General features: G+C 56.0%; 46 protein-coding genes, 6 tRNA genes and 1 riboswitch. Of the genes, 37 read left to right on the top strand and 15 right to left on the bottom strand.

Translation table 11 applies throughout. The annotated features are described in order from the left end of the window. Positions 1-129: 129 nt before the first annotated feature. Positions 130-1,416 carry a septation protein SepH gene (sepH, locus tag ACN085_RS03390; protein WP_419104297.1) on the bottom strand — a complete coding sequence of 429 codons (1,287 nt, stop codon included), beginning with the start codon at positions 1,414-1,416 and terminating at the stop codon, positions 130-132. Between the two features lie 420 nt (positions 1,417-1,836). Here sepH and ACN085_RS03385 point away from each other — a divergent pair, with 420 nt between their 5' ends. Beyond that, on the top strand, positions 1,837-2,136 hold the full coding sequence (locus ACN085_RS03385; protein ID WP_419100511.1) for a DUF4193 domain-containing protein: 300 nt from the start codon (positions 1,837-1,839) through the stop codon (positions 2,134-2,136). A 122-nt stretch (positions 2,137-2,258) separates the two neighbouring features. On the opposite strand, the gene ACN085_RS03380 is transcribed toward ACN085_RS03385, so the two are convergent. Then, entirely contained in the window at positions 2,259-2,735 is a 477-nt protein-coding gene (locus tag ACN085_RS03380; protein ID WP_419104298.1) for a DUF3093 domain-containing protein, read from the bottom strand. A 202-nt stretch (positions 2,736-2,937) separates the two neighbouring features. On the opposite strand from ACN085_RS03380, the gene dut reads away from it, so the two are divergent. The 3 genes from dut to ACN085_RS03365 are packed head-to-tail and all read left to right on the top strand — an operon-like array spanning position 2,938 to position 4,734. Further along, positions 2,938-3,381, top strand: coding sequence for a dUTP diphosphatase (gene dut / locus ACN085_RS03375; protein ID WP_419110601.1), 444 nt, complete (start codon positions 2,938-2,940; stop codon positions 3,379-3,381). A 31-nt stretch (positions 3,382-3,412) separates the two neighbouring features. Next, positions 3,413-4,210, top strand: coding sequence for a DUF3710 domain-containing protein (locus ACN085_RS03370; protein WP_419100508.1), 798 nt, complete (start codon positions 3,413-3,415; stop codon positions 4,208-4,210). Between the two features lie 5 nt (positions 4,211-4,215). Next, on the top strand, positions 4,216-4,734 hold the full coding sequence (locus ACN085_RS03365; protein ID WP_419100507.1) for an asparaginase: 519 nt from the start codon (positions 4,216-4,218) through the stop codon (positions 4,732-4,734). Between the two features lie 70 nt (positions 4,735-4,804). On the opposite strand, the gene ACN085_RS03360 is transcribed toward ACN085_RS03365, so the two are convergent. Together ACN085_RS03360 and ACN085_RS03355 are read right to left on the bottom strand one after the other, a co-directional pair. Beyond that, positions 4,805-5,458 (bottom strand): potassium channel family protein, encoded by a 654-nt coding sequence (locus tag ACN085_RS03360; RefSeq protein ID WP_419100506.1) that lies wholly within the window; start codon positions 5,456-5,458, stop codon positions 4,805-4,807. Further along, positions 5,449-6,141, bottom strand: coding sequence for a potassium channel family protein (locus tag ACN085_RS03355; protein ID WP_419100505.1), 693 nt, complete (start codon positions 6,139-6,141; stop codon positions 5,449-5,451). Before ACN085_RS03355 ends, ACN085_RS03360 begins: the two co-directional genes overlap by 10 nt. A gap of 213 nt (positions 6,142-6,354) precedes the next feature. Between ACN085_RS03355 and ACN085_RS03350 the strand changes: the two genes are divergently transcribed. Both ACN085_RS03350 and ACN085_RS03345 read left to right on the top strand, forming a co-directional pair. Next, positions 6,355-8,286, top strand: coding sequence for an APC family permease (locus ACN085_RS03350; protein ID WP_419110600.1), 1,932 nt, complete (start codon positions 6,355-6,357; stop codon positions 8,284-8,286). 74 nt (positions 8,287-8,360) lie between these two features. Then, positions 8,361-9,833: a class I SAM-dependent RNA methyltransferase gene (locus ACN085_RS03345; RefSeq protein ID WP_419110599.1), complete on the top strand. Its 1,473-nt coding sequence runs from the start codon at positions 8,361-8,363 to the stop codon at positions 9,831-9,833. 162 nt (positions 9,834-9,995) lie between these two features. On the opposite strand, the gene ACN085_RS03340 is transcribed toward ACN085_RS03345, so the two are convergent. Further along, positions 9,996-10,190, bottom strand: a complete 195-nt coding sequence (locus ACN085_RS03340) for a DUF7455 domain-containing protein (protein ID WP_419100502.1) — start codon at positions 10,188-10,190, stop codon at positions 9,996-9,998. 177 nt (positions 10,191-10,367) lie between these two features. Here ACN085_RS03340 and ACN085_RS03335 point away from each other — a divergent pair, with 177 nt between their 5' ends. The 5 genes from ACN085_RS03335 to cydC all read left to right on the top strand — a co-directional run bounded on the left by ACN085_RS03335 (position 10,368) and on the right by cydC (position 20,411). Beyond that, positions 10,368-12,461 carry a DNA gyrase/topoisomerase IV subunit B gene (locus ACN085_RS03335; protein WP_419110598.1) on the top strand — a complete coding sequence of 698 codons (2,094 nt, stop codon included), beginning with the start codon at positions 10,368-10,370 and terminating at the stop codon, positions 12,459-12,461. Between the two features lie 36 nt (positions 12,462-12,497). Continuing rightward, positions 12,498-13,514 carry a malate dehydrogenase gene (locus ACN085_RS03330; protein ID WP_419104304.1) on the top strand — a complete coding sequence of 339 codons (1,017 nt, stop codon included), beginning with the start codon at positions 12,498-12,500 and terminating at the stop codon, positions 13,512-13,514. A gap of 297 nt (positions 13,515-13,811) precedes the next feature. Continuing rightward, the gene (locus ACN085_RS03325; RefSeq protein WP_419110597.1) at positions 13,812-15,383 is read left to right on the top strand and encodes a cytochrome ubiquinol oxidase subunit I; all 1,572 of its coding nucleotides are present in this window, start codon (positions 13,812-13,814) and stop codon (positions 15,381-15,383) included. Positions 15,384-15,401: 18 nt separating this feature from the next. Further along, positions 15,402-16,487: a cytochrome d ubiquinol oxidase subunit II gene (gene cydB, locus ACN085_RS03320; RefSeq protein WP_419110596.1), complete on the top strand. Its 1,086-nt coding sequence runs from the start codon at positions 15,402-15,404 to the stop codon at positions 16,485-16,487. Positions 16,488-16,715: 228 nt separating this feature from the next. After that, positions 16,716-20,411: a thiol reductant ABC exporter subunit CydC gene (cydC, locus tag ACN085_RS03315; RefSeq protein WP_419110595.1), complete on the top strand. Its 3,696-nt coding sequence runs from the start codon at positions 16,716-16,718 to the stop codon at positions 20,409-20,411. Between the two features lie 171 nt (positions 20,412-20,582). On the opposite strand, the gene ACN085_RS03310 is transcribed toward cydC, so the two are convergent. Next, positions 20,583-23,189 (bottom strand): DNA gyrase/topoisomerase IV subunit A, encoded by a 2,607-nt coding sequence (locus ACN085_RS03310; RefSeq protein ID WP_419110594.1) that lies wholly within the window; start codon positions 23,187-23,189, stop codon positions 20,583-20,585. Positions 23,190-23,456: 267 nt separating this feature from the next. On the opposite strand from ACN085_RS03310, the gene ACN085_RS03305 reads away from it, so the two are divergent. The 4 genes from ACN085_RS03305 (at position 23,457) to ACN085_RS03290 (ending at position 30,680) form a co-directional block, all read left to right on the top strand. After that, positions 23,457-25,256, top strand: a complete 1,800-nt coding sequence (locus tag ACN085_RS03305) for an McrB family protein (protein ID WP_419110593.1) — start codon at positions 23,457-23,459, stop codon at positions 25,254-25,256. Between the two features lie 61 nt (positions 25,257-25,317). Further along, the gene (locus ACN085_RS03300) at positions 25,318-26,598 is read left to right on the top strand and encodes a 5-methylcytosine restriction system specificity protein McrC (RefSeq protein WP_419110592.1); all 1,281 of its coding nucleotides are present in this window, start codon (positions 25,318-25,320) and stop codon (positions 26,596-26,598) included. 751 nt (positions 26,599-27,349) lie between these two features. After that, positions 27,350-30,034 carry an aconitate hydratase AcnA gene (acnA, locus tag ACN085_RS03295; RefSeq protein ID WP_419100494.1) on the top strand — a complete coding sequence of 895 codons (2,685 nt, stop codon included), beginning with the start codon at positions 27,350-27,352 and terminating at the stop codon, positions 30,032-30,034. Positions 30,035-30,149: 115 nt separating this feature from the next. Then, the gene (locus tag ACN085_RS03290; RefSeq protein WP_419110591.1) at positions 30,150-30,680 is read left to right on the top strand and encodes a hypothetical protein; all 531 of its coding nucleotides are present in this window, start codon (positions 30,150-30,152) and stop codon (positions 30,678-30,680) included. Positions 30,681-30,783: 103 nt separating this feature from the next. Here the strand turns inward: ACN085_RS03290 and ACN085_RS03285 are convergent, their stop codons facing one another. Next, a complete protein-coding gene (locus ACN085_RS03285; RefSeq protein WP_419110590.1) occupies positions 30,784-32,313 on the bottom strand; it encodes an alanine/glycine:cation symporter family protein in 1,530 nt (509 codons plus the stop codon). 329 nt (positions 32,314-32,642) lie between these two features. Between ACN085_RS03285 and dxs the strand changes: the two genes are divergently transcribed. Further along, positions 32,643-34,619: a 1-deoxy-D-xylulose-5-phosphate synthase gene (dxs, locus tag ACN085_RS03280; RefSeq protein ID WP_419110589.1), complete on the top strand. Its 1,977-nt coding sequence runs from the start codon at positions 32,643-32,645 to the stop codon at positions 34,617-34,619. A gap of 92 nt (positions 34,620-34,711) precedes the next feature. Here the strand turns inward: dxs and ACN085_RS03275 are convergent, their stop codons facing one another. From ACN085_RS03275 to msrB, 3 genes are all read right to left on the bottom strand, one after another. Further along, positions 34,712-35,212: a Rieske (2Fe-2S) protein gene (locus ACN085_RS03275; RefSeq protein ID WP_419110587.1), complete on the bottom strand. Its 501-nt coding sequence runs from the start codon at positions 35,210-35,212 to the stop codon at positions 34,712-34,714. Positions 35,213-35,223: 11 nt separating this feature from the next. Beyond that, a complete protein-coding gene (locus tag ACN085_RS03270; RefSeq protein ID WP_419110586.1) occupies positions 35,224-36,510 on the bottom strand; it encodes an HRDC domain-containing protein in 1,287 nt (428 codons plus the stop codon). 138 nt (positions 36,511-36,648) lie between these two features. Then, positions 36,649-37,071 carry a peptide-methionine (R)-S-oxide reductase MsrB gene (gene msrB / locus ACN085_RS03265; RefSeq protein WP_419110585.1) on the bottom strand — a complete coding sequence of 141 codons (423 nt, stop codon included), beginning with the start codon at positions 37,069-37,071 and terminating at the stop codon, positions 36,649-36,651. Between the two features lie 171 nt (positions 37,072-37,242). On the opposite strand from msrB, the gene ACN085_RS03260 reads away from it, so the two are divergent. Beyond that, positions 37,243-38,547, top strand: a complete 1,305-nt coding sequence (locus ACN085_RS03260) for an alpha/beta hydrolase family protein (RefSeq protein ID WP_419110584.1) — start codon at positions 37,243-37,245, stop codon at positions 38,545-38,547. A 59-nt stretch (positions 38,548-38,606) separates the two neighbouring features. On the opposite strand, the gene ybaK is transcribed toward ACN085_RS03260, so the two are convergent. Beyond that, complete coding sequence (gene ybaK, locus ACN085_RS03255) at positions 38,607-39,104, bottom strand: Cys-tRNA(Pro) deacylase (RefSeq protein ID WP_419110583.1); 498 nt, start codon at positions 39,102-39,104, stop codon at positions 38,607-38,609. A 227-nt stretch (positions 39,105-39,331) separates the two neighbouring features. Here ybaK and zapE point away from each other — a divergent pair, with 227 nt between their 5' ends. Beyond that, positions 39,332-40,396: a cell division protein ZapE gene (gene zapE, locus ACN085_RS03250; protein WP_419110582.1), complete on the top strand. Its 1,065-nt coding sequence runs from the start codon at positions 39,332-39,334 to the stop codon at positions 40,394-40,396. An 89-nt stretch (positions 40,397-40,485) separates the two neighbouring features. On the opposite strand, the gene ACN085_RS03245 is transcribed toward zapE, so the two are convergent. Then, positions 40,486-41,055, bottom strand: a complete 570-nt coding sequence (locus tag ACN085_RS03245; RefSeq protein WP_419110581.1) for a GNAT family N-acetyltransferase — start codon at positions 41,053-41,055, stop codon at positions 40,486-40,488. Positions 41,056-41,292: 237 nt separating this feature from the next. On the opposite strand from ACN085_RS03245, the gene ACN085_RS03240 reads away from it, so the two are divergent. The 11 genes from ACN085_RS03240 (at position 41,293) to ACN085_RS03190 (ending at position 47,058) form a co-directional block, all read left to right on the top strand. After that, a tRNA-Gly gene (locus tag ACN085_RS03240) sits at positions 41,293-41,365 on the top strand. Between the two features lie 25 nt (positions 41,366-41,390). After that, a tRNA-Val gene (locus ACN085_RS03235) sits at positions 41,391-41,462 on the top strand. A 55-nt stretch (positions 41,463-41,517) separates the two neighbouring features. Further along, a tRNA-Gly gene (locus ACN085_RS03230) sits at positions 41,518-41,593 on the top strand. Between the two features lie 111 nt (positions 41,594-41,704). Next, positions 41,705-41,777: transfer RNA gene (locus ACN085_RS03225), tRNA-Gly, on the top strand. 48 nt (positions 41,778-41,825) lie between these two features. Further along, positions 41,826-41,899: transfer RNA gene (locus ACN085_RS03220), tRNA-Cys, on the top strand. Between the two features lies 1 nt (position 41,900). Beyond that, positions 41,901-41,972, top strand: a tRNA-Val gene (locus ACN085_RS03215). Between the two features lie 238 nt (positions 41,973-42,210). Continuing rightward, positions 42,211-43,092, top strand: a complete 882-nt coding sequence (locus tag ACN085_RS03210) for a cytochrome (RefSeq protein ID WP_419104318.1) — start codon at positions 42,211-42,213, stop codon at positions 43,090-43,092. 28 nt (positions 43,093-43,120) lie between these two features. Continuing rightward, the gene (gene def, locus ACN085_RS03205; protein ID WP_419104319.1) at positions 43,121-43,735 is read left to right on the top strand and encodes a peptide deformylase; all 615 of its coding nucleotides are present in this window, start codon (positions 43,121-43,123) and stop codon (positions 43,733-43,735) included. A 23-nt stretch (positions 43,736-43,758) separates the two neighbouring features. Then, positions 43,759-44,685, top strand: a complete 927-nt coding sequence (fmt, locus tag ACN085_RS03200; RefSeq protein WP_419100481.1) for a methionyl-tRNA formyltransferase — start codon at positions 43,759-43,761, stop codon at positions 44,683-44,685. Further along, positions 44,682-46,415 (top strand): RsmB/NOP family class I SAM-dependent RNA methyltransferase, encoded by a 1,734-nt coding sequence (locus ACN085_RS03195; protein WP_419110580.1) that lies wholly within the window; start codon positions 44,682-44,684, stop codon positions 46,413-46,415. Before fmt ends, ACN085_RS03195 begins: the two co-directional genes overlap by 4 nt. A 34-nt stretch (positions 46,416-46,449) precedes the next feature. Beyond that, positions 46,450-47,058, top strand: a complete 609-nt coding sequence (locus ACN085_RS03190) for a DedA family protein (protein WP_419100479.1) — start codon at positions 46,450-46,452, stop codon at positions 47,056-47,058. 80 nt (positions 47,059-47,138) lie between these two features. On the opposite strand, the gene ACN085_RS03185 is transcribed toward ACN085_RS03190, so the two are convergent. Next, entirely contained in the window at positions 47,139-48,494 is a 1,356-nt protein-coding gene (locus ACN085_RS03185; RefSeq protein WP_419104321.1) for a Na+/H+ antiporter family protein, read from the bottom strand. A 164-nt stretch (positions 48,495-48,658) separates the two neighbouring features. On the opposite strand from ACN085_RS03185, the gene rpe reads away from it, so the two are divergent. Next, complete coding sequence (gene rpe / locus ACN085_RS03180) at positions 48,659-49,324, top strand: ribulose-phosphate 3-epimerase (RefSeq protein ID WP_419110700.1); 666 nt, start codon at positions 48,659-48,661, stop codon at positions 49,322-49,324. Positions 49,325-49,338: 14 nt separating this feature from the next. Then, a complete protein-coding gene (locus tag ACN085_RS03175) occupies positions 49,339-50,136 on the top strand; it encodes a hypothetical protein (protein WP_419110579.1) in 798 nt (265 codons plus the stop codon). A gap of 24 nt (positions 50,137-50,160) precedes the next feature. Here the strand turns inward: ACN085_RS03175 and ACN085_RS03170 are convergent, their stop codons facing one another. Continuing rightward, on the bottom strand, positions 50,161-50,898 hold the full coding sequence (locus ACN085_RS03170; RefSeq protein ID WP_419110578.1) for a DUF6318 family protein: 738 nt from the start codon (positions 50,896-50,898) through the stop codon (positions 50,161-50,163). 210 nt (positions 50,899-51,108) lie between these two features. Further along, a complete protein-coding gene (locus ACN085_RS03165) occupies positions 51,109-51,417 on the bottom strand; it encodes a hypothetical protein (protein ID WP_419100475.1) in 309 nt (102 codons plus the stop codon). Positions 51,418-51,584: 167 nt separating this feature from the next. After that, positions 51,585-51,716: riboswitch (FMN riboswitch) on the top strand. Positions 51,717-51,859: 143 nt separating this feature from the next. Between ACN085_RS03165 and pnuC the strand changes: the two genes are divergently transcribed. The 6 genes from pnuC (at position 51,860) to ACN085_RS03135 (ending at position 57,616) form a co-directional block, all read left to right on the top strand. Next, complete coding sequence (pnuC, locus tag ACN085_RS03160) at positions 51,860-52,573, top strand: nicotinamide riboside transporter PnuC (RefSeq protein WP_419104324.1); 714 nt, start codon at positions 51,860-51,862, stop codon at positions 52,571-52,573. 23 nt (positions 52,574-52,596) lie between these two features. Next, positions 52,597-53,625 (top strand): bifunctional diaminohydroxyphosphoribosylaminopyrimidine deaminase/5-amino-6-(5-phosphoribosylamino)uracil reductase RibD, encoded by a 1,029-nt coding sequence (gene ribD / locus ACN085_RS03155; RefSeq protein ID WP_419110577.1) that lies wholly within the window; start codon positions 52,597-52,599, stop codon positions 53,623-53,625. A gap of 46 nt (positions 53,626-53,671) precedes the next feature. Further along, complete coding sequence (ribB, locus tag ACN085_RS03150; RefSeq protein ID WP_419110576.1) at positions 53,672-54,988, top strand: 3,4-dihydroxy-2-butanone-4-phosphate synthase; 1,317 nt, start codon at positions 53,672-53,674, stop codon at positions 54,986-54,988. Then, complete coding sequence (locus ACN085_RS03145; RefSeq protein ID WP_419110575.1) at positions 54,978-55,595, top strand: GTP cyclohydrolase II; 618 nt, start codon at positions 54,978-54,980, stop codon at positions 55,593-55,595. The genes ribB and ACN085_RS03145 overlap by 11 nt, the downstream gene beginning before the upstream one ends. 105 nt (positions 55,596-55,700) lie before the next feature. Beyond that, on the top strand, positions 55,701-56,201 hold the full coding sequence (gene ribH, locus ACN085_RS03140; RefSeq protein WP_419110574.1) for a 6,7-dimethyl-8-ribityllumazine synthase: 501 nt from the start codon (positions 55,701-55,703) through the stop codon (positions 56,199-56,201). Between the two features lie 404 nt (positions 56,202-56,605). Further along, on the top strand, positions 56,606-57,616 hold the full coding sequence (locus ACN085_RS03135) for a thermonuclease family protein (protein ID WP_419110573.1): 1,011 nt from the start codon (positions 56,606-56,608) through the stop codon (positions 57,614-57,616). Positions 57,617-57,671 lie beyond the last annotated feature (55 nt).

Below are 57,671 nucleotides of genomic sequence, written 5' to 3'. Positions count from 1 at the left end.
TTTTGGGGCAGTGGCGCTTGTAACCCTTCACGAGCCATGCCGGGGTGGGAAACTATAAGTCAGCACAAAAAAGTCCTTGTGCCCTGGTATTTAGGGCACAAGGACCGTGCAAGATAAGGGTGACCTGGGCTAGCGGCGCTGGTTACCGAAGATAATGTCATCCCAGCTTGGAACGCTGGTCCTCTTACCGCGTGCAGGCTTAGCCTTAGGGCCAGAATCTGCATCGCTTTCATCGCTTGATTGCTCCGAACCCTCAGGGAGCGCCTGAGGGTCATCGCTTACTGCCTGAGAAGCATGGTCGGTATCTTCTGAATCAGCATTAGATTGGTGCTCGGAGGTAGCGCTCAGATCCGCCTCAGCCGATTGTTCTTCAGCAGCTGTATCCTGCTCCAAAGCTTCAAGATTCTCCTGCCCGTTTTCTTCTGGGGCACCGTTTTGAGGCTCAGCCACAGACTCATCTGCTATAGAAACTGCAGTGTGGTCTTTAGGTACCTTAGTTTCAGCGGCTTCCTGGGTATCGGGGGCAGGCAGGTCATGGAGCTCACCTACCGACTGAGAACCGCGTCGGGCTCGTTCCAACAAGTCTGCCAGCTTGCGCTCACTGGCTGGGTCAAAGGAACGGACACCACGGCGCGACGATAGCTCGTCAAGGAGCTCGTTCTGCTCCTTGTTCTGGGGCACACGAACAGGGGTGACCTTAGGAGGTGCTACCTGAACACCCAAACCGGGAGCCTTCTTCTCGTCTTCCTGAGCTGTAGTAGCGTCCGGTGCCTGAGGTGAAGAAGGGGTGAGTCCGGGAATGGGGGAGTCGTGCGAGTGGTCACGGCCCATGAGGAAGTAAGCGGCCTCGTTGGAGGCATAGATACTCTGGTTAGCAGGGTTAAAGTTCCAGCGTGCCGGGAACATAACGGCCCTCGGAAGCTCAGGCAAAATATCATCGCTGAGTGAAATATCGAGGGAGACAGTCCACTGACCTGATTCCTGCTGCCAGGTGGACCAATCCATGGGTGCTTCTTCAAAGCCAAAGCGTGCCGAGACTTCTTCAATGTGCTGGTTAAGGCTCTGAGCGTTCTTGCCCTGGCCCGGAGCCGGCGAAATCATGACAGAGCGGGCTGTATGAATGATATTGGCACGTTCAGCCACAATAGGCCACTCGTAACGACGAACCCTGTTAGGTTCCCATCCTGATTCTGCGGCGATTTCTTCGACCGTTGCACCCTGGCGGAAACGGGTCTGAATCTCTCGGGGTCCGAAGGTGCCCTTGCTGCCCCCTCGGAGGGGATTAATACGGCGGGCGCGGGCAATGCTCTGGCGTAGGTTTTGATCAATAGGCAACAGATAGGTTGTGCCATCTGCTGATTCGAGGACCAGATTTTCTCCATCGTCGTGGATGCCAGTTAGGCGCAGTTCGGGCACTACACGGTCTCCTTTATGGGCAACTGGCGTTACCAGAGGGGTAACGCGCTTCTTCAATCTTTACACTTACTTGAAAGATTACCGTCTCAAGCTGTGCTTGAGGCAGAAAGTGGCCTTTCATGGGGCGGAAGATTGAAAAAACAGCCATATCTCAGGATTATTCTCTTAATCTCAAGCACAACTTGAGATGCCCTGAATGATGCGCCTGGCGCTTCTAGCCAGTTTGTGACTCGCTGTGCCAGAACATGAACGTTCTACTTGCAATCTGAGAACTAATGGTGAACAATTCTACCCGTCACCTCATCAACTCTGAGGGCCTATGGGATTTGCCTAGACCGGCGCTAACGGAGTGACCCAACGAGGTGCAGGTACCTCACCGACCCTGGGGTATCTACCCTTCGCACAGTTTACGGAGAAAATATGGCAACCGATTACGATGCACCTCGCAAGCAGGATGAAGACAGCAAAGACCAGTCTTTTGAGGAATTGCGATCACGCCCCTCAGAAATGCAGTCAGGCGCTGTTGATGAGGATGAGAACGCAGCAGCCGAAAGTTTTGAGCTCCCCGGCGCTGACCTCTCTAACGAGGAACTGAACGTGGTAGTTCTGCCCGCGCAGGAGGACGAGTTCACCTGCGGCTCCTGCTTCCTGGTGCGTCACCGTTCGCAGATTGCCCGCGAAGAGGGCGATTTCAAGTTCTGCATCGAATGCGAGAGCTAACCCTTAGCCTAAGAACGAGTAACTAAAGAGCCGAATGCGCTGATTGCATCCGGCTCTTTCTGTATCTGTTGACCTAGAAAGGTTAGTGCCTTGCATAACCCCAGGCACGCGCAGCTGAGAGCTTATGAGGCGTCTTGGTCAGCGGCTAGGCCCTGGTTCAGGATTTCTGCAATTTTTTCGGGGTGACGGCTTGAAGCGATCCAGTAGGGGGTGGGGTCAGCAGGATCGGTAATTTCCACCCGGATAACGGAAGTAATCCAGCCCCTGAAGCACATGTAGGCGCGGCCATCAAGCGCAGGCCCAGTGGCAACTCGCGCGTCTTCACCTCTGAAAGCCTCAGCGCGTCCTACAAATTCGCGTTCAATACGGGCACGGCCAAAGCGAACAGCCGACTCTGTAATTTCTAGAGTTGGCGAGGTCCCATAGAGTAGGGCACCTACCGACAGGGCAACAATGATACCCGCTACAATACCGGCGGCGATATTGATGGGAGCGCCCACCAGGAAGGAAGCAAGGCCAGCTCCTAGGCATCCCAGCCAGAGACCTACCCCGGGAGCAAGACGTTCTTTATAAAGCACGGTAGCGGGGCTAGCAGACATGGTTTCCTTTGCTAAATATTCGGTGGGGAGTCACCTATCCTGATGAATAAGTGCCGTTCACAAGTCTACGAGATAGAAGAGGAACTTGGGCTGATGTGCCTTTTTCAACCTGAAACCGGTGAAACCAATTTCTTGGTCAGTTAAGTCCTTGATCTCTGGGGAGAATCACTTTTAGCTCTATGCCGGGTACAGTATAGGGGTGATGAATCAGATACATGTTGAAATCAAGATGCTCGATGAAGGGCTTGAGTCTCCAACCTATGCGCAGCCGGGAGATGCCGGAGCAGACCTGCGTTCGCGCATTGACCTGACCCTTGCCCCTGGGGAACGCGCCCTGGTCCCTACCGGTGTGGCTATCGCCCTGCCCGAGGGATATGTAGGGCTAGTGCACCCCCGCTCAGGGCTGGCTGCTAAGCACGGAATCACCATTGTGAATGCGCCCGGCACAGTCGATTCAGGGTACCGGGGTGAGCTGATGGTAAGCCTGCTCAACACCGACCGTGAGAAGAGCTTTGCGGTCAAGCGTGGTGACCGTATTGCCCAGCTGGTCATCCAGCGTTTTGAGACAGCCATCTTCAGCCTGGTTGATGAGCTTGATGAAACTGAACGCGGTTCTTCGGGCTTTGGCTCAACCGGCGTACAGTAGTTATCAGTAAAACTTTTACCCAGGAGAGTCAATGTTTGGTTTTGGCAAGAAAAAGCAGGAAGAGGTCGCGAGGGCAGATGCCGAGAAGGTAGAAGAGCCTGAGAACCCTTCACCCGAGCAGGAGGCTGCACTCGACGAGTCAGCTGACAAGGCTACCGGCCCGACGAGTGACGATACCCCTGTTGTTTTTAGCCGTGAGGACGGCCCCTGGGATATCTCCGAAAAGTCTACTGGCCATCAGTACATTGACTTAGGTGGCCTGTTCATCAAGAGCAACCCCGGTTTGAACCTGCGACTTGAAGCAGATACAAAATCTCAGCAGGTGATCGCTGTGACCCTGCAGATGGGCGAAGGCTCACTCCAGGTCCAGGCATTCGCTGCCCCCAAGAGTCGCGGTATTTGGGAGGATATCCGTCATGAGCTCTCCGAGAGTGTTCGGCAACAGGGCGGCCAGGTAGAATTTTCCGACGGTGCTTTTGGGCGTCAGCTCATCACACGTGTACCTGCCGAACTGCCCGACGGTCGCAAGGGCTTTAGAATTGCCCGCTTTGTAGGCATCGATGGCCCCCGCTGGTTTGTTCGCGGTGTTTTCTCAGGCAAGGCTGTACTTCCTGGGCAGGACGCTAGCGCGCTTGAAGAAGTGCTCCGGAATATTGTTGTTAACCGTGGCTCCAAACCCATGGCTCCCCGCGACCTGCTCCCCATGCGCGTTCCCCAGAATATTCAGGAAGCCGCAGCCCAACAGCAGGCGGCTGCCCATGAAGGGGACTCATCTAAGCCTTCATTGGAAGTTCCCCGCCGCGGCCCTGAAATCACCGAGATCGGTTAAGCACTGTGGGCGAGACTGAACACCAGGGCACGGTGACCCGTCTTGAAGACTACCCGGAGCGGTTCAGAGCACGCGTTGCTGGCCGGGTAGAACTCGTTCGCATATCCCATGCCGGGATGAGCCCCCGGTTTGAGGTGACGCTAGGCGTTGAACGTTCTAGGCCGCTTCCTCCGGCAAAAACACACCCTATGACGGGTATGCCCATTGCAGAAACCGGTGAAGACCTGGATGACACTGCCGATGTCAGCACCACAGAGGATACCCCAACCGGTGAGATTTCGGTGCTGGATGCCGAAACAGGCTTTACTAGTCGTTTTAGTGTGACTAAGGCTGTTTCACGTGTCCTTTTTCCTGATTTTCCGCCGCTGAAACCGGGGGTGAGGCTGACCCTGATTTGGCTGGGCCAGCACCAGGTCCCGGGTATCGAAGCGGGTGGCTATCTGCGGGTCTCCGGCATGCTTAGCACCAGAGAAGATACACCCACCATGTATAACCCTCGCTACGAGATTGTGCCCAACATGTAGGGCAAGTCCCCAAGCCAAAGGCCCCCGATCTGACAGAGAACGGGGGCCTTACTGGTAAGAGAAACTGCCTCTAGCTGAAGAGGGCGCGGATGTCGTCCTCACCGGCAGGGGTGGTCACAAAGAAGAGCTCGTCACCTGCTTCTAGGACATCATCGCCGCTGGGCGCTATGGGGGAACCATCGCGGAGAATAGCGGTCAGGGTGGCTTCGTAGGGCCACTGCACGTTGTTAACGGTGTGCCCGATAATGGGATGATTGGCAGGTACGGTGTATTCGACCAGGGTGGCACTGCCTGATTTGAGGGTCAGCAGGCGGATCACGTCACCAACCTCTACGGCCTCTTCTACCAGGGCGGTCATCAGACGCGGGGTGGATACCGCAACATCCACACCCCAGGAATCGTCAAAAAGCCACTCATTCTTGGGGTTATTGACGCGGGCTACGGTACGGGGAACCCCGAATTCACTGCGAACAAGTAGAGAAACTACCAGGTTAGTTTTATCGTCGCCAGAAGCCGCGACCACTACGTCGGCGTTCTCTGGCTTGGCCTGACGCAGAACCGATAGCTCACAGGCATCACCGATAACCCAGTGGGCGTGCTGAATATCGCTCCGGCTAATGGCCTCGGGCTTAATATCGATAACAGTAACCGAGTGCCCGTGCGAAAGAAGTTCTCGGGCGCTCGATGAACCTACGGAACCTGCACCAATAACTATTACTTCCACTGCAGATCACCTTCGCTGTCTTGGGCAGGGGGCTCGCTTAAGATCCTCACGATATCGTTGATGTCTTCGGTGCGCATCATAGCGTGCAGAGTGTCACCCTGCTGGTAGGAGCTTTCTGGGGTGGGAAGCATACCCTCCCCAAAGCGGGTAATGTAGGCCATTCGCACGCCAGCTGCTTGTTCAATCTCGGTAATGGCATGACCAGCCCAGGCCTCGTGGAGCTGGAGCTCACCCAGCATGAGGCGGCCTGAGGCTTCACGGAAGTCACCAGCCATAGCCTGCTCCGGCAAGATACGGCGGAGCACCTGATCAGTGGACCACCGAACAGCTGCCACCGTGGGAACACCTAGACGCTGATAAAACTCTGCACGGTTGGGGTCATAGATGCGGGCAACAACGTGCCGAACGCCGAAGGTCTCACGAGCCACACGCGAGGCAATGATATTGGAGTTATCTCCAGAGGACACAGCCGCAAAAGCGTAGGCATGTTCAATTCCAGCTCGCTTGAGGGTTTCTCGATCAAAGCCGACACCGGTAACTTTCTTGCCCGCAAAATCTTTGCGCAGGCGGCGGAAAGAGCGGTCGTCTTGGTCGATAACAGCCACCGAGTGACCGGCGTCTTCCAAAGTATGGGCTAGCATGACTCCAACACGCCCCGCGCCCATAATTACAAAATGGGGCACACCGCACCTCATCACATCGTATAGGGAACACAAACTGGCTCCGCCACATGCCGAAGCCTCACCCTAGTCTACGCCCCTCAGAGCACCGAACCCATGGGCTAAGGGCTGTTCGCGGGCAATCGAGCTATTGTGTGCACAGAAAATGTGGTGTGTACGGCTGTTCTTTGAGGCGCCAAACGACTACGGTTACTACCTGTGAAGAATATTCGGAGTGTGTTCAGCCACCTAGTGCTTGGTGCGCCCGTCACCAGTAGACACGCAAAAAAAGGCAATCTGCCTAAGCGCCGTGCCCTGCCGCTCTTTGGTGCAGATGGGCTGTCGTCTGTTGCTTACGCACCCGATGAAATCTTGCTCACTCTGCTCATTGCCGGTCACGGTGCCCTCGTCTACTCACCCTTTGTGGGACTGGGAATTGCTCTGATCCTCCTGATCGTGGTGGGAACCTACCGGTACAACATCAATAGGGTAGGGGAGAAAGGCGACTTTGCCCTGGTTCACCAGAATTTGGGAACTGGTGCGGCAATGCTTCTGGGCGCGGCCCTCATGGTGGACTTTATCCTCACGGTCGCGGTATCTCTCTCATCGGCAGCCCAATACCTCGAGTCCATCACCCCCGCAATTCTGGGGCACCAAAGGCTCATTGCCTGCTCACTCATTGCGCTAGTAACCCTTCTGTGCTTGCGCGGGCTTAAATTTATGCTGGGAATCTCGCACCTCCCCTCCTATTTCTTCTTGATTCTTCTGACCGGCCTTATTGCTTGCGGCATCATTGCCGATAGCTCAGGTGACTTAGGCCTAGCTTCCTCAGCCTCCTACCGGCTAGTTAGCGATAAGGACGCAATGAACACTCTTACGACCCAAACCGGTATGGGGCTACTGCTGCTCCGGGCTTTTGCCTCCGGCTCTGTGGCTCTTACCGGTGTTAACACCATCAGCAATGCGGTGAACGCTTTTGCACCGCCACGCCAGCGCAATGCCGCAATCAGCTTGATGATTGTCGGTGGGCTTTCAGCGGTCTCTCTGCTGGGGGTGCTCTATCTAGCCCAAAAAACAGGTGTAGTTTTTGCGATTGACCCCAACCTCCTGATAATTGACGGTCAACCAGCAGGGGACGATTTCCACCAGGTCCCTGTTCTGCTCCAGATTACCCAAGCAATTTTTGCCCACCAGCTGGCAAGCGTCCTGATGGGTATTGCAACGGTAGGGGTCTTGATTGTGGCCGCTATGACAGCCTTTACCGGCTTCCCCATGCTGGCAACAACTATCGCAGCCAAACAGTACCTACCGGTGCAACTTTCAGCTCGCAGTTCCAGCTCGCTTTACGCCAACGGTGTGCTTGCCCTAGGCCTTAGCGCTATGTTCCTGGTAGCGGTGGTCGGGCCCGATGTCCACACGCTTGTACAGATGTACATCGTAGGTGTCTTTACTGCCATGACACTGACCCAGTACGCTGTGCTACGGAACAGGTGGAAAGCCCAACGTATCACCCTGGACCGTAAAAAACGACAGCATATCTGGCGGGATATAGCTATCACAGCAATTGGCGCTAGCGCATCTGTCATCGTTCTTACCGTCATTATCCTGACTAAATTCACGCACGGAGCCTGGGTTACCACCCTTCTCATACTTTTCTTGACTTGGACTATGAGCAAAATCAACAAACACTACACGCGTATCGACCAGCAACTAGACCTGGACGGTAACCTCCAAGAACTAGCGCGTGACTGCGCCCTACCATCCCGCGTCCACGCCCTGGTGTATGTTGAGCGGGTACGCAAGCCCGTTTTGCGGGCTCTGGCCTATGCACGGGCCTCGCGCCCGTCGTCTGTTGAAGCTCTGCTCGTCAACGTTGATGAGGCCCGAACCCGCGAGAACATCGATACCTGGAACGCTCTGCAACTACCGGTTAACCTGACCGTTCTTGATTCGCCCTACCGCGATCCCGTAGCAAGTGTGCTCGACTACATCCATCATCGGAGGCAAAAATCACCCCGCGATGTTGTGGTGATTTACCTGCCTGAATATGTGGTGGCACACCGCTGGCAAAGGTTCCTGCACCGCCGAACAGCTCACAAACTCAGGGGTCGGCTACGCCATGAGCCCGGAGTAGTGGTAGCGTCAGTCCCATGGCAACTCGAACAATAAATGACTGAGCCTGCCTTCCCCTTTTCTGGCTTACTGGCCACCTGCCATGAGCCCTATTCCTGATACGAGAACATATGAACACGCAAAATCCCACCACAGACACCGCCAGCTTCGACATAGGTAGCCTCGTGCAGGTAACACCCGAGCGGCCGGCACACGGCGGTGCCATGGTGGCTAGAGTTGGTGAGCGTGTTGTCTTTGTGCGCCACGCGGTTGTAGGCGAGACCGCGCTGGCGCGGATTACCGGGCGCGGTCCCAAGGGGCGGTACTTCTTCGCTGATGTTATCGCTGTTGACCAGCCCTCACCCCACCGCCGCCCCCACCCCTGGGAACCAGCCGATGCGCTCGCCCAGGAGAACCCTCTGGGAGGAATGGAATACGGGCACCTGCTACCCGCTACCCAGCGAGACTACAAGCGCCAGGTACTGGCTGAACAGCTGGTACGATTGGGCGGTCTTTCGGCTGAGCATCCACTCATCACCCAGCTTCAGGTGCAGGAGTTACCCCTTGAGGGTGAGGGCCCAGCAGACCTCGGTTGGCGGACCCGCGTTCACTACACCGTTGAACGGGAGAGCGGGAAAATCGCCATGTTCAGGCACTCGTCCTCCGAACCTGTCCCCCTTGAGAGTTTCCCCCTGGCCGATATCCGTCTGCAAGAGCTTGAGCTTCACAAGCTCACCCTGGAGGGCCTTGCTCGGCTCGATGCAGCAGTTTCCGCCAGCAACATGGTGACCCTGGTTTTCTGGGTATCTGCTCAGACAAGACCTACCGACGTCGCCCCTGCAATCGAAGACCAGTGTCGCAAGCTGTGGGGCTCGCTGGAAGACCGCCAAATTACTCTCATCTTCCGCCCCGAAAAGCAGGGTGGACGCAAACGCGGCACCAAGCCCCAGGAGGTAGTTCTGGGTGCTGGGAACACCGAGCTGCTTGAAACGGCAACTGTCTATGCCCAAGATTTCTATTGGCTGGTTGATGCAACCGGCTTCTGGCAGATTCACCGTTCTGCCCCGGAGGTACTGGGGAATGCGGTACTTGAAGCTACCAAGCTGAAAAAGGGCATGACAGTCTACGACCTCTACGCAGGAGCTGGCCTCTTCACCGCCCTAGCGGCTGATGCGGTAGGGGATAAGGGCACGGTTCTTTCAGTAGAAGGGTCAGCTACCACTCACCGTAACGCCCGCACCAACTTTGCTGCCCAAGGTCCCTCCCGAACCCACCGATCAGAACGTACCAGTGTGCGACTTGAACGCGGTGACGTCTCAGCCGTCTTGGGCAAGCTCGGCCCTCAGGCGCTGGCCGGACGTTTTCCCACACCCGATCTTGTCATCTGCGACCCCTCCCGCGAGGGCGCAGGTAAAAAGGTCATGGAGCAGGTGAACGAGCTCAACCCCGCCACCATTGTTTATGTGGCCTGTGATCCTGCTGCTTTGGGGCGAGACACCGGCTACCTAGGCCAGGCTGGGTGGCAGCTGGCCTCTGTGCAAGGGTTCGATATGTACCCCAACACCCACCATGTGGAAGCTCTTGCTGTCTTTACTCGCAAGTAAACTTATGGCGGGTATGTATCTCACCTTTTGAAGATAAGAAGATACATACCCGCCATAGGTACTTGGCTGGGGTGTGATACTGGTTCTCAAGGGATTGATCCACTTTCAGTCCAGCAAAATAAGCAGCTTTATGGGTACTTATCTGATTCTGCTTGTGGAACCTTACCTGAGGCGCTCGGTCTGGTCGTCCCACTCTCTAGCTACCTCGCGCAGAGCATCTTCTTTCTGACGGGCATGATGGCCGCAGAAGAGAAGGTCGTTGCCCGATGCCAGTACTACTCGCAGATAAGCCTGGGCACCGCAAGCATCGCAACGGTCGGCAGTGGTGAGTTCACGGGCTTCAAGAGTAGTAGCCATCGATAGCTCCTTTTCAATATAAGTTGGTTTACTCCCATACAACCACTTTCGGTGCCTTAAAGCTTGTCCTTTCGCCCACAGCACTTAAACGACACCCGCCCCGAAGCCAGCCCGCCCCTACCTGGGCGTGTACTAAACTAAATAGGCACGCCCCACCCGTAATCCCAGGAGAGTTCCGTGGCCGCAAACACCTATACCGCGCGCAACCTATCTGTGCTCGAAGGCCTTGAAGCTGTTCGTAAGCGCCCCGGCATGTACATTGGCTCTACCGATTCCCGTGGCCTGATGCACTGTCTCTGGGAGATTATCGATAACTCTGTAGACGAGGCACTAGCCGGGTATGGCCAGTCAATTCAGGTTGTTCTCTACAAGGACGGTTCCGTTGAAGTGCAGGACGATGGGCGTGGTGTACCCACCGATATAGAACCCCGCACGGGCCTATCTGGCCTTGAGGTGGTCTATACCAAGCTCCACGCTGGCGGTAAGTTCGGTGGTGGTTCCTATACTGCATCGGGGGGCTTGCACGGTGTTGGTGCATCGGTGGTCAACGCGCTGTCCTCCCGTCTAGATGTGCAGGTGGACCGGGGCGGCAAAACCTACCAAATGAGCTTTAGACACGGGGTACCCGGTATCTTCGAGGACGGACGGACCCCCAAACCGCAGGCTCCTTTCAAGCCCTCTGATCAGGCTCTTGAGATTATCGGTAAGGCCAAACGCGGTGTGACCGGTACCCGTGTGCGTTACTGGGCTGACCCCATGATTTTTACTCCGGACGCCCGTTTTAGCTACAGCGAACTGGCCGCCCGGGCCCGCCAGACTGCTTTCCTGATTCCAGGCCTGCGTATTGCCGTGCGCGATGAACGCCGCCTGCCCGGTACCCCCGGTGAGCACGAAACCCACGAAGAAGTATTTCAACATGACGGTGGTATCGCGGAGTTTGTGGACTACCTGGCCCAGGACCAGGCCGTTACCGATATCTGGCGCTTTAGCGGTAGCGAGACTTTTACCGAAACGGTCCCCGTCCTCGATGCAGAGGGGCACTCTCAGCTCACTGAGGTTGAACGGGAATGCGAGGTCGATCTTGCTCTGCGCTGGGGCACCGGCTACGAGACCAAACTCAGGACCTTCGTCAATATTATTGCTACCCCCAAGGGCGGTACACACCAGACCGGCTTCGAACAGGGTCTACTGAAAACTTTCCGCAAGCACATTGCCAATAATGCCCGCAAGTTTAAGGCTGGTAACGACAAGATCGAGAAGGACGACGTTCTTGCAGGCCTGACCGCCGTGCTGACTGTGCGCCTGGCGGAGCCCCAGTTTGAGGGCCAGACCAAGGAGATTCTGGGCACCCCCGCTGTGCGCCAGATTGTTTCTAAGGTTGTTGCCAAGGAACTGGCTAGCAAACTCAACTCAACCGCTCGCGGCGAAAAAACTCAGGCCGCCGCCGTCAGCGAGAAAGTCGTTGCCGAAATGAAATCGCGTATCTCCGCGCGAGTTCATAAGGAAACCCAGCGCCGCAAAAATGCCCTGGAAACTTCATCTATGCCCACCAAGCTGGTGGACTGCCGCTCCACCGACGTTGAAAAGTCCGAGCTCTTTATCGTTGAGGGCGACTCGGCTTTGGGGACGGCCCGCCTGGCCCGTTCCTCCAACTACCAGGCCCTGCTCCCTATTCGAGGCAAGATCCTGAATGTCCAGAAGGCTTCCCTGACAGATATGCTGGCCAACGCCGAGTGCGCGGCCATCATTCAGGTAATTGGTGCCGGGTCGGGGCGTACCTTTGACCTGGAGCAGAAACGCTACAACAAAATCATTATGATGACCGATGCGGACGTGGACGGTGCCCACATCCGCACCTTGCTCCTGACACTCTTCTACCGCTATATGCGGCCTCTGGTGGAACAAGGGCATGTCTATGCGGCTGTGCCGCCCCTGCACCGGGTAGAGGTGATTAAGCGCGGGACCGCCAACGAGATGATTTACACATACAGCGAGAAGGAACTGCACGAGCTCCTTGCCCGGCTAGAATCTGAGGGTAAGAGCTATAAGGAACCTATCCAGCGCTATAAGGGGCTGGGCGAGATGGACGCTGACCAGCTAGCAGAAACCACCATGGACCCCCGCCAGCGTATGCTACGGCGCGTGCGGGTGGAAGATGCTGAAGCCGCCGAACGGGCTTTTACCCTGCTGATGGGTTCAGAGGTTGCGCCCCGTAAGGACTTTATTATCAGCGGCGCCCATAAGCTGGACCATACAGCAATCGACGCCTAAGCCTCTTGATGCCCGGCGCAGGGTAAAGTGTTATGCATGACACATACAATGAAGCACCCCGTTACTGTCACCGTTACCGGCGCAGCCGGTCAGATCGGCTACGCCAGCCTCTTCCGTATTGCGGCGGGGGAGATGCTGGGCGCTGACACCCCCGTCCGCCTGCGGCTACTTGAAATACCTGCCGGTCTCAAAGCGGCAGAAGGTACCGCGATGGAACTTGCCGATTGCGCCTTCCCCCTGGTGGAATCAATTGACGTCACCGATGACCCCAATACCGGTTTTGAGGGCGCAAACCTTGCTTTACTGATTGGTTCCCGCCCCCGCACCAAGGGAATGGAACGGGCTGACCTGCTGGAGGCTAACGGCGGTATCTTCTCCGTGCAGGGCCGGGCAATAAACGATCGTGCGGCCGATGACATTAAGGTCGCAGTCGTGGGCAACCCTGCTAATACCAATGCGCTCATTGCCGCCAGCCACGCTCCCGATGTGCCTCTGGAGCGATTTACCGCTCTGACCCGTCTGGATCACCACCGCGCCGTCGCTCAGCTGGCTTTGGCTACTGGCAGCCCTGTAGATCAGATTGAGGGAGTTGCTATCTGGGGTAACCACTCAGCTAGCCAGTACCCGGACCTCTTCCACGCGACTGTTGCCGGACGGTCTGCTGTGGACCTGCTGACCCAGCAGGGACTGGGCCAGGACTGGGTAGAGAACACCTTTATCCCCAAGGTCGCCAACCGTGGGGCTGAGGTTATCTCGGTACGAGGGGGCTCTTCTGTAGCTTCTGCGGCCCATGCTGCCCTCATGCATGTACATGACTGGGTGCTGGGAACGGGGGAGAGCTGGACCTCTATGGCTGTGCCCTCGGACGGCTCCTATGGGGTAGCCGAAGGGATTATTAGCTCATTCCCGGTACGTTGCACCGGTGGGGTGTATGAGATTATTCACGGTCTAGAACACTCAGATTTCTCTCAAAAGCGCATAGCGGCTTCTGTCGCTGAGCTGGTTGAGGAGAAACAGGCCGTGGCCTCCTTGGGGCTGCTGGGTCCTCGATAGAAGAAAGCTCAGGCCTGTGACTATGCTCCATACCCTCAAACCCTTGAAGAGGGATAAGTAGAAGGTTAGGCTCCCGCTGGTGGATTTCATACCAGCGGGAGCCTTAGCGTTTAAATGACCTTTTCATGCCCGTCAAATCACTGTTATTTCGGGTCAAATACACCCTAAGTTAGCGCTCATCAAGGTCAGTTATTCTAAAGCAAGTTACTCAAAGAGGGCCTACCTGCCCAGACTGCTGGGTTGTCTTTCAAACAGGGATAGTTCAGCCCTCCACCCACACCACCTTTAGGATTGTTCATGGACCCCCTCGAAATAGCGCGGTGGCAATTCGGTATCACCACCGTCTACCACTTCATGATGGTGCCGCTGACCCTGGGCCTGGGCGCGGTTGTCGCCGGCTTCTACATCGCCTACGTACGCACCCAGAAACACGAATACAAGCGAATGACCAAGTTCTGGGGCAAGCTCTACCTGATTAACTTCATTATGGGCGTGGCCACCGGCTTGGTCCAAGAATTCCAATTCGGCATGGCCTGGAGCGAATACTCACGCTTCGTAGGCGACGTATTCGGTGCGCCTCTGGCCATGGAAGGTCTGCTGGCCTTCTTCGTCGAATCCACCTTCTTGGGCCTCTTCATTTTTGGCTGGGACAAACTCAAGCCCAAAGTACACGCCACCTGCCTCTTCCTGGCAGTAGCCGCCTCCTGGCTCTCGGCCTATTTCATCATTGTGGCTAACTCCTGGATGCAGCACCCCGTGGGCGTCGAACTGGTTGACGGCCGCCCCGTCATGACCGATGTATGGGCAGTGCTCACCAACAACACTGCCCTGGTTGCCTACCCCCACGCTATCTTCGGCTCTCTCCAGGTAGCTGGTGGTTTTCTGGTCGGTATTGCCTGGTACAAGCTCTGGAAGCGCCGCCAGGACGGCATCGACACCATGGGCGAAAACGGTAGGGTTCTTGTGGGCGAGAGCATCGAGGGCGCACGCGACAAAGCTGACTTTTCCGTCTGGTTCAAGTCACTACGCATCGGTGCAATCGTTGGTTTCGCGGCCTTTATCGGTACAGCTTTTACCGGCCACCACCAGGCCCAGCTCATGATTGAGCAACAGCCCATGAAGATGGCCGCCGCAGAAGCTGCCTGCCACGACGGGACAGGCTTCTCCCTGCTCTCCCTCTCCTCGCCCGGCGCCCAGGATTGCGATAAGGTACAAGCCGTTATCGAAATTCCCGGCCTGCTCTCCTTCCTGGCCTACAACAACTTCACTACCGATGTCGCCGGTATCAATACCCTGCTCCCTCAGTACCAGCAAACCTACGGCACTCACCTGCCCGATAACCCAGAACTTTACGGTGACCGTGCAGGCAACGAAATCAACTACCTACCCCTCATGGAAGTTACCTACTACGGCTTCCGCGGCATGATTACCTTCGGTGGTATCAGCGCCCTTTCCTTCCTCTACGTCCTGTGGGTCACCCGCAAGAAAGGGGAAGGTACTGTGCCCGGAGCCCGCTGGATATCAAACCTGGCTATTGCCGGTATCCTCGCCCCTTTTGGTGCTAATGCTACTGGCTGGATCTTCACCGAAATGGGCCGTCAGCCTTTCGTCGTTGCCCCCAACCCCGAAGGTAACCCCGCCATCATGATGTTCACCGCCGCCGCCGTCTCACCGGGAGTATCCGGCTTTGAAGTGCTCTTCTCCCTGATCTCACTGGGCCTGGTCTATGGTGTGCTGATGGTGGTTGAAATCTACCTGCTAGCTAAGTACGTCAAGGCTGGCCTTGTAGCAGCCATGCCAGAGCTGGTAGAAGATCCTCACGAAACTGACCTCAGCCAGGACCGAGACGTCCTCGCTTTTGCCTATTAGGAAAGGGGCTTGCACACCATGTTTGAGCTTTTTGCTAACCAGCCTCTTCTACCCACCATCTGGTTCGCCGTCATTGGTTTCTTCTGGGTGGGCTACATCATTCTGGACGGTTTTGACCTGGGTGTAGGTATGCTCATGAGCCCTTTCTTTGCCAAAGACGAAAAAGAGCGCCGCCTGCTCCTGAACACTATCGGACCGGTCTGGGACGGCAATGAGGTATGGATCGTGACCGCAGGTGCCGCCACCTTCGCGGCCTTCCCCTTCTGGTATGCTGCTCTCTTCTCGGCTCTCTATATTCCCCTGACCCTTGCTCTTTTAGCACTCATCTTCCGCGCTGTGGCTATTGAGTACCGGGGCAAGAAGAAGAGCGAGCGCTGGATTGCCGGTTGGAATACCGCCATTACTCTGGGATCTTTCTTGATTGCCTTCTTAGTGGGGGCACTGCTGGCCACAACCTCAATGGGCTTACCCCTTAACGCTAACGGCGACCGTGTAGGCGGCGCCTTTGCCTGGGTCACCCCAGCCGTATTTCTGGGCGGATTCTCTATGGTCGGGCTGTCACTACTGATGGGCCTGGCATTTGTAGCCCTCAAAACCGATGGGGATGTTCGCTACCGTGCTGGCTCAGCGCTGGTCAAGCTGACGCCCGTCCTAGCTCTCCCGGCTATCCTCTGGGTCCTGTACATGCAGGTAACCACAGGCAATATGGTGTCCTACCTGCTCACAGGCTTAGCCCTTATTGCGCTAGGGGCTGGCTGGCTGGGCGCTATTGGTTCTTATGAGGGGCGGGCATTTGCCGGGTACGCCAGCTTTATCGGTTTCGCTATTCTGGCGGTTTTCCTAGCTCTTTACCCCAAGGTCCTACCCTCAACCCTGGATTCAGCTTTTGACCTGACCATTACCAAGGCATCGAGCTCCGAGTACACTCTGAGAATCATGTCTGTGGTAGCGGCCTGTGGTATTCCTATCCTGCTGGTCTACCAGGGATGGACCTACTGGGTATTCCGCAAGCGTCTGCTGGTTGAGAGCATTCCTGCTGCGCACGATGTTACTGAACTCGCCCAGCAGCCTACCCGCACTAGTGCTCACACAAGGGGCCTCTAAAAAGAACTCGAACATCCACTCATATCTACACCCTTGCTACCACCTGTTGGGTGTTGACCAAGAGGGGGGGCTGGGAGACTACCCCCAGCACCCCCCCCTTGTGGGCGGAATCAGTCTTGATGTGTGCCTATACCCACTAGCTGTAGTCTAAAAAGCTTGCCGTGTAGCGGCATAAGAACGCACTAGAATGATGAACAAATGTTCGCGGCACCAAGGACACCACAGCCTATGAAGACTCCCGTTTCAAGCAAACGGCCCCCACTGGGGCCCCACGCCAGGCGAAATCTCACTGTCTTCGCGGTCTTAACTGCGGTGAAGACTCTCGCACTGGTTATTTTTGCAGCGGTTTTGGGTACAGCACTGACCTTGCTGGCTCGCATGACCTACTCGGTATTTCACGAGGGTGCAACCTACTCAAGTGCGCACCAGGAACAGCTTGCCATTTTTGCAGGTAATGGACAGGCCCAACTCACGGGTATTCTCTGGGCCAGCCCTTTCATGGAACCCGGCTTGCTCTCCCTTTCACTCACAGGTCTGCTGGCTCTCTTGATTCGAGCTGGTGCCGACTGGTCACTGACCTTTTATGCTCAGAAAGCTGCCACCGGCGCTAAAACGGTCATCCGCCGTAAGATGATTCGACGTGTCCTGGCCACCGGCGGTATGGACACCCCCGATGGTACCGGCGCAACAGCAGTGCTCCTGTCACGCGGACTAAACTCCTTGGACGACTACTACACCAAGACTCTGACAGCTTTTGTTTCTAGCGCGGTCATACCGGCTCTGCTGCTGATCTTCATTGCTATCTACGACTGGGTTTCAGCCCTGGTCATTGTGTGCACTTTGCCCCTCATTCCGCTTTTCATGGTGCTTATTGGTCGCACTACTCAGGAGGACACCGCCCGCGCTCAGCGCGATTTGCTGCGCCTCTCCGACCACATCGTTGAGCTGGTCAAGGGCTTGCCCGTGCTCGTTGGCCTGGGCCGATCACGGGCACAGTCAAAGGCGCTGGGTGAACTGGGGGAGCGCTACCGGCGAGCAACCATGTACACCCTACGCAGTGCCTTCCTTTCCTCCCTTGCGCTGGAACTTATTACGACTATTTCCGTAGCTCTTGTTGCTGTACTCATTGGTCTGCGCCTGATTGAGGGCAACCTGGGCCTGGACGTCGCTCTCTTCGCTCTACTCTTAGCCCCCGAGTGCTACCAGCCCCTGCGTGATGTCGGCACCGCCTACCACCAATCGGAAGAAGGAATTGCTTCCCTCCGCCGAGCACAGGCCATTATCGACCAGCCGATAGCACCCGCCACGGTTGCCCCTGCTGGCGATGTGATTTCGGTTCGTCAGCTATCGGTTTCCTACCCGGGGCGCGCCAAAACCTTGACGAGTGTTAACTTCAGCCTGGTCCACGGAACAACGACTGCGATTACCGGCCCCTCAGGGTGTGGTAAAACCACGCTACTGTCCGTCTTGGGCGGTGCCCTGCGCAATGGGCTGGTCCCAACAGGCGCAACCGGCCCCGTTGAGGTGCAGGGCTTGGTTTCTGGCCTGGGTAACACCGTATGGATTAGCCAATCACCTACTTTCATTGCTTCTACAGCCTTGGCAGAAGTAGCCCTCTACGCAACTGTGACCCGTGGCGAGGGTGCCCTCGATGGCATCAACTACGCAGCTGGGCTACTTGATGAGTCAATCAAATTTACCGATGAGGACCGTGAATACTTTGGGCAGTACCTCGAGGCTGTCGGGCTGGGTAACCTGGCCGAACTTCCGCCCGAGTCCCTCTCTTCGGGCCAGATGCGCCGCCTGGCAATTGCGCGTGCGCTTGCGCGGGTAGCTATGCTCCAGACACAAGAGCAAGGTGTCACAGTCCTGATCGATGAGCCAACAGCTCACCTTGATCCAGTATCAGCGGCCAAAGTGAACGTCGCCCTTGCAGCGCTTCAGGAAACCGGGGCAACCCTGATTATTGTCACTCACGACACGGAACTTGCTGCCGCAACGAATCATGTCCTCGAAGCCACCCCCAAGCCGCACGGGGTGGATTGGGAACTCCGAGCGCAGAATGCTCATAGCCTCGGCAAATTTGCTCTGGCATCACTTGCGACCGCTCTTGAGAACGGCCAGCTGGCTGACTCAGAGCCCTCTACTGTGCCGGTTGCGTCTGCCTCACTTCAGCTAAAGCGCCGCAAGCCCGGTATCTTCAAAACCCTGCGAACATTGGGCTCAATTACCGGCCTGAGCCTACCAAGGGCGGTAGTACCTGTACTTCTTTCGGTTCTTACCCTTGTTTTTGCGGTAAGCCTGACCGCCCTGTCGGGCTGGCTGATTGTTCGTGCTGCTGAACAGCCAGCTATGATGTATCTTCTTCTTGCCGTGACGGGTGTCCGTTTCTTTGGTTTGGGCCGAGCTTCGAGCCGTTACGCTGAGCGCCTGCGCACCCATAACCTGGTCCTCGATGCAGCCAATAGGCTCCGGGTCAGTGCCTGGGATGCCGCCGGGCGAACCGTCCTTTCAGTGCGTTCCCTGCTCCGCGGTGACAAGATTCTGGACCGTTTGGTGGGAGATATCGATGAGCTGCGTGATGCCATGCCTCGCGTTATCCTGCCCGTGGCATCACACCTTATAGTGATGGTACTTGTCGTGGGAGTAACCGCTTGGGCTACCCCGCAGGCAGTCGTTCCCGTTGTCCTCGCTACACTTAGTGCAACCTTGGTCATCCCTGCTTTCGTTCTCAGGGCCGATGCCCGCGCAGACTTTGTCGCGCGCCGGGAAACCTCGGCTATGCTCCGCTTGGGTGTTTCAGCACTTGATGCTGCCAGCGACCTGCACAATAACGGGCTAGACCAGACCGTTGCCCTGGCAATCTCTCGCCAAGATGGTGCCGGCACAGCTTCCAAGCTGAGAAGTTCACGAGCTGTTGGCTTGGGCCAGGGCCTGATGGTTGTCACCTGGTGGGGCGCTGCCCTCGCTGTGCTGGCTTCGGTATGGTCTGCTGTGGAAAGCGGTGAGGTCACCGCTCCTCTTGCCGCTCTTGTCGTTTTGATGATGACCGGGCTGTTCGAGACTACCTCTGGTCACCTTGAAGCGGTACGTTCATGGCCTGCCTTCGCGGCTCTTGTGGAACGTACTCGAGCTAACTTTGAAGTAGTTCACCACAAGGACGAGGTTGAAGCCGCTAGGTCCGGTGAAATCCGTGACATCCTGGGTGATCCAGGGGTGGGTGCAAAGAACAGGTCTGCACACAGCTCCATTACTTTGGAACTTGACTCGCTTTCTGCCCGTTGGCCCGATATGAATCAGCCGGTATTCAAGCAGCTGAGTGCTTCTGTATCGTCGGGGCAGTGGCTGGGTATTACGGGGCCGTCTGGCTCAGGTAAAACTACCGCCCTTGCTACACTCCTGGGCTTCCTGCCGGCGGAACAGGGGCAGATTCGTGTCAACGGCAAGATCTTTGATGCGCAGTCACTGCGTGGCTATGCGGCCTGGTGCCCGCAGTCAGCTTATATCTTTGAATCGACCATTGCTAATAACCTGGCGATTGCGCGGGCAGCCGATGAACGCCCCACCGAAGAAGAAATGTACGAGGTGCTGGACCGTGTTGGGTTAGGCGACTTTGTGCGTTTGCTACCTGCTGGTTTGAACACCCCGGTGGGTGCCGGTGGCTCCTACATGTCGGGTGGACAGCGTCAGCGTATCGCTATTGCCCGTACCCTGCTGGTGGACTCTCCTCTGCTCTTGATGGATGAGCCCACCGCTCACCTGGATGCCCCCGCTGCCGTGGCCCTGATCAATGAGGTAGCCAGGGGGACAAAACGCAACCCCGGACAAGCTCTCGAAGGCAAAACCAAGCTCCCCGCTGTGGTGCTGGTCTCGCACAGGGCAGAGGACATAGAGGCCTGCGACACCCTGGTGAGCTTGCGCTAGAGTCACTGAAGTTTAAGGAGCACAATCATTGGGCCTGCCAGCTGGAGTGGGTCTAGGAGGCTACTGCCCGCTTCTCTCCCACGGATTCTAGCAACTGCTCCTGAGCCACTCAATACCTTTGGGCCTATCTGGTATGAGATAGGCCCGGCCAGATGCTAAGTTTTGCTTCTTCTAGAAGAGCGGGTCGATAAGGGGGGTAGCCGTGGGCCTACCGGGGTCCTCAGCTACCTCCACTGGGTCTTGCTCAACCGATTGGCTGACGGCAGGCTGGGCCGGAAGCTTCTGTTCCGTGACAGCCTGGTAGTTAGGGCCAATCGCATCAATCCCCTGGGTCAGTAGGACACCGGAGCCATCTCGGGGCCCGAACTCTGTGGGCAGGGTGCGCGCAACACCGGCGGTAGAGACCGCCTTGGCAGGGCCAAGACCTACCCAGGCGAGGGCAAGAGCATCTTCACCCTTGAGGAATCGGTGGGCCCGTACACCCGCTGTAGCACGGCCCTTCTGCGGGAACTCGGTGAGCTCCGTAACCTTGGCCGTAGCGCCCTCGTCCCTGCCATTGGTAATAGTGACAACGTGCGCGGTATCCGTGGGGGCGGTAACACCTAAGGCAATGAGCTTATCGTCATCTGCAACCTTCATACCGGCCATACCACCACCGGTACGGCCCTGGGGGCGGACCTTGCCCGCATCAAAGGTCAGAAGCTTGGCCTGTTCGGTAACAAAAGTCAGCACAGCATCGTTGGAGTCGCATACAGCGGCTGCCACAACCGTATCCTTGGGCTTGAGCTTGATAATCTCAAACTCCGTGGCGTTAAGCGGGTAATCGGGGTTGACCCGTTTGATGACACCGCGTTCGGTGGCAAGAGCTACAACAGCGTTGAGGGGAACCATGCCGATGAGCTTTTCACCCCGTGCCAGAGAAATAGCCTCGGCGGCCTTAACACCGCTGGCAAGCTGGGGAGCGCCAGAACTTTCTTCCAGAACCGGGATATCAATGACCGGTACACGCACCAGGCGACCGCGAGAGGTTACCGCACCGATTTCACCCCGGGCGCTGGTGGGGACCACCGATAGGAAAGCATCGTGTTTGAGGCGCTTGCCGGGGTCAACAAGCGCTTGGCGCTGGCCTTTGACACCTCGAGTACGGCCCAGCTGGCCGGAGGTAGAGAGAATAACCCAGCAGGGGTCATCGGCAATTTCCAGGGACAGCGCGGCCTCTTTCTTGGCCTTAGAAGCGCTGGCGGCAAGAGCCGCAACAGCATCGGCCAGCTCGTCCTTGCTCACAATCTTGGTGCGGCGGTCGGTACCGTACTCATCGGCTACAGCTTGGAGTTCGTCGGAGACCAGAGCGCGGAGCTTGGTATCGGAGGCCAAGATTTCCTGGAGCTGGGCAATCTCAGCCAGTAGCTCTTCACGCTCTTTTTCAAGCTCAAGACGGGAGTACTTGGTGAGCTGGCGCAGGCGCAGCTCCAGGATGTGGTTGGCCTGAATCTCTGTCAGGTCGAAAATATCCATCAACCGGGTACGAGCCTGAGCGGTTTCGTCCGAAGTGCGAATAATCTGAATGACTTCGTCGATATCCAAAATGGCAACCAGCAGACCCTCCACCAGGTGCAGGCGGTCCTGGCGTTTGCCCAGGCGGTGGCCGGTGCGGCGGCGGACCACATCGATGCGGTGATTTACATAGACGTGAAGTAGGTCCATGAGCCCCAGAGTCTGCGGCTGGCCGTCAACCAGGGCAACGTTGTTGATGCCAAAAGAGTCTTCAAGCGGGGTGTGCTTGTAGAGTGCGGCTAGAACAGCCTGGGGGTTAAAGCCGTTCTTGATTTCAACGACCATGCGCAGGCCGTTTTTGCGGTCAGTCAGGTCAACAACGTCAGAGATGCCCTGAATCTTTTTAGAGTTAACCCCGTCCTTGATTTTTTCGATGACCTTTTCGGGGCCAACCAGGTAGGGGAGCTCGGTAATGACGATGCCCTGTTTGCGGGCGGTGACCCGTTCAATGGATACCTTGGCGCGGGTCTTGAAGATACCTCGCCCTTTTTCATAGGCATCCTTGATACCGCTGGTTCCCACGATCGTGCCACCGCTGGGCAGATCGGGCCCGGGAACAAACTTCATGATTTCTTTGAGGCTGGCATCGGGGTGTTCGAGCAGGTGCCGAGCTGCGGCAATGACTTCGCGGAGGTTGTGCGGGGCCATGTTGGTGGCCATACCCACGGCAATACCGGAGGACCCATTAACTAGCAGGTTGGGGTAGGCCGCCGGTAGGACGGAGGGCTGCATGAACTGGTTGTCGTAGTTGGGTACAAAATCTACGACGTCTTCATCGAGGTTAGCGGTCATGGCCAGTGCGGCGGGGGCCATGCGCACTTCGGTGTAGCGGGAGGCCGCCGGGCCATCGTCCAGGGAGCCGAAGTTGCCGTGGCCATCGACTACGGGTAGGCGCATAGCGAAGGGTTGGGCCAGGCGCACCATGGCATCGTAGATTGCGCTATCGCCGTGGGGGTGGAGTTTACCCATGACTTCGCCAATGACGCGGGCTGACTTGACGTGGCCCTTGTCGGGGCGCAGACCCATCTGTTGCATCATGTAGAGGATCCGGCGCTGGACGGGCTTGAGGCCGTCGCGGGCATCCGGAAGCGCGCGGGAGTAGATGACTGAGTAGGAGTACTCCAGGAAGCTGGTTTCCATTTCGCTGGTGACATCGATGTCGACAATGTTTTCGGTGATGTCGGTGGGGTAGTCATCATGCACTGTTGCGGTGCGGCGTGCCATTCAAACCTCAATCTAAGTTTCGGAAGGTAAAACACATGGACTATCCAGTCTACCGTGCCCAGAGTTCTAAGCGAGAAAAGGTGCAGTAAATCCACGCACATGGCTGAGCTATACATAGGAACCTGTTCACGCAATATACATAGGGACTTGCATACGTGCTTATTATTGATTCGATGGCTTCGTGGCGAGTCAGACCTAGCGCTCTTACAAGCTGGTCTCTAAGATAAAGCTAAAACTGCTTTCTCAGACAGGGGACGAACCTAAGGTATGCAGGAAAATATCTATACGCTCAGAATAACAGCTCAAGACGTAACCTCAACAGAACCTGAGTTCACAATGGAAAATGTTTGGGCTGGGGATTACTATAAGCCCGTAGAGGTCTATTTTGAAAGTGCCCAGGGTGATGTAACCACCCGAGATCGACAGCTCTATGAACGGAGCATCTCAAATCAGACGTTACCACGGCTAGCCGCACAGATTTTTGAAGACCAGATTCTCGCATTAGATGATGAAGAACGTCTGAGTTTCCCAGTATGCCGATATGGCACTCAGGAGCCTTTTCGTGGGTTGTATTTTAGTATCGAAGAATTTAGGAAATACCGGAACACTATCGAATATGTTCAGTATAAAACAAGAGATGGACGCACTTTAGTCTTCTACTGCTGGAATATCTTTTCAACCCTAGTTTTTGCGAAAGAGTGTCTTGAACGGTTTGGTGAACCTGGAGATACCTTTGTTTTGAAGTACCAAGACAAAGGAACCCCAAATGAGAAAGATGCTCCTCAAGAAGAATCAGTCACTGCATATAGTGCCTATGCCCATGCACTTAAAATATCTCGAAACATCATCTTCCGTGGTGCCCCTGGTACAGGAAAGTCGTATCTAGCTAAGCAACTTGCTGCACAAATTATTAGCGAAGGTAAAAAACAAGATTACAACCAGCTTACTGAACGGGAACTTGAGCAAGTCGAATTCGTACAGTTCCACCCTAGCTATGACTATACAGATTTTGTTGAGGGGCTACGTCCTGTGCTAGCAGAAGATGGCATCGTTGGGTTTGAGCTAAAGGACGGTATCTTCAAGGCCTTTATCGGTAGAGCTCGTAAAAACTACGTTGACTCTACAAAATCTAGTTCGGAGCTAGTAAAAGAAATCGAGGCAGAACAGAGAATAACGAGCTTCTTGAACTCAATCGATTTTGAAGTTCAAACTCTAGCAACTCGAAGTGGTAATCGTTTTAGAATTACCAACGTTACCTCTGATGTCATTGAGGTAGAGATTCCCGATAATGAAATATCTAGAAGTGTCAAGGTTAAACTATCTGAGCTTAAGAGGCTTCTGGAATCAGAACGGATTTTTTCCACGGTTACAGAGTCATCCACTTACCTGGGGCGATTTAATAAGACTCAAGGAGACTCTTACCTGTACTCCATTTATGAAAAGATAGTGGGTCGTGATGTGGAGAGTGAAGCTACAAAAGTTGAGTCGGTGCCTCTCAAAAATTACGTGTTCATTATTGATGAGATCAACAGGGGTGAAATATCCAAGATTTTTGGTGAGTTATTTTTTGCTATTGATCCAGGGTACCGCGGCCCTGCGGGAAGGGTTTTAACTCAGTATTCTAACCTGGCATCAAATAAGGAATCAACATTTTATATTCCCGAGAACGTTTACATTATTGGCACTATGAATGATATTGATAGATCTGTTGATAGTTTTGATTTTGCGATGCGTCGTAGATTTAGGTTTATCGAAATCAAAGCTGAAGAACAAATAGATATCCTTAATCAACTTGAAGATGATTTTCTAATTAATGATGCAATTAACAGGCTTAGTCGTCTTAATCAAATGATTGAAACGATTGAGGGGCTAAACCGTAATTATCACATTGGGCCAGCGTATATGTTGAAAGTCAAAGAGATTGGGAGCTTTGACCTTCTGTGGAGTGATTATCTTGAACCCATACTGTATGAGTATATTCGGGGTCTTTATAATGAAGATGAGCTGATGGGATCTCTACGCTCTGCATATTTTGGTGAATTGGGTGAAATTGATAACCAGAATTAGGGTCACAGATAACTCTACTCTCCTAGCAGCTTCCGTCGATGGTATTCCAAAGGTTATCGATTTGATTGCCGACCAAGAACTGATTTCTCTTGAGAGGCAGGGAATCCTTCTATTTCCAGGCAGTATGGCACAATCTCAAGATATGACCAGTAAACAGGTCGTGTTGAAGTCTAAAGGAAAAACTCAGTATCAGACTGGGAATCTGATGGGCTTGGTGCAAGTGGATGATGAACAGCTTGTGATTGCATCGAGGTTTAGTCCCTTAGAGACGGACTACTTCCTCCATTACATGCTGGCGAAGGTTTTAGATATTCCAAATCTGCTCAATTTAGTTGCGGCTGGTGGGGATGGCACAAATACTTATGATTTTGCGAGTTTCCTGTTTCCTCAATCTCTGAAAGCCTCACTGCGAAAAGGGGTCTATAAAAGCTATCAGACCGTAGAATATAATGACTCTAGTGTTCGTGAGGGACTGGATTTAGCTCGACACATACGGATCAATACTCCCTTTACCGGCCGAGTTGCCTACAAGCAAAGGGAATTTACCTTAGATAATCCGCTCACGCAACTTGTTCGCCACACTATTGAGCTCTTAAAAACTAAACCGCACCTGTCCATGGTTTTGGATACCGCCCATGAGGAAATCTCAAAAGTTATAGAAGTGACCCCCTCCTACAGGAGGGCAGACCGGATGCGGGTTATCCAGCATGCTGAAAGGCTTCCAATCCGGCACGCTTATTTCCATGAATACTCATTGCTCCAACGCATCTGCCTGTTCATTCTGAAGCAGGTTAGACATGGACTTGAAGACAGTCCGATGAAGATTCATGGAGTACTCTTTGATGGGGCTTGGCTATGGGAAGAATATGTTAATACCCTCATCGGTGAATACTTTTACCACCCGCTTAATAAGGCTGGGGTAGGGAGGGAGCATCTTTTTACTTCCGAAAGAGGAGGGCTGACAGGGTCGATCTTCCCTGACTTTATTGGGAAAGATAGATCTGCACCTGTTGTTGCAGACGCTAAATATAAGCCCCAAAGAAACATTAATGGTTCAGATTTTCACCAAATTCTGTCGTATATGTTCCGTTTCGAGGCTGACAAGGGTTTCTTTTTATATCCCTGCAATCTGCTAGATACTAGGGAAAAAAATTCACTCTATCGACTTAATGGTGGTTCAACGATGGCAGGGAACCTGCACAGAAGCCGCGATATTTTTGTCGAAAAAGTGGGTCTGTCTATTCCCCAAAAGGTTAGCTCATCAACAGAGTTTGCTCAAAAGATGGAGGAACAAGAACAGGTTTTCTTATCCAGCGTCCTGGAAGCTGAACTGACTGTATGAGAGTGAGTCGGAGCAAACAGGCCGTAGATACCTAAAACTCCGAGAACTAGGATGGCTGCTCCAAATGGAATAGCTGTGGTGTTGTATGCTGATGCTACGAAAGCGTCGGCCAATCCTATTCCCATCTGCTAGCTCAAAAAGAGAAGGAATCAAATGGGAGCTACAGCAGGGGAATATAAACCGGATAGCGTGCTTTGTGTAGTAGGGGGCTATACCTCGCAACCACTTGCGCGCCTTCAGCAGAGCAACTAAGAGAAGTGCAGTGGTGAGGCCCCACATCACTGTGATAGTGAGGCTAAACTAGTAAGTTTCTTTCATCATGCTGTAAATCTTGGTGGTGGCGTAGCCCGGGTAGGCCATTAACGGGTTCCGCCAAGAGAGTATACAAGCCGTAATAGGTAGTTAGCACTAGCCCGACGGCCTAGATAAAGCCCAGCGCGGTTGTCCATGAGAAACAATCATGACTCTGTTCAGGTACAAGGGTGCAATATATTAACGGTACTTTTTCTTTTCCAAATCCGAAAAAATCGTGTCCGGGGTGGGATGAGCGAGCTCTCCCTGAAATATGTAGACGAAACATTTACTAACGCTTTGTCTTCAAAATATGTGAACAACGTGATACGGGGTACACTAAGATGCAGTGGCTTTACGCCTTCCGGCTCACACTGAGCATCACACACCCACTGCACGGACGCAGTGGTACCGGAAGCGGGGAGCCGATCATAAGACAGTGTCGAGAGGAGTCCCACATATGAGCACTGTGGACAGCTTCGGTTCAAAGGGCGTTTTGAACGTCAACGGAACCGACTATGAAATTTTCCGTCTAAAGGCAGTAGAAGGCTCGCAAAAACTGCCCTACTCTCTTAAGGTTCTCCTAGAAAACCTTTTGCGCACCGAAGACGGCGCCAACATCACCGAGGGCCACATCAAGGCTCTTGCAAACTGGGATCCCAGCGCCGAACCGGACACCGAAATCCAGTTCACCCCTGCCCGCGTTATCATGCAGGACTTCACCGGCGTACCCTGTGTCGTTGACCTAGCTACCATGCGTGAGGCTGTCAAGGAGCTGGGCGGAGATCCCTCCAAAATCAACCCCCTGGCACCTGCTGAACTGGTCATCGACCACTCCGTTCAGATCGATAACTTCGGTACCGCTGATGCCATTACCCGCAACATGGATATCGAGTACCAGCGCAACGGCGAACGCTACAAGTTCCTGCGCTGGGGCCAGACCGCTTTTGATGACTTTAAGGTCGTTCCCCCGGGCATGGGTATCGTGCACCAGGTCAACATCGAGTACCTGGCACGCACCATTATGGCCCGCGAAGTAGGTGGCGTCCTGCGTGCCTACCCCGACACCGTTGTCGGTACTGACTCCCACACCACCATGGTCAACGGCCTGGGCGTTCTGGGTTGGGGCGTTGGCGGTATTGAAGCTGAGGCAGCCATGCTGGGCCAGCCCGTATCCATGCTGATTCCGCGCGTCGTTGGCTTCAAGCTCACCGGCTCTATTCCCGCCGGTGCTACCGCAACCGACGTTGTTCTGACCATCACCGAGATGCTACGTCAGCACGGTGTTGTCGGTAAGTTCGTTGAGTTCTACGGTGACGGTGTTGGCCAGGTACCTCTGGCTAACCGCGCCACCATCGGTAACATGAGCCCCGAGTTTGGTTCAACTGCGGCCATGTTCCCCATCGACGAGCAGACTCTGGAATACCTGCGCCTGACCGGCCGCAGCCAAGAGCAGGTTGCACTGGTTGAGGCCTACACCAAGGAACAGGGTCTCTGGCACGATCCCTCAGCAGAGGTCGAGTACTCCGAGTACCTGGAACTGGACCTGTCCACCGTGGTGCCCTCCATCGCCGGGCCCAAGCGCCCCCAGGACCGTATCCAGCTCACCGATGCCAAGGAACAGTTCGCAAACGATATTAAGAACTACGCGGCTTCTGGCGAAGACGCTAAGTCCGTTGCCGTTTCAATGGCCGATGGCCGCGAGTTCGAGCTCAAGAACGGTGCAGTGTCGATTGCGTCGATTACCTCCTGCACCAACACCTCGAACCCTTCGGTCATGATGGCCGCCGGTGTACTGGCTCGTAACGCAGCAGCCAAGGGCCTGACAGCTAAGCCCTGGGTCAAGACCTCTATCGCACCGGGCTCCAAGGTTGTCACTGACTACTACGAGAAGGCTGGCCTCCTGCCTGACCTGGAGAAGCTGGGCTTCTTCGTTGTAGGCTACGGTTGCGCTACCTGTATCGGTAACTCCGGTCCGCTGGAACCAGAAATCTCCGAGGCCATTCAGGAAAATGACCTGTCCGTCACCGCGGTACTCTCCGGTAACCGCAACTTTGAGGGTCGTATCTCACCTGACGTCAAGATGAACTACCTGGCTTCACCGCCACTGGTTATCGCCTACGCCCTGGCCGGTAGCATGGACTTCGACTTCGAGAACGATGCCCTGGGTACCGACGCAGATGGCAACCCCGTCTACCTCAAGGACATCTGGCCTGACCCCGCCGAAGTACAGCAGATTATCGACGCCTCTGTCGATACCGACATGTACACCAAGGAATACGGCACCATCTTTGACGGTGACGAGCGCTGGCAGGCCCTGGACACTCCCACCGGCTCCACTTTCGAGTGGGACCAAAAGTCAACCTATGTGCGCAAGCCCCCATACTTTGAGGGCATGACCATGGAGATCACCCCCGTAGAGGACATAAAGGGCGCTCGCGTTCTTTTGAAGCTGGGCGACTCTGTGACCACCGACCATATCTCACCTGCAGGTTCCTTCAAGGCAGATACCCCTGCTGGCCGTTACCTGATTGAGAACGGGGTAGAGCGTAAGGACTTCAACTCCTACGGCTCACGCCGTGGTAACCATGAGGTCATGATTCGCGGTACCTTTGCCAACATCCGCATCAAGAATCAGCTGCTGGACGGTGTTGAGGGCGGTTTCACCCGCGACTTCACCGCTGGCGGCGAGCAGACTACCGTTTACGATGCTGCACAGAACTACCAGGCTGCGGGTATCCCGCTGGTTGTACTGGGCGGTAAGGAATACGGCACCGGTTCATCACGCGACTGGGCAGCTAAGGGCACCACCTTGCTGGGCGTCAAGGCTGTTATTGCTGAGTCCTTCGAGCGTATCCACCGTTCTAACCTGATCGGTATGGGTGTTGTTCCCCTGCAGTTCCCTGCGGGTGAATCCCACGCCTCACTGGGCCTGACCGGTACCGAAACTTTCGATATCACCGGCCTGACCGAGCTGAACGAGGGGACTACCCCCAAGACCCTTAAGGTCACCGCTACTGCCGAAGATGGCACCGTCACCGAGTTCGACGCTGTAGTACGCATTGATACCCCCGGTGAAGCCGACTACTACCGCAACGGCGGTATTCTGCAGTATGTTCTGCGTAACCTGGTGCGCGGATCCTAACCAGCGCGCAACCTAGGCTGGCTCTAGCCAGTTAGTCTGGAGGGCCTGCTCTACCTATCGTGGGGCAGGCCCTCCTCTATATCCAAACTGCGGGTAGCTACTGTAGCCTATCGGTATGACCCAGAATAATTCACAGTACAAAGTGAGCGCAGGTCCCGCATCACGAGAAGGGCCGGCTGTCGTTCTGTGGCTGGGGCTTGTCTTGATAGTAGCGGGGCTTGTGGATGCCTTCCTGCTGGTACCGCTCACCGGTGGGGTAGCTAGCGGATTGTCGGCCTATCTGATATTCGTAGCCCTGGGCTGGGTCTTCTTTGCGCTGTGTCTTGTGGCCCTTGCCTGGTATCTTGTCAGCGGTACTCGGCTTCTCAACAGGCCTCAAGCCGGTGGAGCACTGGGTGCAGGGCGCTATCTGGCTAAAGTGGGGATTGCTTCTTGGATGTCGGCCTGGATAAGCCTGACCTATATTTTGCCCGGGATGCTAGCCAGGGAACCCTCGCGTGATGCTACGGGTGACCACGATGCCCTGCAACATTTTCTCCTAGGAGATTTTCTGGTTTCGCTTGGTATGCCCGCACTGCTTCTAGGTCTTATTGCCTTCTTGAGCGCCGCTGTGTGTTTTACTTTGGCAAGGATAAAAGCCTCCTAGGCGCTATATGCCCCGCCTACTGGTTCTCTTTAAAAATTAAAGAGGCTGTTTTCCTCCCGCCTGGGGAGGAAAACAGCCTCTACGGTTGTAGCCGGCTTGGAGCCTACTTCTTCTGAACCGGGATTGCACCGGTTTTCACATCGTAGTAGTTCTCCCAGAAGTCGGCGTTTCTAATGTCAAGAGCCCGCGGATCAAACAGGGGATCCTGGCCCTGCTTGCGTTGCTGTTCGTAGTCACGCAGGGCCTGCAGCGCAGGCTTCTGAATGACCAGAATACCGACGACGTTCAGCCAAGCCATGAGCCCTACACCGATATCGCCTAGGGCCCAGGCCTCACCAGCACTATTGACGCAACCTACTACTGTGGCAACCAGAATGAGGAGCTGTAACAAGCGTAGGAGACCATTAGAAACTGTTTCATTTTTGAGGTTCCTGGTCAGGTAACGCAGGTTGGTTTCAGCCATGTAGTAGTAAGCAATGATGGTGGTGAAGGCAAAGAACCCCAGCGATACAGCGATAAAGATGGTGCCGGCTCCAGGTAAGAGAGTATCAAAGGCGGATTGCGCAAAGGCTGGCCCCACAGTTGCCTCTGGATCTAGCGTCCCCGATCCTTCTGCAAGCACGGGGGTATCTGCTGATCCCCCCTGGTAGACCCGGTACATGCCGGTTGAAAGAATCAGGAAAGCAGTAGCAGAGCAGACGAAGAGGGTGTCAATGTAGACGGCCATAGCCTGAACAAAGCCCTGGGATGCGGGGTGCTTGACCTCGGCGGCAGCTGCAGCGTGGGGGCCGGTGCCCTGGCCTGCTTCGTTGGAGTAGATGCCTCGTTTGACGCCCCATTCAACAGCAGTACCCACAATGGCACCGAAGGTTGCATGCAGGCCGAATGCTGAGCTAAAGATGAGGTTAACGACGTCCCCCAGCATGCCAATATTAATGAAGCAAACAATGACTGCGAGAATGATATAAATAACGGCCATGATAGGAACGACCACTGAGGCAAAGGCCGCGATACGCTTGACGCCACCCACCACGATAAAGGCAAGAAGAATGGTGATACCGGTTGCAGTCATCCAGGGGTGAATTTGAGGGAAAGCGCCCTGCATGGAGGTAGCGATACCGTTAGCCTGAACTCCGGGCAGGAAGAAGCCGCAGGCTAGCACGGTAGCGCAAGCAAAGAGAGAGACGTAGACCTTGAAAAGCCCCGAGTACTTGGTGTGCCGGTAGGCCTTTTCGAAGTAGTAGGCGGGGCCGCCGCGGTATTCACCGGTGACCTTATCGCGTTCTTTGTAGATCTGCCCTAGGGTGGACTCGATAAAGGAGGTTGCAGAGCCCAGGAAGGCAACCGCCCACATCCAGAAGACGGCACCCGGGCCACCAAAGGCGATAGCAGTTGCCACGCCTGCGATGTTACCTGTACCCACACGCCCTGCCAGCGACAGGGCTAGTGCTTGGAAGGAGGAAACGCCATCTTGCGAAGACTCGCCCTTGAAGGTAGCTCGAAGCATAGAGGGAATCTGGCGAATCTGGAGGAGCCGGGTTCTGATGGTGAAGTAGACGCCTACGGCCAGGCACAGATATACCAGCACTGGAGACCAAATGATCTCGTTCAGCCAGGTGATGAATGCGGTCATGATGTGTACAAATCCGTTCGTGCGGGGTCAGCTGCTAGCTAACTGCGTAATGATTCACCCCAAATATAGCAAGTAATGTGTGCTGTCACACATTTGGGTCTTGAGTAATGATACTAATACGCCCCCTGGTCTCTTAGGGTGAAATGACGCGGCCTGTAACTTAGCTGAAATGAAAACGGCGCTTTTGCTCTCACAACGCGAATCGCTAAACGACCACCAAGCGGGTAAAGTTACTTAACTGCAAGACACCAGAGACTGTAACCACTGGCTCGCTCCGTAGCTCCTTACCAGGAGACTCAGCCGGCCGGTCAGGTTGTGAGGGAGACATCGTGGGATTACTAGAAACTATCCGGGAGCCGGGGCACCTGAACTCCTTGAGCTCGCAGCAGCTGACGGAGCTGGCTCAGGAAATCCGCGATTATCTGGTTGCCAATGTCTCTCAGACCGGGGGGCATCTTGGCCCCAACCTCGGTGTTGTTGAGCTGACTCTTGGGATTCACCGGGTCTTCGATTCACCGCAGGACTCCATCATTTTTGATACCGGGCACCAGTCTTATGTCCACAAGCTGGTTACCGGTCGGCAAGATTTTTCGACCCTGCGCCAGAAAGGCGGTATCGCTGGCTACCCTGAGCGGGCTGAGTCTGAGCACGATATCGTTGAGTCCTCACACGCTTCGTCGTCTCTGTCATGGGCTGACGGTGTTTCCCGCGCCTACCAACTCACCGGCCAAAAGGACCGTTACACTGTTGCCCTCATCGGCGATGGTGCCCTAACCGGTGGCATGGCCTGGGAAGCTATCAACAATATAGCGGCTGATAGATCCCGCAAGGTCGTCATTGTTGTTAACGACAACGGTCGTTCCTACGCGCCGACCGTGGGTGGGTTCGCTAACCACCTGGCTGCCCTGAAACATGAACTTCAGAATAAGGTCGATAAGGTTCGCCTGGACTCGCGCTACGAGCGCACCCTCGATATTGCCCGCACCAAACTTCAGAAGAGCGGCCCCCTGGGACAGATGGTCTACCGTGGGTTGCACGGCATGAAAGCGGGCATTAAGGACGTCATGGTGCCCGGTGGCATTTTTGAAGACCTGGGGATGAAATACGTGGGACCGATTGACGGCCATGATCTGCAGGAAATCGAGCAAGCCCTAGAATCAGCTAAAAACTATGGTGGCCCCGTTATCGTTCACGCTATGACCGAGAAAGGCCACGGTTACGCCCCGGCAGTAAGCGATAAAGACGATATGTTCCACGCTGTGGGGGTGATTGACCCTGATACCGGTGAAGCCCTAGCTAAGTCCTCTGGTAAATCCTGGACCAGTATCTTTGCTCAGGAAATCAAAGATATTGCCGATGAGCGCGAGGACATTGTCGGAATCACCGGCGCTATGCTCATTCCTGTTGGGCTCAAACCTATGGCTATGGCCCACCCGGGCCGCGTGATTGACGTAGGAATCGCTGAACAGCACGCTCTTGCCATGAGCGCGGGTCTGGCCTACGGCGGCCAGCACCCTGTCATTGCCCTCTACGCCACCTTCCTCAACCGTGGTTTTGATCAGCTCCTCATGGACGTTGCCTTGCATAAGGCTGGTGTAACCCTCGTCTTGGACCGTTCCGGCGTGACCGGCCCCGATGGCCCCAGCCACCACGGCATGTGGGATTTGGCTCTTCTGCAGTTTATTCCGGGCCTGCATCTTGCAGCTCCCCGTGACGCAGTGACCCTGCGTGAGGAACTGCGAGAAGCCGTGGCTATCTCCGATGCTCCTACGGTTGTGCGCTACCCCAAGGGCTCAGTAGGCCCCGATATTCCCGCCCTTGAACGGACCGCAGACGGGACCGATATTCTCAGGCGGCTAGGGGAGCCTCACGCTGAAAGCGGTCAGCGCGACGTGCTTTTGATTGGCGTGGGTGCTTTTGCCCGCCTAGCGCTTGATGTAGCCGAACTGCTGGGTAGCCAGGGGGTGAGCCTAACGGTGGTAGATCCCCGCTGGGTCATGCCTGTACCTGCCAGCCTTATTGAGCTGGCAGGGGAGCACCGCATCGTGGTTTCCCTTGAAGACGGCGTCCGAGCCGGTGGCGTAGGTTCCCGGATTCGCCAGGAAATGCGCGCAGCTGGTATCGACACAGCACTGAACGAGCTGGGTCTGCCCGCCGAGTTCATCAAGCACGCTGAGCGCGGTGAAATTCTTGAGGAAGTGGGGCTGACACCTCAAAAAATTAGCGCCGATATTCTGGCTCAGCTTTCGGGCGATATGGTGCCTTTCGCGCGAACAGAGGGCGAACGGCCTAAACACACCTCCTAACCCTCCAAATCCCAGCGCAGGGACACTCAAAGCGGCTCTTCCTTCAGCAGAAGAAAGAGCCGCTTTAGTTTTTCTATTGTCTACCGGTAGCCTTAGCCGACCCAGATACGTCCGTCTTTAACCTCGACCGGGAATTCCGCGATCGGAGTCTCAGCCGGACCACCAAGGACAGATCCATCCTCCAGCGAAAAAACTGAGGAGTGGCAGGGGCAGGAAATACTTTTATCTTTCAAGGCCTTGAGCTGGCACCCCTGGTGGGTGCAGACCGATGAGAAGGCATGGAAAGCGCCCTCGGTGGGCTGGCTAATCATGACGACGCTCCCCTTTGCTATAGCCTGAATTACCCCGCCGACCGGTACGTCGCTGGTGGCGGCCATGTCGGTTGGTTCGGCAGGGCGACCGTCGCTTTCGGTGAGTGTTTGGCCATCCTTGGAGCCGCAGGCAGAGAGCAGAACCGCGCCTGCCCCCAGGCCACCAGCACCAATAATCGCTGTGCGGCGGGAAAACCCTGAAAGGTTACTCGCGGCTAGCTCCTGGGGAGCATCAACAATGGGTTTTTCTTCTTTATTCTGACAGCCGCATGTGGTGCACATGGGTACAATCCTTACTGTGAGTGTTGGGCTCTGACCCGGGTGAATACCCTGGCTAGATGCCCCGCTACACGTTCAATCTGCCACTGACGCGCCCCAAGTTCAAGCAGGGCTAACCTAAGTTCTTGCTCACCCGAACCCGCAGGCGGGTCCCAGCACAGCCTCCGCAGGATATCGGGGGTCAGCAGGTTTTCTTGAGGCATACCGAGTTGCTCACTGATCTCAATAACAAGGGGCTTAGCTTCTGCAATCAGTTCAGCGGAAAGCGGCCTCTTAACCTCCCAGGCCTTCAGCGGCGGCGGCCCAGACGCAGGCAGAGTGAAAGGAACCGGGCTGGGTTCCTTCTTCGCCTCGGTAATGGCCTTGACCCAGCGGGGAGCCTCTCGTTTGAGGGAACGAGTCTGAAAACCCGGTATCGCCAACACCGCTGGAACTGTCTGCGGCATGATACGCGCCGCAGCAATCAAGGACGAATCGGGAAGCAGCCGCTTGGGGGCCACATCTTTTTTCTGCGCAAGGTGATCACGCTCGTACCAAAGATTACGCAGAGCGGTGAGCTGGCGGCGGGTTTTCAAATCCCTGATGCCCTTGGTCTTGCGCCAAGGATCAGGTTTCTGCTCAAACCCGGTGCGCTCGCGAACTGCGTTGAATTCTTCCCGGGCCAGTTCGAGTTTGCCCTGTGCCCTGAGCTCAGACTCAACGGCATCGCGCAAATCGAGCAGAATATCAACGTCAAGAGCCGCATAGTTGAGCCACTGCGCGGGCAGGGGCCGATGGGACCAGTCCACCGCTGAGTGCTCCTTGGCGAGCTTATAACCCAGCAAATGCTCGACCATATAGCCCAAGCCAACCCGCTCAAAGCCAGCAAGACGACCGCCCAGTTCGGTATCGAAAAGCACATCGGGGCGCATCCCCAGCTCTGCCAGGCAGGGAAGGTCCTGGCTTGCGGCGTGGATAACCCACTCAGCGCCGGCTAAGGCCTCGTTGATGGGGGAGAGATGGGGGAAGCTCTCCGGGTCAATGAGGATGACCCCGGAGTTACCTCGTTTGAGCTGTACCAGGAAAGCTCGCTGACCGTACCTGATGCCCGATGCTCGTTCGGTGTCGACTGCTACCGGACCGCTCTGGGAGGCAAGGATGTCGGCAACTCTCTGCAGGCCACGGTCGGTGGTAATAACGCTGGGAGTGCCACCGTCGGGTTCATCGAGAAAGACAACCTCGGGAATCGTGATTCCCTCGGGTATCTCAAAACCCCCGGTGGAGGCGCTTAAAGGTGCTGCCACCTTGTCCGTTTGCGCCACAATAAAACTCCCTCCCGGTGGAAAACTACCCCACTATTATGTCAGCTAACCCTGTTACCCGGTTATGTCGCGAGTGTGAGATTGAACGGTAGAAGATTACCTCATGCTTACATATTTCTTGCTGTCCTGTTTCTCAAGCTAGGGCTCAAGCGGTTTCTCATTCAGAGTGAGACAGACAGAATTGATGCAGTAACGCAGGTCTGTGGGGGTATCGTAGCCCTCACCCTTAAAGACGTGGCCAAGGTGAGAATCACAGGCGGCACAGCGCACTTCAACACGAACCATTCCCAAAGACCGGTCCTCTATATAAAGCACTCGGTTTTCTGCCAAGGGCTCGAAGAAGGCAGGCCAGCCGCAGTGGCTCTCAAACTTCTCGCTGGACCGGAAGAGCTCGGTGCCGCAAGCCCTGCAGGAGTAGATACCCTCGGTGGTGGTATCCCAGTATTGGCCGGTGAAGGCAGGCTCGGTACCGCCCTCTCTGAGCACAGCGTACTCAGTAGGGGTCAGAACCTCTTTCCAGTTTTTTGCGATTTTTCCTAGGCCCGGTAGATGCTCAGACATTTTGTATAGTCCTTACCCATATCGATAACACAGTATGTATATTCAGCCAGATTACACCCAGTGGAATAAGGCATCAGCCTTGTCCCTGATATTCCTTACAAGGTTACTGGTTGGTAACATCACGGGTGTGCCGTTCCCGCTAGTAGCAATACCTCCCCTAGACTGGTCATTATGAATACAGAGCAGGACACATCTTCAACGGCGCGCACCCTCACTCTAGCTACCGTCGCAGGAGTTGCTGGTGCCGCAGGTGCCACCCTTGCTATGGCTGGTGCACTGGGGGCGGCAGGACTGGCAACACACTTTGCCCGCAAAATTGTTGTCCCGCCCAAAGCACCCCACGAAGATGTTCGTGTTTATTCGGTGGGCTACGGAACCGCTGAAAATATAGAAGACCAACAGCCCACCAGTATTTGCCTAGACGCGACGGAACGGACTCAGGCTCCAGGCCGCTACGGGTTTTATTTTGCCGGGGGAGCAGGGTTCGCCCTGCTGGGCGAGGTAATCTCCTACCTGCCGACCGAGCAGACCGTAGTACGGTCCATCGAAGGGGTCTATCGAGGCGATATCACCACCTGCAAACGCGGCAGACTCACCGGTGTTGTAGCCACCGACCCCCAGATGGCTGGCTACCGCTACCAAGACATCGAGCTTAACCTGCCTGTTGGTCCTGCCCCCGCCTGGGTAGTGCACCCTAATGCCTGGCTTGATAGCGCTACTGAATCTGATTCATTAGCAGTCCCCAGTAGCACTTGGATTGTGATGGTTCACGGCATGGGGTCAACACGTGCAGAAACCCTGCGCTCACTGACAGTGACTCAAAAGCTAGGGCTTACCAGCCTGCATGTTAGCTACCGTAACGACCGTGAAGCTCCGGCCAGTGAAGACGGCCGCTACGGCCTAGGATTTACCGAATGGCGCGATATTGAAGTTGCTATCGACTACGCACTTTCTCATGGTGCTGAAGATGTAGTGCTCTTTGGCTGGTCTATGGGTGGCTCTATCTGTATGCAAACAGCTGACCTTGCCTCTAACCGCCGCGCTATCCGGGGCCTTGTGCTTGATGGGCCCGCCCTGGACTGGCTTGAACTCATCCGTTACCATACTCAGCTCAACAAGATTCCCCTCTCGATAGGAAAGCTGGGTGTGCACATGATTTCTCACCCTGCACTGACCGGGTTTACCGGCTTGCACGAGCCGATTCGGCTTGAACAGATATCCTGGCCTAACCGTGTACATGATATTGTTCTACCCACCTTGATTCTGCATTCCCGCGATGACACCTACGTGCCCTATCAGCCATCAGAACAGTTAGCGCAGGCTTCACCGCTGGTGGATTTTGTTCCCTTTACAGGGGCACCCCACACCCGCGAGTGGAACGTGGACCCTGAGCTCTGGGAGAGCACCGTGGAAAAGTGGCTGGGGGATAAGCTGGGGCTGACCCTGCCAGTACATCAGGCTAAGTCGGCAGAATAAGCTCAGGCAGTGATGGGGGGGGGGCAGCGGCTGGCTGCCCCCTCCTATCTCTTGAGGTGTTAGGGTGCCGCAATATCGGCGTAGGAGCCTCCGGTTAGCCTGACCAGATCATCAGCAGTCAACTCAAGATCGAGGCCACGCCGCCCACCCGAGACCAGAACGGTGTCAAAAAGCTGGGCTGTTTCATGGATCAGGGTGGGGTGGGCTGTCTTTTGGCCCAGGGGAGAAATGCCGCCCACAACATACCCGGTACGCTTCTCAGCTACTTTAGGTTCGGCCATCTTGGCGCTCTTCCACCCTAACTGGGCGGCGGCGGCCTTAGTGTTGAGTTTGCCTGCTACCGGAACCACACAGACCGCAAAATCTTTGTCGTGATTAATCATGAGTGTCTTGAAAACCTGTTCGGGGGAGCGGCCTAGCTTCTGAGCGGCCTCCAGACCAAACTGGGTTTCACCCTGGACGTGCTCGTATTCGCGCATGGTGAAGGCAACCCCGCTTTCTTGCAAGAGAGCAACTGCGGCAGTAGATGCTCCGGCTTTCTTTTTACCCTTGGCCACGAGAAACCCTTTCTTTTTGCTTCCGATTAACCTTTACTAGCCTAAAAGGAACACGCCAGCGGAAGCTGCCGGACAGCGGAAAACGCTACGAACTGTGAAGAATTCAACCGCCTTAGTGTCATCACCCCCCAAAGTCTTAACCGCTACCGGCCCTTACCTCCCGCACCCATTACACTGGTGCTGTACATGTAACCCGCGCACCCTTGCGCTCAAGGAAAGTTAGGCACGTGGCCACCTACACCCACCTCACCGAACGTACCCCCCAGGTTTCTGCTGATGAACTTTTGGCGGGTTTTCGCCCCTCAGAACGCTTTGGTGAGGTGTCCTTTGATACCTACCGCCCGGACCCAGCGCAGCCCTCACAACAGGCGGCAGTCGATGCCTTACGAGCCTTCGGGGATAGTATCAATGGTGGCGTCGCTAGTGGCGGTGGATTTTTAAGCAAGCTCTTTGGCGGGGGCAAGAAAAAGGATGTCAGTAAGCCAGGTCTTTACCTAGACGGTGGTTTTGGTGTGGGTAAAACCCACCTGCTTGCCTCCCTCTGGCACGCAGTAGAGGGCCCTAAAGCTTTCGGTACCTTTGTCGAATACACCAACCTGGTCGGTGCACTCACCTTCCGCAAGACGGTTGAAGCCCTCTCAGGCTACAAGCTGGTCTGTATTGACGAATTTGAACTCGATGACCCCGGTGACACCGTGCTGATGTCCCGACTCATGCGTGAGCTGGCCGAAGCAGGGGTGAAGCTGGTCGCCACCTCCAATACTCTGCCCGGCTCACTCGGTGAGGGGCGCTTTGCCGCTGCAGACTTCAAGCGTGAAATTCAGGTACTCTCAGACCAATTTGATGTGATTCGTGTAGATGGCGAGGACTACCGCCACCGCGGGCTTGACCCGGCACCGGACCCCCTTGCACCTGAGCAGTTTGATGCCGCTGTTGAAGCAGGTTTTGGTGCACTTGGCACCGTTGCAATCGATAGCTTTGAGGACCTCATTGAGCACCTGTCCAAGGTTCACCCCTCTCGTTACCGCCAATTTATTGAAGGGCTTGATGCTATTGCCTGGCGCAATGTCACAACCATTACCCAGCAGGCCGTGGCCCTCCGCTTCGTGGTGCTGGCTGACCGTCTTTACGATAAAGACCTGCCCATTATCGCCTCCGGACTTCCCTTTGACAGGGTCTTCACCGAAGAAATGATGACAGGCGGCTACCAGAAAAAGTACTTCCGAGCCGTTTCTCGTCTAACCGCTCTTGCCCGCGAAGGCCACACAGCAGGGCAGAAGTCAGCTTCCTAGAAGAGCACACTTTAAACACCAGCCCCGGTTCCTTCTGGCGGCGAAGGAGCCGAGGCTTTTGCTCTTGAGCGCCTAGGGCAGGGGCCACTTTAGCCGGGGAAACTAACCTCAGCCCACCGCTGGCGAGTCAGCTCCGCCTGACGCGCAGTCTGCATGAGGGCAACTCCATCAAAGCCTGGGCGACCGGGCGTGCCCTCAGGAAGAGTGCGGAAACCCTCAAAGCCAACCTTGCGGGCAACCTTCTCCGAGGAGCTGTTCCCCTGCAGGGCAGTCCACACTAGCCTATCCAAGCCCAAGCCCAAAGGATCCAGTGCAAAACCGGTGACCGCTCCCAAAGCCTCAGCCATAAAACCTTGACCTCTGCTATCGGGAGCAAGCCAAAAGCCAACCTCGGCTGAAGACCTCGACACATCGAATAAGCTAACCACCCCGGCGAAAACACCACTGGCATCAATAGCCCAAATGAACTCAGCCTCTGCAAGGGCAGCATCATGTGAGTAACTGATAAAATCCAGGGCATCCTGCTCCGTGTATCCCAGCGGAATTGACACACACCAGCGGACAATCTCCGGGTCCCTGCAGGCTGCAACCAGGGCAGACAGATCCCCTAAACGTAAAGCCCTCAAGGTCAAACGCTCCGTCAGAAGACTGGGTAGCACAGCTCAAACCTCCCTTGACACCACCACAACAATGCAACATATCCTAACCCGCCAATAACTGTGGCACAGTCCATAGAATAAAAATAATAAAGCGCCCCCATGAAAACCGGCCCAAAACCCCTATAAATCAAGGAAAAACCGGCCAAACAACACCACAAAATAACAATTTTGCGTAAACCAAAACACCGTGTATAGTATTTACTCGTTGGTTCGGTTCCCCAAGGAATCAGCAAACATGCGGTTGTAGCTCAGTTGGTAGAGCACCACCTTGCCAAGGTGGATGTCGCGAGTTCAAGTCTCGTCAACCGCTCGCTAACCCTCAGGCGAGGGTTCTAGCGCGATTGGCGCAGCGGTAGCGCACTTCCTTGACATGGAAGGGGTCACTGGTTCGATCCCAGTATCGCGCACGCAAGATACATTGCGTATCCAGCACAGGGTGAAGCCCTGCATAGAAATGCAACTGCGGTTGTAGCTCAGTTGGTAGAGCACCACCTTGCCAAGGTGGATGTCGCGAGTTCAAGTCTCGTCAACCGCTCCAGACAAACCCCCGGTTATGGCCGGGGGTTTTTCCATACCCCTCTCCATTACAAGCCAACCCAAACACCCCAGGTTGAAACAGGCCCTGCCCTTGTGTATAGTTGTTCAAGTTGCGGTTGTAGCTCAGTTGGTAGATCACCACCTTGCCAAGGTGGATGTCGCGAGTTCAAGTCTCGTCAACCGCTCTCTCGGAAACACTAGTTTTCGCAACTCAGGCCCCGGCCTGAGCGTGTGGTGGGGTGGTCGAGTGGTTAGGCAACGGTCTGCAAAACCGTGTACGCGGGTTCGAATCCCGTCCTCACCTCCACGCGCGATTGGCGCAGCGGTAGCGCACTTCCTTGACATGGAAGGGGTCACTGGTTCGATCCCAGTATCGCGCACAAAGAGAAGCCCGGCCTCCTAGGAGGTCGGGCTTTTTGATGCCCAGTGATCAACAGGGGACTTAGCCAGAAGACAGCAGCAAAGCAGTATAGGGGTAGCCGAGCTTACCTACGGGTGCCCTCGTATTGAGGTGACCAGGCGCGTATAATCGATAGAGCGCCGGCAGCCCAGATTGATGCAAGGTACCCGGCGCCTGAATCTATCGCCAACCCCGCCCCACCACGTCAGGACGTTTCTTTGACCACTCCCATGCTCGCGCAGGCCACCGACCACGGTCGAATGTATGCGCGCACCGTGGGCGGGGAGTTGCTGGTGCCTTCCATTACTACAGTTATTGGGCAACAGGCCAGTGACTTGAGTGGTTGGCATGGCTACATGGCAGCCAAAGCTGCTCTTGAAGATCAGCGAGCCTACCGAGCATCAAGTAGCGCTGGGCTCAAATTTGCCATTATCCGTGACGCGGCGAGCGCATCAGAGCGCTACCGAGACGATGCCGCAGCCCGCGGGGACCGTGTGCACAACTATGCGGAGCAGGTCGCCCTACGAGCCATGGGCCTGCCTCATGAGCTGGAAGGCTACCGTGAAAACCTGATAGCCCACGGTGAGCAGGCCTACGCTGACCGTTTTGATGAGTGGTGGGAACAGTACCGCCCTCAACCCTTAGCTACCGAGGTCACTATCTGGAACCAGACAGTGGGTTATGCTGGCACCCTTGACCTGGTAGCAGAAATAGCGGGCCACACCTGCATCATTGACTATAAAACCAAGGGCACCGACCGCAAAGGTCGGGTCAAGCCTCTGGACGATAAGGTCGTTATGCAACTGGTGGCCGGGCTCAAAGCTGAAGAGGCTCTTATCGACGCTGAAAACGGTGAGTGGGAGCCTTGGAAACACGGTGGAGCTAGCATCTTGATGGGGGTAGCCGTGGGCCAGACCCAGGTTGTTCCCCAGCAAGCCAACCCACAGGTACTCAAAAGCAACTGGTTCAAATTCTGTGCCCTCAAAAGAGTATGGGATCTGAACCGAGAGCTGACTGAGAGTACCGAAGAGTCACTGATGCCCCTGGTGCCGCCACCGTTTGCTGATTCTGCCGAGCACCCCGGTAAAGCTGCCTCATAGACCCCTGTACCCTAGCCCAAGAGAGCTCATGACCATTCTGACTATCCGCACCGTAGGTGACCCGGTTCTCCGCACTCCCTGTGACCCCATTACCGTTTTTGACCAGGACCTGTGCAGGCTGGTCCATGACATGCTCGAAACCATGTACGCCGTTGAAGGCGTGGGATTAGCTGGCCCCCAGGTGGGGATTGCCAAGCAGATTTTTACCTTTGGCAACATTGATGGGCTTGAAGGGCACGTCATTAACCCGGTGATTGAGATAGGGGACGAACCCCAGGAGGGTGGCGAGGGGTGCCTTTCCGTTCCCGGTTTATCTGCTGCGACTCCGCGCAAGAACTGGGCGCGAGTTACGGGTCTTACCTGTGAGGGGCAGCCTGTGACTTACGAGGGCCAAGGCCTTTTTGCTCGCATGCTGCAGCACGAGACTGACCACCTGCACGGCACTATGTTTATTGATCGCTTGGTGGGCGAAGACAAGAAAAACGTCTGGCGTAAGATCCGCCAGTCTAGCTACAACGAGGTAGCCGCCGCCGTCCAAGGGGAGAGGGCCGCTCAGGCCTCATCGGTTTTTGGTGCCCTCGGCGGTTCGCTGGGCGCAGGCCAAGGAAAGGCCGCGCGCAAGCCGGGTTCCTTTGGTATCTAGTCGGTCCTCACAAGAAAGTTGATATGAAGGTTTTATACGCTGGCACGCCTGAACTCGCGGTTGCCCCGCTTGATGCCCTGCTCCAAGCTGGGCACGACGTTGTTGCTGTGCTGACCCGCGAAGATGCTCCGGTGGGGCGTAAGAGGGTTCTTACTCCCTCACCCGTAGCCCAGCGTGCTCAGGAGCTGGGAGTACCCGTTATTAAGGCCAGCCGCTGGGACGACGAGATTCACGCTGCTGTAGCTGACACCGGGGCGGAGATTGCGGCTGTTGTTGCCTTTGGAGTCCTGCTCCCTCAGCGAGCGCTGGACCTTCTTCCCCACGGCTGGATTAACCTCCACTTTTCCGCGCTTCCTAACTGGCGCGGTGCCGCACCGGTTCAGCGGGCGCTGATGGCCGGGGAAAGCGAAATCTTCTCGAATACTTTCCGTATTGAGGCAGGCCTGGATACCGGCCCGGTCTTCCGTCAGGAGTCAACACCTGTGGGTGAGTTTGATACCGCCGGTGATATCCTGAACCGGCTCGCGGCTACCGGCGGAGCCCTGCTCTCTGCTACCTTTGCAGACATCGCTGAGGGTGCTACCGGCCAGCCCCAAACCGGGCAGGCAACACACGCTGCCAAGCTCACCATCGCCGACGGAAAAATTGACTTCAGCCGCACCACCGGCCAGATTCTAGCTCAGGTAAGCGGCGTAACACCCGAACCTGGGGCATGGGCGGAGCTTGGCGGTGCCCGCTTCAAGATTGGCATGCTTCGCCGCTCAGAAGCTCCCACTCGAGGGACACCAGGCACAGTCCACCTTGCGGGCAAGAAACCCGTTGTCACCTGTGGTGACGGTAGCCTTGAACTTACCCAGGTCCAACCTGCCGGGAAGAAGATGATGAACGCCGCCGACTGGGCACGAGGCCAAAGCGCGGCTATCAATGATCAGAAAGTAGTTTTGGTATGAGTGCCCATGACGCACCCCGCGCAGCACGCGGTCACGGTAAAGGCCGTCCTAGCTCAGCCAACCGAGGCGGCACCCCCAACCCGCGCGGCTCCCGCGGCAAACGAAATGCCGGGCCCCAGACCGGTAACACGAGTGGTTCCTACCGTGGGCGTCCTGCACAGGAAAACAGCGCACACGACAAGGAGAGCCGCCGTAATGCTAAGGGCCGTGAACGCAACCGGAAGGCCGTCAAAGACCGCGTCTTTTCTGATGCCGCGCCCTCACAGCGCGCCCGCAGAGCTGATAAGGCCCGCGCCGTCGCCTACCAGGTATTGCTGGCTGTAGCCCATGAGGACTCTTACGCTAATCTGGTTTTGCCCAAAGCTATCCGCACTGCACGGCTCGATGCCCGTGATGCTGGCTTTGCCACCGAGCTGACCTACGGAACCTTGCGTAATCAGGGAACCTATGATGCGATTCTGGCCCACTGTGTTGACCGTCCGGTGGAAAAAATCGGTACCAAGATTCTCTTGGTCCTCCGTTTGGGAGTTCACCAGCTCATGGCCATGCGAGTGCCCGATCATGCCGCTCTCAACCAGACCGTTGCACTGGCCCGTTCCGAAATCGGTACCGGCCCTGCCAACTTCGTCAATGCGGTCTTGCGCCGGGTCTCAGAACGGAGCCCCGAGGAATGGCACGAACTGATTGCCTCTCAGGCACCCGACGAGCTGACCCGTCTGGCCCTGGAGAAGTCCCACCCGGCCTGGGTCGTCCGGTCCTTCCGTCAGGCCCTTGCTGCCCACGGCCGTGCGCCCAGTGAGGTAGAGCAACTGCTTGAAGCCGATAACCTCTCACCGGTAGTGAACCTGGTTGAGTTACCCGGGCTGGGGACCCTAGACGAGGCCCGCGCCGCCGGTGCGAGCGACGGTGAGCTCGTTCAAGGTTCTGCCCTCTACGCTTCGGGCGACCTAGCCCGGTTAGAGACAGTGCGCAGTGGTGTGGTTCGGGCCCAGGACGTCGGCTCACAGTTGGTAGCTCGTGCTCTGGCTGATGCCCCACTGGAGGGCCCAGACAGTCGCTGGCTTGACCTCTGCGCCGGTCCCGGCGGTAAAGCCGCCCTACTCGGTGCCCTGGGGGCCCAGCGCGGGGCTACCCTGGTGGCTAACGAGTCTGCTGAGCACCGGGCCGAACTGGTCCGCCGTTCTCTGGCCCCGCTTCCGGAAGGCACCTACACGGTGCTCACCGGTGATGGCCGGGAAATTGCCAGCACACTGAGCCAGCAGAAAAAAATGCCCGGTAGCGCAGAAGCCAGCGCACTTTTTGACCGTGTTATGGTCGATGTTCCCTGCTCAGGTCTAGGTGCCTTGCGCCGCCGTCCCGAGGCTCGCTGGCGTAAGAACCCCCGCGATATCGCTGAGCTTCTGCCCCTTCAGCTCTCGCTCTTCCAGGCCGCAGCAGAAGTCACCCGACCCGGTGGTCTGATTGCCTACGTCACCTGTTCTCCACATACCGCAGAAACCCAGAGCATCGTGCACGATATTCTGCGTAAGACCGACGTGACCCTGCTCGACTCGGGGGCCGCACTCACCTCGGTAGCCCTGACCGATGACCGGGGGCAAAGCCTACTGGCAGGGGAGAAAGACCCCTCCTTTAGCCCTGATGGAGCAGGCCAGGGCGCAACCACCGCTCAGCTCTGGCCCCATATCCACGGGACTGACGCTATGTTCTTTGCCCTCTTTCGCAAAAACTAGGTCTGTAAGCCCTCACTTTAGAAAGCTATAATCTATGTCCTCTTTACTAGACCCCCAGCATCTCATAACCACGTTCGGCCTCATTGGCATTGCGCTGGTTCTTTTCGCCGAGACCGGCCTGCTGATTGGCTTCTTCCTGCCCGGCGACTCGCTCCTGTTTATCGCAGGGCTCATGACTAGCGGCGAGACCAAAATTGCACCTCTATGGGCCCTACTTTTGGTGACCGTCACCGCAGGTTTCGTGGGTGACCAGACCGGGTACCAGATCGGAAAGAGCACAGGGCCGGCAGTTCTGCGCTCACGGGCTGGTCGCATGATTGGCGATGAACGCATCAACAAGGCCCACGAGTACTTTGCAAAATACGGTGCCCGAACCGTAGTCATCGCCCGCTTTGTCCCCATTGTCCGTACCGTCGTCCCCGTCTTAGCAGGCATCAACGAGATGCCCCGCACAACCTTTGTTAAGTGGAACCTGATCGGAGCATTCCTCTGGGGCACCCTGCTGCCCATCGCAGGTCACTACCTGGGAGGAATCGCCTTTATCCGTGAGCACGTTGACCTGATCGTTGTGGGTATCATTCTGCTCTCTTTGATTCCTGTCCTGATTCAGGTGCTCACAACCCGCAAGTCAGCCAGCTCTTAGAGACTACAGCAGGCATGGCAAAGGGGCCGCTGCTACCCGGAATGGTAGCAGCGGCCCCTTGAGCTCGTGAGGTAAGGTTTTTACAGAATCATGGCCGCGACCCAGCCTGCGCCCAGTAGTGGCAGGTTATAGTGCAAGAAAGTGGGAATGACGGTGTCTCGAATATGGTCGTGCTGACCATCAACATTCAGACCGGAAGTGGGTCCCAGGGTTGAGTCAGAGGCTGGGGAACCGGCATCACCAAGCGCACCTGCGGTACCGATGATAGATACCGTCGCAAGTGGCGAGAATCCCAAGGCAAGGCACAGCGGCACGTAGATGGTGGCGATAATGGGCAAGGTTGAGAAAGAAGAACCAATACCCATGGTCACAATAAGACCGACAACTAGCATAGCTAGAGCAGCCGCGGCCCTGTTACCTGCGAAGACATCGGCAACAAATGAGACCAGCGGCTCAACGTCACCGGTTTCTGAGATAACGGAGGCAAAACCCTGTGCTGAAATCATGATGAAGCCGATCAGCGCCATCATGCGCATACCGGACGTAAAGACATCATCAGCCTTGCGCCACTCAACCGCGCCGGTCACCATGAAAATTGTCAAGCCAACAAGTGCTCCGACCAGAAGTGAGTTAGCCTCGGTCTCCATGCTCTGCATAAGAACCTGCACTGCGAAGGTCGCAACAATAGCAATCAGAGCAACAAGGACCTTGAATGTGCTGATCTCCTGGGAAGCCTGTGATGCAGAATCAATGTCAACATCACGGTAGATTCGGGGTTTGCGGTAAGAGAAGAAAATAGCAAGGAGCAGACCGAAAACCATACCGGCGGCAGGAATCATCATCGCTTGCATGACATTAATACCGTCTGTGGACATACCTGCCAACTTGATATTGCCCAGCAGAATGTCATTGAGGAAGATAGCGCCAAAACCAACCGGTAGGAACATATAGGTTGTCACCAAACCGAAAGTGATCACACAGGCCAGCAGACGGCGGTCAATATGCAGACGGTTAAAAACAGCTAAGAGCGGCGGAATAACCAGAGGGATAAAAGCGATATGCACGGGAATAAGATTCTGAGACATTACGGACATGGCCAAAATCCCCGCGAGAAGGAACCACTTGACGGCAAATTCAAGGCCGTTTTTTCCTTGAGCGCTTTGGACACCCACCCGGTTAATAATTGATCCAGCAAGTAACTGGGGTAGCCCTGAGCTGGACACTGCCATAGCGAATGCACCCAGTAGGGCATAGGAGAGAGCAAGCATGGCTCCGCCGGAGAGGCCCTCCTGATAGGCCACCATGGTTCCATCGAAACCGAGCCCGCCGAACAAACCACCCACCAGCGCACCAATAAAGAGCGCTAGGACAACATGCACACGGGCCGCGGAGAGGACAAGCATCACGAGTACTGCAAGCAGAACCGAGTTCATCATTTTCCTAACCTTTGCGAGAAGAAGCCAGTATATTTTAGCTGTGAGGGAGCTGTAAGCCCCTACACATACAGGCCGCTGAGACTGTGATGGTGATTATCTTTACTGCTTCAGGCGCTCAAGGCACTAGCATGGAAACAGCACATCATCTTGACCGAGGAGACTTCATGACCTGCCATATTCACCCGTCTATTCTGAGTGCAGACTTCTCGCGGCTGGGCGAAGAACTCAAGGCTATTTCTTCAGCTGATGCGGCCCACATCGATGTGATGGACGGGCACTTTGTCCCAAACCTGACCTGGGGCCTACCCGTGGTGAAGAGGCTCAAAGAGGTTTCCCCGGTGCCGTTTGATGTGCACCTGATGATTGATGACGCTGATCGCTGGGCTCCCGCCTACGCCCAAGTGGGCTGTGAATCGGTGACCTTCCACGCTGAGGCGGCTACCGCCCCGATTAAGCTGGCTCGTACCCTGCGTGAGTCCGGGGCACAGGCCGGTATGGCTCTGCGCCCGGCCACCGGGGTGGAACCCTATCTGGATATGCTCACCGAGCTGGATATGCTATTGATTATGACGGTCGAGCCCGGCTTCGGCGGCCAGCCCTTCTTGGACCTTACTCTGCCCAAGATTCGACGTGCGGCCGCCGCTATTGATGGCTCAGGCGCTGACCTGGTGCTACAGGTTGACGGCGGGATAACCACCGAAACGATCCTACGCGCGGCAGAAGCCGGTGCCACCTGCTTTGTGGCTGGTTCTTCGGTCTATGGGGCCGACGACATCCCCGCCGCTATTGCCGGGCTGCGCCGGGCGGCAAGTCTCAGCCCGCAAGCATAAATGAAGGGAAAATAATGAGTAGCCAAACACACCTTCTGACCCAAGCTGATGCTGCGCTCTCACGGGCGCAGGAAAAAATCAGCCAGAAACGTCTGGAAGAAGCTCTGGCTGACCTGCGTGAAGCCAGCGCTGGGTTTGAGAATGCCGGCGAAGTCTTTGGCCTGATTCTTGCCCTTAAAATCTCAAGCGAGGTTAACCGCGATCTAGGCAGGCTTGATGGCGCTCTGGAGCAGGTTAAAGAGGCTTACACTCTACTGGCTGAGAAGAAACCCCATGCCGAACAACTCCCGGATTTTGCCACAGAAACGGGTTCAATCTATGCGGAGCTGGGGCAGCTTGAAAAAGCTAAGCAATGGTACGCTCAGGGGCTAGGCGGCTACGAGTCCTCCGGTAACGTCCAAGGGCAGGCTCATAATTACCTGGCTTTAGCGGGTTTAGCGCGCTACGGTTCGCAAGAGAGCCAGGCCCAGGAGCTTTTAGAAACCGCCTATGGGCTCTACCGTCAGGCTGGTATGCCCCAGCAAATGGTGCAGGTACGTAGTGCTATGGCCCAGGGGCTTCTGGCAACCGGTGAAGAGCAACAAGCTCTGAACTACCTCACCGAGGCACTAGACCTTGCCCGCGAACACAATGACCTGGTGGGCTTGGGGGAGACTCACCAGCTTCTAGCCCTGGTTATTGCCCAGCAGGGGAATTCAGAGCGGGCCGAAGAACACCTGCGAGCAGCTACAGAGCACTACCGTGCGGCCGGTGACATAGAGGCCGCTGAGTTTGTCCAGGACTTGCTTCAGAAACTGCCCCCAAGCTCATAGTGCCTAGGCCACAGGTTCAGTTTTTTACTGCCCAGGTTTACTGCCCTCGGTGGTGGTAATGAATTTCCAGTTGCCCTCGATGTACTCAGCAATAAATACGACTTCCATGGCGGGGTCACCCTCGATGTCGTAGGTGTATTCCCTTCCTGTTCGCGGGTCTGTCCCGCGCATGAGGCCGTCTGTAAGCTCAAGGCTGATGACCATACCTTGGGCCCCCTTGCCCACATCGGCTAGGGGAGAGTTGAGCCGAGATATAGACATCGTGTTGCCTTCAATCCACCCCTTGATGGTGTAGACGTCCTTACGCGATGCAATAATCTCTGACCACCGGGGGCTGACTCTGGGTGAAAGTGTATCTTCAAGGGGCTTGAAGTCACCCGTCTCGACCGCGTAGTTGAAGGTTGCGGCCCAGTGCTCGGCAAAGAGATAAAGCCCATCTGCGGTTTGTTGGCGAGCACCGGGGTCTGCTACCGGTGGGGCCAGCTCGGTTTTGGGGCCTTCGGTGGTTTTGCCGTGCAACCGGGGTGATACTGATTGTGAAGGAGTCACCCTGCCTGCTGAATTATGGGGTGAGGCAGAGGGCTGGGTCCCTAGCGTGCTTTGGGGGCTGGGGCTTGAACTGGCTGATGGGGTTGAGCTGGTGCTTTGCTCAGCTTTTTGATAGCCAGTCTTCTCTGGCTGAGGGGCTTGAAGAACGCACCCGCTCAGGCTGAGTACGAGAGCAAACCCTAGGGCGGCGGAAGGAAACAGGGAAGCGGTCATTGCGGGCTCCTTAAACACTGGTAGAAGAATCTGATACAACCAAAACAGGCTGTACCTTCTTCTTACTCAAGGAGCCGCATAAGCGCTAGTGACATGGGAAAACTAAGCTATTTATGACTCGGTTGTGACATAGTTATTGCCTCCGGGGGTAACTTATCCACAGATAGATGTAGATTATCTCCCATGCGTCCAGACTTCCCTGCTGGTGTGCTACGCCCTGATGTTTTCCTCTGCCCGCTGGGCCGCTAACGGGTTACCCATCGCCTGATGAATGGTAGCCAGCATCATCCAGTACTCGGTCTGCTCAGCCTCGGGGCGCTTGGCCAGAATGGGCTTGACCAGAGTGAGCACGTTAAGAGCCTGCTTGTTTTGGGCTTCGTCCAAGAGCTTCTGTGCACCGCGAACAGCACGGGCAATGGCCTGTTCCGGCTTGCGCTTAAGCAGATGAGCAACTGCCCCGTGCTCCTGCTTAAAGGTGGTATCGCGTTTTTGGACGTTAGCGGGTTTTGTATCGCTCATGGGCTTTACCCTTCACTGGGGAGAGAAAAAATCTTCACCTATCCTAGCAAGCCGACCTCTTATCTGCCCTGCCCGTTTAGAGCCGCCTAGTCGAGCTGAGTTCGGCGGTCAGCAAACAGGTACCCAAGACAGCCCCGTACGTGCTATAACTTGAACAGTAATAAAACATCGTGCTCCGGGACCCGGTGAAAATCCGAACCGGCGGTGATAGTCCGCTAATCCTTAGCCCCTTTGGGGTAGGGACCTGACAGGTGAAACTCCTGTACCGACAGTACAGTCTGGATGGAAGGTAGCACGAGCAAACCGTCGAGACGGCCCCCGTGCCGTCTGCCGTACCCGTTCGGGTGCAAAGAAGACCTGCCCTGGCAGGCACTATCTTGGCGCACCTGTGCAGGGCACACCTGGTTTTGTTCTCCCGGAGCCACTAGCTTCGGGAGTTTTTATGGATCTCTTGCGGTGGCTCTTCGACGCACAGATTGCCCTTGGCGATCACCAGTCACTCTTGGTGCGCGAAGTCCTCGGAAATATTTTTGGCCTGCTGTCTGCCCTGGGCGGTATGCGCCGTAAAGTTTGGGCCTGGCCGGTAGGCATTATAGGTAATCTGCTCTTGCTCACTGTCTTTTTGGGCACAGTCTTCGGGTCTGACTACGGTACTGCTAATCTCTTAGGCCAAGCAGGCCGACAGCTCATGTTTATCGCGGTATCCATCTGGGGCTGGTACCGGTGGAGCCAAACCCGCAGGGGCCTGGGGGCGAACCAGTCAGCTGTATCACCGCGCTGGGCCAGTGGCCGGGAACGAATTTTTATGGTGCTTTTTATGATCCTGGGAACAGGCTTACTGACCCCGGTATTCCGAGCGCTGGGCTCCTATGAGCCAGTCTGGTCCGACGCCTGGATCTTCACCGGCTCCCTGCTAGCAACCTTCGGCATGGCTAAGGGGTGGGTTGAGTTCTGGCTGGTCTGGGTAGCTGTCGATATCGTCGGTGTTCCTCTGCTCTGGTCAGCCGGTTACTACGCCAGCGCCTTCATGTATATTTTCTACGGTGCTTTCACACTAACCGGTTTCTTTATCTGGTGGCGAACCCGCAACCGCGAGGCAGACCGGGTGGAACTAGAAACTATCTTCCCTGACCCCACAGTGGATGTCCGAAAATGACGCATGTGGGCAAGGTGCAGGCCATGCGGTTGGCGCTTGCGGCTGCACGGCGGGGCCTTCGGGGCGCCAACCCTCTGGTCGGCGCAGTCATCCTATCCGCCGATGGTCACCATCTAGTGACTGGCTGGCACCGAGGGGCCGGAACCCCGCACGCCGAGGCCCACGCTATTGCCCAGGCTCGCTCAGCCGGTATCGACCTCACCGGTGCCCGTATGCTGGTTACCCTAGAACCTTGCAACCATACCGGCCGCACCGGCCCCTGTACCCACGCTATCGCCCAAGCCGGAATCAGCGAGGTCATCTACGCCTCCAGCGACACCACCGACCTGGCCGCAGGTGGGGGAGACTACCTGCGCTCCCAGGGAATCACGGTAGGCTCTGGGCTTTTAGCTGAGGAGTCTTTTGCCCTCAACAGGCGCTGGTTCCAGGCCCAGGTAGCCGGTCGCCCCTTCGTCACCGCAAAAATTGCCAGTAGTTTGGACGGCTTTATCGCGGCCGGCGACGGGACCAGCCAGTGGATTACCGGCCCAGAGGCCCGCCAGGACGGGCACACCCTGAGAAGCCGGGTAGACGCCATTGCTGTCGGTACCGCAACCGTTGCGGCTGACAACCCCCAGCTCACCGCCCGTGCTCATCAGGGCCGACTATCAGAGCGCCAGCCCCTGCGCGTCGTCATTGGGCGCAGCTCACTGCCTGACGCTAGCTACCTGCAATCTGCGGTAGCGGCAGGTCAAGCCCTGCACTACCGTAGGCGTGAACTAACCGAGGTTTTCTCAGACCTCTACAGGCAGGGAGTCCGTCACCTCATGATTGAGGGCGGCCCCACCCTGCTGACTGCCTGCATGGCTCAGGACCTGGTGGACGAACTCTACTGGTACCGGGCGCCCCTGCTCCTGGGCGCGGGGAAACCTGCTCTAGGGGAGCTGGGCATCGACACCCTGAGCCGGGCGGCCCGTTGGGAGCTCGATGACCTGGGCATGTCCCCAGCCCTGCGACAGCTTGGCGTCGACACAGCAACCCACCTGGTACCGTCCTCTCAGACCCCGCACTAAGACTTTTTACCTAGCCGAACTTTCCAACCAGCCCGAAAGACCCCTCATGTTTACAGGAATTATTGCCGCAACAGGAACCGTAGAATCCATTGAACCGGTCCTCGACTCAGCAGGCCGCCCCAAATCCGCGGTGGTCACAATCAAGGCGGGCGATCTTATCGCTGACCTTGAGCACGGCGGTTCCTTAGCCGTCAACGGCGTGTGTCTGACTGCCACCCGCACCCAGGAAATTGCCAAGGGTAGCTTTGCTGCTGACATGATGGGCGAAACCCTAGAGCGCACCAACCTAGGCAGGTTGGCCCCCGGCGACCGGGTCAACCTGGAACGCTGTATGCCCGCCAACGGTCGCTTTGACGGGCACCTAGTGCAAGGACACGTTGACGGGCTGGGCACCGTTGTGCTGGTTCAGGACCACGAGTCCTGGCGGACCATCCGGATTAGGGCACCCCGTGATATGGCCTCCTACCTGACAGAAAAGGGCTCCATTACCGTATCTGGCGCTTCCCTGACCATCACCGCTGTTTCCCAACCCCAGGCGGACACCACCTGGTTTGAAGTGGGCCTGATTCCTGCCACCCTTGAAGCAACCACCCTGGGCGAACTCACCGTGGGTGATACCGTCAACCTGGAAACCGATGCGCTGGCCAAGTATGTCCAGCGAATTCTGGCTGTTTCCGGTTCTGTGCCGGGCCTGGGTATAGCTGCCCCCGTCCCGGCTGCTTCATCGGCCCACCCTACCGAGGCCCTCGATACCGTTGAACGAGCCATCGCAGAAATCGCTCGTGGAGGGGCCGTGATCGTTGTAGATGACGAAGACCGCGAAAACGAAGGTGATATCATCTTTGCCGCCGAACATGCCACCCCTGAGCTCCTGGCCTTCACCATTCGCTATACTTCCGGCGTGATTTGTGCCCCGATGAGCGGTGAGCGTGCTGACCTACTCAATTTGCCCCCTATGGTAGAGGTCAACGAGGACGCTAAGGGCACCGCCTACACCGTCACCTGCGATGCACGGTACAAGGTGACCACCGGCATCTCAGCGGCTGATCGAGCCCACACCCTACGAGTACTTGCAAACCCCGAGTCTGGAGCGCTTGACCTGACCCGCCCCGGCCACGTTCTGCCGCTCCGGGCGGTAGAAGGAGGCGTGCGCGTGCGCCCTGGACACACCGAAGCCGCCCTTGAACTGAGCACCCTCGCTGGCCTATCGGGTGTTGGCGTTATCGCAGAAGTAGTGAACGACGATGGCACCATGATGCGCTTTGATGGCCTGCGCGCATTTGCCACCCAGCACAAGATGCCCATGATTTCAATCGCTGATCTCGTGAGCTACCTAGAGGAACGTGACACCTTTGAACAGTAAAATAGCTGAACTGATCCAGAGCAGCGACCCTGTTCTGGTGCCCACTGCGCAGGGTATTTTTGCTGTGCGCGGCTTTGAATTTTCAGATGGTAACGAACACATGCTGGCCACAGCCGTTGATGCTGACGGGAATGAGAAAACGGGGGAGAGCTCCCCACTCATCCGGCTTCACTCAGAGTGCGCTACCGGCGATTTGCTGGGGTCCTACCGCTGTGATTGCGGACCCCAGCTAGAACAGGCGCTAGAGACCGTCCAGCGTCAGGGCGGGGCTGTTCTCTACCTACGCGGGCAGGAGGGCCGGGGCATCGGGCTGGTTAACAAGCTTCGGGCTTATGCCCTACAAGACCGGGGGATAGATACCCTGGACGCCAACCTTCAGCTGGGCTTGCCCGCAGATGCCCGCGACTACACCCAGGCCGCCACGGTCCTCACAAGCCTGGGGCTTACCCAGATACGTCTGCTCAGCAATAACCCAGCCAAAGCAGAAGCCCTGGAAGCGCTGGGTGTGCGGGTGCTTGAACTGGTACCTGACATTGTTGAACCCCGCCCCGAAAACGAGGGCTACCTAGCGACCAAGCGCGACCGTATGCGGCACCGCCTGGCCTAGCCCCAGCCCTGTAGGGCTCAATGGCCGATAGACTTCAAAACAAGAACTAAGAGAGTGCCTGCCCCTAAGCAGGCAGAACCGAAGGCCCCAAGCAAGGAGAACACCATGAGTGGCGCAGGAGCACCTACACCCACCATTAACCCCCAGGACACCGCCGGGCTGTCCCTGGCTATCGTTGCCGCCTCCTGGCACACCCAGATCATGGACGGACTGCTTGATGGCGCCCGCCGTGCGGCCCAGGAGGCGGGAATTGAGCCCCTGATCGTGCGCGTTCCGGGCACCTTTGAGCTGCCGGTAGCTGCCGCTCACTTGGCGGAGAAGTTTGATGCTCTTGTGGCCCTGGGCGTTGTAGTGCGCGGTGATACCCCGCACTTTGACTACGTTTGTGATGCCGCGACCAGCGGTCTGACCAAGGTATCTGTTGAGAGCAAGACCCCTATTGGCTTTGGTGTTTTGACCTGCCATACCGAACAGCAGGGCCTGGACCGGGCGGGGCTTGCTGGCTCATCAGAGGATAAGGGCTATGAAGCTACCGCCGCCGCATTAGAAACCGTGGTCGCCCTGCGCAAACTGGTGAGCGCAACCAATGCGCAAGAAATGAGTTAGAAGATTTCCCTATCAGGGCTTGACGTGCCCGAGGGCACCTGCTGAACTTCTTGCCCTGAACGTTTTCATACCCTTAATGAGGTCAGTTTTCCTGTGAATAAAGAGATACGGCTTAGTGCTCTTGGAAAGATAACGCTCTCTGCTCCTCTGATGATGGCCCTGTGGTGAATTCCAGTCCTGCAAGCTCTGATGCCCACCGCATGTCATACTTGAACTAGATACCGATGGGTAACTTGTAAATATATAATTTCTAGTGGCTATTGGGTCGGTGTTCACAACCGTAGAAGGAATAAGACTTGAGACAGGTAATTTTTTTCAGAGCGATAGCTTTGGCTTCCATTGCATCGTTAGGGTTCGCTGGGTGCTCTTCCGGTGAGGCGAGCACGCAAGATGATTCAGCTATAGTGAAGAGGGTCGTCGATGGCGACACTTTTGATGTCTCCTACAAGGGTCAAGACACAAGAGTCAGGTTGTTGAATGTCGATACTCCAGAGACAAAGCACCCCAATAAAATCGTCGAGTGTCTGGGGCCTGAAGCCACTGAATACCTGGAAGAGATGCTGCCTGAAGGTAGCCGTGTGACCCTTGAATTTGATGTTGAAAAAATTGATAAATATGGGCGGACGCTTGCTGGGGTTTATAAAGACGGAGGTGAGTTCGTTAACGCCGAAATAGCCCGCAAAGGTTTGGGTGTGGCTGTCAAGTTTGAGCCTAACTCTAAGTTTTACCAGTCTGTGCTTGCTGCTCAACAGGAGGCTGAAAGCCAGCAACGGGGACTCTTTGACACGTCAATTGGCTGTAATCTTTCCAGCCAAATCAACGACGTAACCAATTCACTTGAAAAGGCGGAAGGTATACAAGAAATAGGTTCTGCCATCACTGAAGCAGATTCGCTGATAAGCCTTTCAGATGAAAATGTGGGCGATGAATCACATACGTATTTGGTTTCATTGCTTAGGTCCGCATCATTGAGTCAGTCCAAGGATAAAGTTGTTCACTTAAGAGCAAAAGCCAAACAACGGTATGACCAGCGGAAAGCGGATATGAAAGCCGAGGCCGAGAAAAAAAGGCAGGCTGAGGCTGACCGGGTAGCTGCTGAGCAGGCCGCTCGATTAGAGGCTGAACGCCTTGCTGCTGAGCAGGCAGCGCAGGCTGAGGCTGACCGGGTAGCTGCTGAGCAGGCCGCTCGATTAGAGGCTGAACGCCTTGCTGCTGAGCAGGCAGCGCAAGCTGAGGCTGAACGGCAAGCTCAACAGTATGTGCCACCGGCTCCGGCGCCCAATCCGAACCCCGAACCGCACCCGGCTCAATCACAGGAGCCTCCTGCTCCTGCCCAAGAACCTTATCCCGGTTATACCGGCCCTCGGTGTTACGCCCCCGGTGGGAAAACCTGGACTCCCTGCCCCCAGAAGTAGATGGGATGTTGGGTTCCTGAGAGGAATGCAGGGTGCGTTGATTTATGCCTATCTT

Source organism: Rothia sp. P4278, assembly GCF_048512945.1.
Lineage (GTDB): Bacteria > Actinomycetota > Actinomycetes > Actinomycetales > Micrococcaceae > Rothia.
This window is presented reverse-complemented; position numbering and strand designations above follow the sequence as displayed.

What these genes read in the sequence shown, in the direction of transcription:
- ACN085_RS03175 (WP_419110579.1), top strand. Translation starts at nt 49,339, where the DNA reads ATGAGTAGCCAAACACACCTTCTGACCCAAGCTGATGCTGCGCTCTCA.
- msrB (WP_419110585.1), bottom strand. Translation starts at nt 37,071, where the DNA reads ATGTCTGAGCATCTACCGGGCCTAGGAAAAATCGCAAAAAACTGGAAA.
- ACN085_RS03195 (WP_419110580.1), top strand. Translation starts at nt 44,682, where the DNA reads ATGAGTGCCCATGACGCACCCCGCGCAGCACGCGGTCACGGTAAAGGC.
- dut (WP_419110601.1), top strand. Translation starts at nt 2,938, where the DNA reads ATGAATCAGATACATGTTGAAATCAAGATGCTCGATGAAGGGCTTGAG.
- ACN085_RS03190 (WP_419100479.1), top strand. Translation starts at nt 46,450, where the DNA reads ATGTCCTCTTTACTAGACCCCCAGCATCTCATAACCACGTTCGGCCTC.
- acnA (WP_419100494.1), top strand. Translation starts at nt 27,350, where the DNA reads ATGAGCACTGTGGACAGCTTCGGTTCAAAGGGCGTTTTGAACGTCAAC.
- ribB (WP_419110576.1), top strand. Translation starts at nt 53,672, where the DNA reads ATGTTTACAGGAATTATTGCCGCAACAGGAACCGTAGAATCCATTGAA.
- ACN085_RS03285 (WP_419110590.1), bottom strand. Translation starts at nt 32,313, where the DNA reads ATGACCGCATTCATCACCTGGCTGAACGAGATCATTTGGTCTCCAGTG.
- ACN085_RS03275 (WP_419110587.1), bottom strand. Translation starts at nt 35,212, where the DNA reads ATGTGCACCACATGCGGCTGTCAGAATAAAGAAGAAAAACCCATTGTT.
- fmt (WP_419100481.1), top strand. Translation starts at nt 43,759, where the DNA reads ATGAAGGTTTTATACGCTGGCACGCCTGAACTCGCGGTTGCCCCGCTT.
- ACN085_RS03170 (WP_419110578.1), bottom strand. Translation starts at nt 50,898, where the DNA reads ATGACCGCTTCCCTGTTTCCTTCCGCCGCCCTAGGGTTTGCTCTCGTA.
- ACN085_RS03370 (WP_419100508.1), top strand. Translation starts at nt 3,413, where the DNA reads ATGTTTGGTTTTGGCAAGAAAAAGCAGGAAGAGGTCGCGAGGGCAGAT.
- ACN085_RS03325 (WP_419110597.1), top strand. Translation starts at nt 13,812, where the DNA reads ATGGACCCCCTCGAAATAGCGCGGTGGCAATTCGGTATCACCACCGTC.
- ACN085_RS03385 (WP_419100511.1), top strand. Translation starts at nt 1,837, where the DNA reads ATGGCAACCGATTACGATGCACCTCGCAAGCAGGATGAAGACAGCAAA.
- ACN085_RS03345 (WP_419110599.1), top strand. Translation starts at nt 8,361, where the DNA reads ATGAACACGCAAAATCCCACCACAGACACCGCCAGCTTCGACATAGGT.
- ribD (WP_419110577.1), top strand. Translation starts at nt 52,597, where the DNA reads ATGCGGTTGGCGCTTGCGGCTGCACGGCGGGGCCTTCGGGGCGCCAAC.
- def (WP_419104319.1), top strand. Translation starts at nt 43,121, where the DNA reads ATGACCATTCTGACTATCCGCACCGTAGGTGACCCGGTTCTCCGCACT.
- ACN085_RS03185 (WP_419104321.1), bottom strand. Translation starts at nt 48,494, where the DNA reads ATGATGAACTCGGTTCTGCTTGCAGTACTCGTGATGCTTGTCCTCTCC.
- ACN085_RS03330 (WP_419104304.1), top strand. Translation starts at nt 12,498, where the DNA reads ATGACACATACAATGAAGCACCCCGTTACTGTCACCGTTACCGGCGCA.
- ACN085_RS03165 (WP_419100475.1), bottom strand. Translation starts at nt 51,417, where the DNA reads ATGAGCGATACAAAACCCGCTAACGTCCAAAAACGCGATACCACCTTT.
- ACN085_RS03290 (WP_419110591.1), top strand. Translation starts at nt 30,150, where the DNA reads ATGACCCAGAATAATTCACAGTACAAAGTGAGCGCAGGTCCCGCATCA.
- cydB (WP_419110596.1), top strand. Translation starts at nt 15,402, where the DNA reads ATGTTTGAGCTTTTTGCTAACCAGCCTCTTCTACCCACCATCTGGTTC.
- ACN085_RS03310 (WP_419110594.1), bottom strand. Translation starts at nt 23,189, where the DNA reads ATGGCACGCCGCACCGCAACAGTGCATGATGACTACCCCACCGACATC.
- ACN085_RS03305 (WP_419110593.1), top strand. Translation starts at nt 23,457, where the DNA reads ATGCAGGAAAATATCTATACGCTCAGAATAACAGCTCAAGACGTAACC.
- ACN085_RS03340 (WP_419100502.1), bottom strand. Translation starts at nt 10,190, where the DNA reads ATGGCTACTACTCTTGAAGCCCGTGAACTCACCACTGCCGACCGTTGC.
- rpe (WP_419110700.1), top strand. Translation starts at nt 48,659, where the DNA reads ATGACCTGCCATATTCACCCGTCTATTCTGAGTGCAGACTTCTCGCGG.
- ribH (WP_419110574.1), top strand. Translation starts at nt 55,701, where the DNA reads ATGAGTGGCGCAGGAGCACCTACACCCACCATTAACCCCCAGGACACC.
- cydC (WP_419110595.1), top strand. Translation starts at nt 16,716, where the DNA reads ATGAAGACTCCCGTTTCAAGCAAACGGCCCCCACTGGGGCCCCACGCC.
- ACN085_RS03260 (WP_419110584.1), top strand. Translation starts at nt 37,243, where the DNA reads ATGAATACAGAGCAGGACACATCTTCAACGGCGCGCACCCTCACTCTA.
- ACN085_RS03380 (WP_419104298.1), bottom strand. Translation starts at nt 2,735, where the DNA reads ATGTCTGCTAGCCCCGCTACCGTGCTTTATAAAGAACGTCTTGCTCCC.
- pnuC (WP_419104324.1), top strand. Translation starts at nt 51,860, where the DNA reads ATGGATCTCTTGCGGTGGCTCTTCGACGCACAGATTGCCCTTGGCGAT.